This window comes from Maribacter sp. 6B07 (genome assembly GCF_002700155.1).
GTDB classification, from domain to species: Bacteria; Bacteroidota; Bacteroidia; order Flavobacteriales; family Flavobacteriaceae; genus Maribacter; species Maribacter dokdonensis.
This window is the reverse complement of the sequence record NZ_PDUT01000001.1, coordinates 201,409-259,079: the sequence shown is the minus strand read 5'-3', so window position 1 is coordinate 259,079 and position 57,671 is coordinate 201,409. Positions and strand designations below refer to the sequence as shown.

Here is a 57,671-nt window from a genome sequence, read left to right as displayed (position 1 = left end):
GTGTGTAGATGATAAAAGTAATGTGACAAAGCAATTTGTTTCTTAAATAAAATAGTTTCTTACCTAGATAGATAATCCGCTTTTGGCGGATTTTTTTTATTCTTTTGTGACATTTTGACATTTTTAAAGAATTGGCAGTACTTTTGCCTGCTTTTAAACAGCGATTTAAATTACAATTAATTATGAGTGATAAAGAAAACACTTTGGACGAAGAATTCTTGGAAGATGAGCTTTTAGAGGGCGAAACACAAGAACAAAAGGCAGGAGATGAAAAGGAAAATGTAGAGGAAGAAAAGTCTGTTGAAGAGACGCTAAGTGAAGAACTTGCAAAAGAAAAGGATAAGTTTTTAAGATTATTTGCTGAATTTGAAAATTATAAAAGACGTACTTCTAAAGAACGTATGGAGCTTTTTAAAACGGCAGGTCAAGAAGTTATAGTTTCATTATTACCTGTGTTAGATGATTTTGATAGAGCTATGAAAGAGTTGGCTAAATCTGACGATAAAGAGGTTTTCAAAGGAGTAGAGTTAATAAATGTCAAGTTTAGAGAGACCTTGAAAGCTAAAGGTTTAGAGATGGTTGAAGTTAATGCAGGTGATGTTTTTGATGCAGAGATTCATGAGGCCATTACTCAAATACCTGCTCCGGACAAAAAGATGAAAGGAAAGGTTATTGACGTCATCGAAAAAGGTTTTAAGTTAGGTGACCGTATTATTAGGCATCCAAAAGTAGTAGTAGGAAATTAAATAATTGGAATGAAGGAAGATTATTATGAAGTATTGGGCATTAGTAAAAACGCTACTGCTGCAGAGATAAAGAAAGCTTATCGTAAAAAAGCATTACAGTATCACCCGGATAAAAATCCTGGTGACAGTTCTGCCGAAGAGAAGTTTAAAAAATCTGCCGAAGCTTATGAAGTGCTTAGCGATGCAGATAAGAAAGCGCGTTATGATCAATTTGGTCATGCAGCTTTTGAAGGTGGTGCCGGCGGTTTTGGCGGTGGCGGCATGAATATGGATGATATCTTCAGCCAATTTGGTGATATTTTCGGTGGTGCTTTTGGCGGCGGCGGCTTTGGTGGATTTGGCGGCGGTGGCGGTCAAAGAAGGGTAAAAGGAAGTAACCTCCGTATTAGGGTTTCTTTGACCTTGGAAGAAGTTGCCAATGGTGTGGAGAAAAAAGTTAAAGTAAAGAGAAAAGTACAGGCAGAAGGTGTTACTTACAAAACATGTTCTACGTGTAATGGAAGAGGTCAGGTGACCAAAATTCAAAATACCATACTTGGTAGAATGCAAACAGCTGCAGTTTGTAGTACTTGTGGCGGTAGTGGACAGATTTTGGACGGTAAACCTGGTGATGCCGATGCACAGGGGTTAAAGGTAGTGGAAGAAACGGTATCTATTAATATTCCGGCCGGTGTAGAAGAAGGTATGCAGTTGAAGGTTCCTAACAAAGGTAACGATGCTCCGGGTAACGGGGTGCCGGGAGACCTGTTAGTGGCTATAGAAACACAAGAGCATAGTACATTAAAAAGAGAAGGTGATAACTTGCATTATGATCTTTATGTAAGTATCTCTGATGCGGTTTTAGGTACATCTAAAGAAATAGATTCAGTTGGTGGAAAGGTTCGTATTAAATTAGAGCCAGGAATACAATCAGGTAAAATATTGAGATTACGAGGTAAAGGTATTACTAGCTTAAACGGATATGGAGCTGGTGATATATTGGTTCATGTTAATGTGTGGACACCTAAAGAATTGAATAAAGAGCAAAAAGAGTTCTTTGAAAAAATGCAAGGCAATGATAATTTTGAGCCTAGACCGGAGAAATCTGATAAGTCATTTTTTGAAAAAGTGAAAGATATGTTCTCTTAATTTCTAAATATTTGGTTATTAAATAAAAAACGTATATTTGAGATAATATTGGGCGACCAATATTAATTTTCTTTTTCATAGCAATTTTTTTCCCATCCTTGATTTATTAAGGGTGGGTTTTGCTTTTTAGGGCACATCGTTTTATGCTTATCTCTACTGTAATTGGTTTGGTATAAAGGAATCATAAAGAGTATAGCAGGTCAAAACAATTCAATATCTTTGTAGAAATTGAGTACATGAGTCACATTTTGGTAGCTAATGATGTCACCAAACAGTTTGGGAGCCATACGGCATTAAAAAACGTTTCCCTAGAAATTCCTAAGAATAGTATTTACGGTTTATTGGGGCCAAATGGTGCTGGTAAGACTACATTGATACGTATTATTAATCAGATTACTTTTCCTGACCAGGGTAAGGTATATTTTGACGGCGAGCTGTTAAAAACCGAGCATATTGCACAGATTGGGTATCTGCCCGAAGAGCGAGGACTGTACAAGAGTATGAAGGTTGGCGAGCAGGCATTGTATTTAGCTCAATTAAAGGGACTGTCAAAAGTTGAGGCAAAAAAGCGGCTTAAGTATTGGTTTGAAAGACTGGAGATAGGTGATTGGTGGAACAAAAAGATTCAGGAGCTTTCTAAGGGTATGGCCCAAAAAATTCAATTTGTTGTTACGGTACTTCATGAGCCCAAATTATTGATTTTTGACGAGCCTTTTAGTGGCTTTGACCCTATCAACGCCAATATCATTAAAGAGCAAATCCTAAGCTTAAAGGATAAAGGTACTTCTATTATATTTTCAACACATAGAATGGAATCTGTAGAAGAATTATGTGAGCATATTGCCTTAATTCATAAATCCGAAAAAATACTTGACGGAAAATTGTCCGATATCAAAAAGGCATATAAAAACAATATTTTTAAAATTGGTTTGCAAACGGATAATCAAGAATTGTTGATGAACGAGATGAAAAGTAAATTTCAGATTCTTGACCATCAATATGATGTTCTGGAAAATCAGTTGAATTTAGAGGTGCAACTACCCTCAAATGAGTCTAGGGAAATTCTATCATTTCTAGGGTCAAGGGCAAACGTCAATGAGTTTAAGGAGACGATACCTTCTGCAAACGATATTTTTATTAAAACTATTCAGAACAAAAATATCGCTCATGAATAAATTACCTCTAATTATTAAAAGAGAATACATAGCCAAAGTTCGCAATAAGTCTTTTGTGGTTATGACCTTTTTGAGCCCTTTTCTAATGGTAGGTATGATATTGTTGATTGCATATTTAACGCAATTAAATGACAATGATAAAAAGGTAATAGGTGTATTGAACGAAAGCGAATATTTTGCAAATGAATTTGTAACATCAGAAGCTACATCATACATCAACTTTAACAACATCTCACTAGCACAGGCCAAAGACTCTACATTAAGTTTGGGTTTTTACGGTCTTATTTATTTGCCTAACGAATCTAGTTTGGAGAAGGTGGCAAAAAGAGCTTTTTTTTATAGCCAAGATGCTCCTAGCTCTACCATACTAGATAAATTAGAATCTTCCATTAATAGCAGATTACGGCAAGAAAGATTGCGTGAGTTGGGTGTGTCTCCCAAAGAATATGCTGAAATGGATCGCGATTATGCCATTAATATTGAAACTTTTGATGGTACACAGAACGTAAAAGGTATCAATGAGATAAAGGCCATAATAGGTGGGGCGTTCGGTTACCTTATAATGATGTTCATTATTATATATGGTGGGTTTGTTATGCGCAGCGTTATTGAGGAAAAAACCAGTAGAATAATTGAGGTCATTATTTCATCAGTGAAACCTTTTCATTTAATGATGGGTAAAATAATTGGTACCTCGTTAGCGGGTATTACACAATTTGGAATTTGGATTATCTCTGGCGGAATATTATTGATAGTTGGCTTGGCTATTTTTGATATTGACCCTGCGAGCTTAACCAAAGGTGGTGGTGTTGCTCCAGGTATGGTGAACGGGGCAAATGTAGATGTAGATGCCCTTACACAAAATGTACAGTTATATGCCCAAGAAATTTTTGAGATTCCGATCATAGCAATGCTAGTGTTTTTTATAATTTATTTTGTTCTGGGATATTTAATTTATAGTTCTATCTATGCAGCAATTGGCGCTGCGGTAGATAATGAGACCGATACACAGCAATTCATTTTCCCGGTAATACTTCCGTTAATGCTAGCTATTTACGTTGGCTTCTTTTCGGTTTTCAGTAATCCTAACGGCCCAATAGCCGTTGCTTTCTCTCTTTTTCCGTTAACCTCGCCAATTGTTATGTTAATGCGTTTGCCTTGGGGTATAGGTGAGGGTGGTGTACCGTTATGGCAATTGATTACATCTATTTTAATTTTAATAGGTACATTTATAGGTATTGTTTGGGTTGCCGCAAAAATTTACCGAGTGGGAATTTTAATGTACGGTAAAAAACCTACTTATAAAGAATTGTATAAATGGCTTAAATACTCGTCATAATGCAGGAGGGTACAGAAAAAATAAAGGAAATAATAGAAGATGATGTTTGGGGAACCATTAAAAAATTCTTGGACCTAGGCTATCAATTTGGTGATGGTGAAAAATCCATACATATTACTGTAGGTCTTCTGTTATTGCTTACGGTAGCTTTTTTACTTACTAGTACGGTTTTACAAGCAATTCGTAGATTTTTTACCAGAAAAATGGAAATGGATGATAAGCTGAAGTTTATCAGTATTTTCAAGTTTATCAAATATCTGGTCTACGTTGTAGTGATTCTTTTTACCATGAGCGCTGCGGGTATAGATATTACCATTTTAATTACGGCATCCGCTGCGTTATTCGTCGGACTTGGACTGGCTTTACAAGAAATTTTTCAGGATATTATTGGTGGTATTTTTATCATTGTAGACAAGTCTTTAAGAGTTGGGGATATCATTGAAATTGACAATAAAGTCGGTAAGGTATTTGAAATTAAATTGCGCACTACAAGGGCAATTACCAGAGATGATAAGGTGATCATAATTCCCAATCACAAATTTATTAGTGATATAGTGTACAACTATACTCAAAACCATAAAACTACACGAGAGTTGGTACGTGTTGGTGTAGCTTACGGTAGTGATATTGATTTAGTGACCAAAATATTATTGGATGTTATCAAAGGGCAAAGAAGCATATTAAAAAGCCCAAAACCATTTGTTATTTTTGAAGATTTTGGTGATTCGGCGTTAGTTTTTGCTGTTAATTTTTACATTACAGATAGCTTTACAGATCCCAAAATAAAGAGTGAAGTAAGGTATAAAATAGATGCTGAATTCAGAAAGCATAATATTTCTATTCCTTTTCCGCAAAGAGATGTTCATTTGTATCAACAGGCACCTTTTCAACACAGCAATGTATCAAATACAAATAGTGATGATAAAGCATAAGTATGCTTGCCTGGGAATTCTGTGTTTAATGATGTTTGTTGTTGAGCCCTTTTATTCTCAAACACCAGATGTGTTAAGGTTAGAGTATATGTTGATGCCGGAAAATAGCGGTGAGGTAGAGACTTCACGTATAAAATTGGTGCTCAACGTTCCCTTTGCGGTCCGTGATAAAAAAGATTACGTAGTATTGGGGGCTGAATATAACAGATATAATTTTGAGGTGCCAGATGATTTATTTCCGGATGCTGGCGATTTAAGCAAGTTCCACGTGTTGGATGTAAATTTTGCTTATTTATATAAATTAAGTGAAAAGTGGAATCTAATAGGTGTTGTAACACCAAGGTGGTCATCTAATTTTGTTGAAGAACTACAAGAAGATGACTTTAATATGAACTACACGGTTGGGGCATATAAAAACGTAAAGGATGTAGAAAAGCCATATATGTTGGTTTTAGGAATTTCATATAATGGCACTTCTCCTATAGACGTTCCGTTGCCTTTTGTGTATTATGAAAAAAGGTTCCACCCCAATTGGTCTTATGTATTGGGGGCACCAAAATCAGGGATGAAATATTTTACCAAGAAAGGTCATTTTTTTCAAACCGAAGTATTTTTAGATGGATATTATGTCAATATTCAAAACGATATTTTATTGTCTGGTAACAATTTATCTACTGATGTGTCTTCAACGGCATTATTATTGACATTAGGTTATCAGTATAAAATAACTAAAGATATGTCCGTCTACTTTATAGGTGGTAGATCCATCTATCAAAATAGTGCATTAAGAAACGAAGAAAGAGAAGATATTTTCACGTTGAACGATGCGGCCGGACTTTACTTTAGAACAGGAATTAGAATAGGAATTTAAAAAGCAGTTATGTCAAAAATATTAGTAATAGAAGATGAAGCGGCAATTAGAAGGGTGTTGGTTAAAATTTTATCTGAAGAAAGCGACTCTTATTCAGTAGAGGAGGCCGAAGACGGATTAAAAGGATTGGAAACTATAAAGAACAACGACTATGATTTGGTGCTTTGCGATATTAAAATGCCAAAAATGGATGGTGTAGAAGTATTGGAAGCGGCTAGAAAGATAAAACCGGAGATTCCGTTCATTATGATTTCTGGGCATGGAGATTTAGATACTGCTGTAAATACTATGAGGTTAGGTGCTTTTGACTATATCTCAAAACCACCGGATTTAAATAGATTGCTTACCACCGTAAGAAATGCCTTGGATCGTAAGGTTTTGGTCGTTGAGAATAAAAACCTAAAGAAAAAGGTGAGTAAGAATTATGAGATGATCGGTGAAAGTAATGAGATAAACATTATAAAAGAGATCATTGAAAAAGTTGCGCCTACTGATGCGCGTGTTCTTATTACAGGTTCAAATGGTACGGGTAAAGAGCTTGTAGCTCATTGGTTACATGAGAAAAGCGCCAGGAGTTCATCACCTTTTATTGAAGTTAATTGTGCTGCAATACCATCAGAATTAATTGAAAGTGAGCTTTTTGGACATGTGAAAGGTGCTTTTACATCTGCTGTTAAAGATAGGGCGGGTAAGTTTGAGGCTGCCAATAAGGGAACTATTTTCCTAGATGAAATTGGTGATATGAGTTTGTCCGCTCAAGCCAAAGTGTTAAGGGCACTTCAAGAAAGTAAAATCTCTCGTGTAGGTACGGATAAGGATATAAAAGTAGATGTTCGTGTAGTGGCGGCAACGAATAAAGACTTGAAAAAGGAGATTGAAGAGGGTAATTTTAGAGAAGATCTATATCATAGACTAGCAGTGATATTGATTCAAGTGCCTAGTTTAAATGATAGAAGAGATGATATTCCCTTGTTAATAGAACATTTCTCTAAGAAAATAGCTGAAGAGCAAGGTATGGCGGGTAAAACCTTCTCTAGTAAAGCTATTGATTTGCTTAAGGCCTATGATTGGACCGGGAACATTCGTGAACTTAGAAATGTAGTTGAACGCCTAATAATTCTTGGAGGTCAACAAGTTTCAGAAGATGATGTAAAATTGTTCGCTAGTAAATAACCTTTTATTTAGCGGCAGAGCAATTACCAATTCTGTTCAAAGCTTCTTGGGTTATCTCTTTGGTGCGTAAATTGTAATATTTACTTCCTTCTGTAATATTAGGTTTTAATAACTGAGCTTCGCATTCCTCATAAATTCTAGTAGCAAATGCGGTAGCCTCTTTACAATTTACACTTTCAACTACCTTGTTAAGAGAGAGTCTGTATTTCTCTAAAGAGATGTCTATAGTTTCAAAAAGGCTTTTACCTTTTTCTGGTGTTTTTTTAATGCTGGTATTTGAAGTAGATGTAGTCGTATTTACAGATAATTCATTGTTGGAATACACGCTGTCATGCGTATCGTGAGATTCCAATACCATAATAGTGTTATTGGTCAGTTCTATAGATTCATTTAAGTAGCTAATAGTGCCTTCTAGAGTTGTTGACCTTGTTGCTAGGGTCAGTACTTCTATATTCTCGTACATACTGGTTTTAGCAAATTTACAACCGCAAATATTCAGCTGTTCTTTAGATTTTTCCAAGGCGTTTAAAGCCTTGTAGGCGTAAAATCTGGCTTGGTTGATGTCTTGTGTTTGTAGGGCGGCAGTTATTTGGGATTTTGCATAACCCATGTTTGAATTGGCATACTCACATTCCACATTGTTGGCAAATGTGTGAAAGGAGAATAGAACAATAGTGTAGAAAAAAATGATATTTTTCTTCATAAGTAGGTGTTTTTGGGTGTAAGAGTTGGGACCTTACAGGCATAAATTTATATGCTTTACCCTATTGAAAATATTATTTTCGATACAATACCGTTCAATCACGTTAAACGGAAAGCTGTAAAATCAGTTTTAACAGTTTTCTAAATTATTAGTATTCGTAGGTTTAATATTTTATATTTCAGTATGAATAATATAAATATAGAGAAATATAAAGCAACTAAAGATTTTAAAATATCTGAAAATGAGACATTTGAAGATTTTGGTAAATCTGATAAAGAGTTAAAAAAAGACTTATCTAAAGTTAGAAGAGAGCTTGGGGAGTTTCAAGATACTATTTACGCACATGGTAAGTATAGTATTTTAGTATGTCTACAAGGTATGGATACAGCAGGGAAAGATAGCCTTATTCGTGAGGTGTTCAAAGACTTTAACGTAAGTGGCGTAGAGGTTCATAGTTTTAAGGTGCCTACTGAATTGGAATTAAGTCATAATTACTTGTGGAGACATTACTTGGTCTTGCCTGCAAAGGGCAAATTTGGCGTTTTCAATAGAACCCATTATGAAAATGTTCTTGTCACTAGGGTACACCCAGAGTATATTTTAAATGAACATATTCCCGGTATACATACCGTAGAAGACATTGATCAAAAGTTTTGGGATAAAAGGTTTGAGCAAATCAATGATTTTGAAAGACATTTAGCTGAAAACGGTACATTGATATTTAAGTTTTTTCTAAATCTTTCAAAAGAAGAGCAAAGACAGCGTTTATTAAGAAGACTTGCTATCAAGGAAAAACATTGGAAGTTTTCTCCCGGAGACTTAAAGGAACGTAAATTGTGGTCTGTGTACCAAAAGTGCTATGAAGAGGCTATAAGTAAAACTACACATGAACACGCACCATGGTTTGCAGTTCCTGCGGATAATAAAAAGGCAACCCGTGTAATTGTTGCAAATATTTTATTGCAATCGTTAAAAAAATACAAAGATATTAAAGAGCCTATGTTGAGCGAAAAAATAATGGCTAATTTAGACAGCTATGAAGAACAATTACAAAGTGAGCAGTAAGCTAGCTCTAATATGTATGATCGCTTTTATAGCTGTGGGTAAATCACAGAGCAAAGATGAGGTACAGATCAAAAAAATGTATGATTTAGCACTTACCGAAGGTAAAGGTTATGAGTGGTTAAATTATTTGTCTAACCAAATTGGGGGTAGATTGTCCGGGTCCGTGCAAGCTCAGCAAGGGGTTGATTATACAAAGTCTCAGTTAGATTCTTTAGGTGTTGATCGGGTGTGGTTGCAACCGGTCATGGTGCCAAAATGGGTTAGAGGAACTCCAGAATTTGCTTATTTTGAAACAACACCGGGTATAACTACAAATGTTGCCATTTGTGCATTGGGTGGCTCGGTGGCAACCCCGCCAAAGGGAATAAAAGCCAATATTATTGAAGTCGAGGGTGTTGAGCAGTTAACGACCTTGGGCAAGGATAAAATTGAAGGAAAAATCGTTTTTTTCAATAGACCGATGGACGCTACTGAAATTAATACGTTTACAGCGTATTCCAATTGTGTGGATCAGAGATATGCCGGGGCATTGGAGGCATCCAAATACGGAGCGTTGGGGGTTATCGTACGTTCAATGAACTTAAGGTTGGATGATTTTCCGCATACGGGGTCTATGACCTATGGTGATCAGCCAGAGTCAGAGAGAATTCCTGCTGCAGCTATCAGTACCAATGCAGCGGAAATGTTGAGTACTTCCTTAAAATTGAATCCGGAAATTAACTTCTACTTCAAACAGAATTGTAAACAGTTCAAGGATGTAGAATCTTATAATGTAATTGCAGAAATAAAAGGTTCTGAAAAGCCAGAGGAAATTATTGTCGTAGGCGGTCATTTAGACTCGTGGGACTTAGGTGACGGTTCCCATGATGATGGTGCTGGCTGTGTACAAAGTATGGAGGTTTTAAATCTTTTCAAAAAAACAGGATACAAACCAAAACGTACTGTTAGGGTCGTTCTTTTTATGAATGAGGAAAACGGATTGCGAGGCGGTAATAAATATGCTGAGGTTGCTATCTCAAATAATGAAAAGCACATTTTTGCTTTAGAAAGTGATTCGGGTGGGTTTACTCCTAGAGGTTTTACTTTTGATAGCTCTCAAGAGAATTTCGAAAAGGTCTTGAAATGGAAAAATTTGTTTGAACCTTATCTTGTACATTATTTTGAAAAAGGTTTTGCTGGTGCAGATATAGGACCTCTAAAAAAAGATGGTCTGGTAATGGCAGGTCTAAGACCTGATTCTCAACGTTATTTTGATCATCATCATGCAGAAAACGACACTTTTGAACATGTAAATAGACGAGAACTACAGTTGGGTGCGGCAACAATGGCAAGCTTAGTTTATTTGGTAGACGCTTATGGCTTTTAGTTTTAGGTTAGGGCTTGTGAAATTAAGGAAAGTGTAAATTTCAAAAATGATCGCCAAAGGTACAAACCGTTAAAATTCTTTACCTTTGCGGCTTACTAAAAAATACAATAATGGAAGAAGGAATTTACGCCAAGTTCAATACAAGTAAAGGCGAAATACTAGTTAAGTTAACTTATGATAAAACACCTGGTACCGTAGGTAATTTTGTTGCTTTGGCAGAAGGTGATAAAGAAAATAGTGCTAAAGCTAAAGGTGAGCCATATTACAACGGTTTAAAATTTCATAGGGTTATTCCAGATTTTATGATTCAGGGTGGTTGTCCTCAAGGTACCGGTACAGGTGATGCCGGATATAAATTTGATGATGAGTTCCATCCAGAATTAAAACATGACACTCCAGGGGTGCTTTCTATGGCTAATGCAGGTCCTGGAACCAATGGAAGCCAGTTTTTTATTACTCATGTACCAACACCTTGGTTAGATAATAAGCATACTGTATTTGGTCATGTAGCAGCTGGGCAAGAAGTAGTGGATGCAATTGCTCAAAATGATGTAATTGAATCTTTAGAAATTGTTAGGGTAGGTGATGAAGCTGAAAAGTGGAATGCATTAAAGGCCTTTGAAGATTTCAATGCATCTGGTGAAGCAAGATTGGCGGCAGAAAAGGCAAAGCAAGAAGCTGAACTAGATAAGGTTGCTGCAGGTTTTGAATCTACGGCATCTGGTCTTCGTTATAAAATGATTCAGAAAGGTGATGGCGCCAAAGCGGAAAAAGGAGAAAAAGTGTCTGTACATTATGAAGGATCACTTTTAAACGGTCAAGTTTTCGATTCTTCTTATAAGCGTAATTCCCCAATTGATTTTCAATTAGGAATTGGTCAGGTAATACCAGGCTGGGATGAGGGTATCTCCTTATTACAAGTGGGTGATAAGGCACGATTTGTTATACCTTCAGACTTGGCATATGGTTCTGCCGGTGCAGGTGGGGTAATACCTCCTAATGCTACATTGATTTTTGATGTAGAGTTAATGAAGGTAGGTTAATTACCTAAGCCTTAAAAAAATAATGAAACACCTATAATTTTAAATTATGGGTGTTTTTTTTTGTTCTAGTAATCTACTTTTTTCTAGTAACGAAACTACCTAAAAGTAAAATGATGTTAATAATCATCAGAACTAAAAATACGGTCAAAAATGTGGTCATAAATACATGTATAAGGTAGGGGAACCAGACTTGTTTATTCAATAGATATGTATTTACCTAAAAGGTTGCGTAGGATCTAAAAAAAAAGAATAAAAAAAACCCGAACTAATAAGTTCGGGTTTCATACTATAAAAAAGTTAAATCGTTACCTAGTCAATTACTTTCACATTAACGGCGTTTAATCCTTTTTTACCTTGTTGTAGTTCAAATTCCACAACATCACCTTCTCGAACTTCATCGATTAAGCCAGAAATGTGTACAAAATGATCTTCGTTTGAACCATCTTCAGTGATAAATCCGTAACCTTTGGAATCATTGAAGAATTTTACTGTTCCTTTACTCATAATAGAAAAATTAAATATTAATTAAAGTGCGAAGATAGTTTTTTTTTGTTTAACTACTTAAATTCTTACAGGTTATCTTAAGGTTAATAATTGACGTCTAATGTATTGAGAATGAACTTGTTTTTACGACTATGCAGTAGGGTCTGGAGTCATTCTTAAATAGGGTTTGATCTCTGTTACTCCCTTTGAAAATATATCTTTTGCATCGGCAGTACTTATAGCCGGACTTACGACTACCTCTTTACCTTGTTCCCAGTTTGCTGGTGTTGCTACCTTGTGATATGCTGTTAGTTGCAATGAATCTATTACCCTTAGAAGTTCATAAAAGTTACGACCAGTTGATGCTGGGTAGGTCAACGTTAATTTTACGGTCTTGTCCGGTGCAATGATGAATACAGAGCGTACGGTAAGATTGTTATCCGCATTTGGGTGGATCATATCATATAGATCAGAAACTTTTTTGTCCTCATCTGCAATTATTGGGAAATTCACCACAGTGTTCTGTACTTCGTTAATGTCTTTGATCCATTCTGCATGAGATGCAGCACCATCAACACTAAGCGCGATCATTTTAACGTTCCTTTTGTCGAATTCATCTTTGAATTTAGCAGCAGTGCCCAATTCGGTAGTACAAACTGGGGTGAAATCTGCAGGGTGAGAAAATAATATACCCCAACTGTCACCAAGGTAGTCATATAAATTAATTGTTCCCATAGAACTATCTGCCGTGAAATTTGGAGCTTTATCGCCTAAACGTATTGTTGCCATAATGGTATATTTTTAGATGTTTAAATTTATCCTATAAAATTAGTAGATTAAATGTCCTTGACTAAAGTTTTCGGGTTAAAAGTCTATTAAAATTTTTACTTTTAGGGTATGGAAGAACTTGATAAATTAAAATACCCCATCGGGCGCTTTGAGTGTCCGGAGAACATCACAAATGAAGATTTAAGTAAATGGATAGAGGTATTGGAAACCTTACCAGAACGTCTGTCTGCACTAGTAGATAATTTTTCTGAAACACAATTGGATACTCACTACCGAGAAGGGGGGTGGACAGTTCGTCAAGTAGTACACCATATGGCAGATAGTCATCATCATAGCTACACACGTTTTAAATGGGCCTTAACGGAGAACAGACCTTTGATCAAAGTATATCAGGAAAAGGAATGGAGTAATTTGATCGATGCCAGAACTGCCCCTATTGCTTTATCTCTTTCCTATTTAACGGCCCTTCATGCTAAGTTGGTGTACCTGTTAAAGAGGTTAACGCCTGAAGATATGGAGAATAGCTATATTCATCCAGATGGTAATGTAAATGTATCTGTAGCGGAGAATATTGGAAAATATGCTTGGCATAGTAACCATCACTTTGCGCATATTAAAAGTTTAGCCGACAGAATGGGGTGGTAGCGGATTAAATCATCTTTTTTAGAAGAAACATTGGCTTTTCTTCCTCTATGACATTTTTGAAGGGTACCGTGCTTTCAGCAACAATATCAAAATCATTCTTAAGATAGAATGGTAAGGCAGGTCCCTTCTGCATTGATTCCAAAAAGATCGCTTTTTTAGATAGCTTTTTGGCTATGCTTTCAACAAAATTAAGGCTTTTGTTACCTACACCTTTACCGGCAAATTCTTTAAGAATATAAATTTTATCTAGGTAAAGCGCATCTTTAGCTTCTAAACCTTTAATGTTTTTATGAAAAGTAATCTTTAAAAGACCTACGTAATCTATACCTGATTTTATTAAATATAGAGCGCTATTTTTATTGTTGTCTTCCTCTTCTAAAATTGTTTTGGTAAAACTATGTTCAATGTAGGTGGTGGTATCCCCATTTGGCCATAAGTGTCTATAGTGTTGATTGTAAGAGGTTATACCTGTTTTTATATAAATATCATGCAATGCAGGGGTCAACTCTTGAAATGTTATATCGATATTCATCAACGGTATAGATGTAGAAGATTAAGCTTGTCCTATTTCCATTTAATATTACAGCCTATACTTGGCTTTTGAATAGCACTTATTTCTTTTCCTTTAATGAGATTTTCCATTGCATTTCTCAAATCAATGCCGGTTAATGGTAAGCCATTACCTGGTCTAGAGTCGTCTAACTGACCTCTATAGACCAATTTTAATTCATTGTCAAAAAGAAAAAAATCTGGAGTACAGGCGGCATCGTAAGCTTTTGCGACTGTCTGATCTTCGTCATAAAGATATGGAAAGGTATAATTTTCAGCTTTAGCCTTAATTCGCATAAAGTGAGGCGCATCCTCTGGATATTTTTCAACATCATTACTAGAAATGGCAATAAATTGAATACCCTTGCTTTGGAACTCTTTAGCCATTTTAACTATTTCAGGGTTTACATGGATAACAAATGGGCAATGATTACAAATAAACATGATTAGAGTGCCAACTTCACCGTTCATGGCATGAAGGTTCATGGTTTTTTCGCTAACCGTGTCCATTAAACTAAATTCTGGCGCTACGGTTCCCAATGCCAACATATTACTTTCTGTTCTTGCCATACCAACTAAAATTTTAATGTACTAAGTTAACAAATTAATGGAGCTTGTATTTACTTTATATAATTCATAATCCTTAAAATTTTAATATCATGGAAAAGTCATATGTATCATTATCTGTTGCAATAGAAGCTTTACAGGCTGAAGGTTATACAGAAGATTTTAATCTGTGCGATGCAGGTATAGAAAATAAGAGTAAAAAGAAAATTCATAAAGCTACTGAGCTAGATGTGGTGAAATTTTATCGTTTTGAGGGTATGAGTAATCCAGATGATAATACTATATTGTATGTGATTGAAACCAGTACTGGTGAAAAAGGGTTATTGGTAGATGCTTACGGTATGTATGCAGGTAATGTGCCCAAAGATTTAATTGAAAAACTTAGACTTACTTAATGGAAACAACAATCTCGTGGGAAGATTTCAGTAAAATTGATATGCGAACCGGAACTGTAACGGCGGTCTATGATTTTCCGGAAGCTAGAAACCCGTCTTTCAAATTAGATATTGATTTTGGACCTGATATAGGGCTTAAAAAAACATCGGCTCAAATTACCGAAAAATATGATAAGGAAGATATCGTAGGGCTTCAGGTCATAGCTGTTGTCAACTTTCCAAAAAAGCAAATAGCTAATTTTATGAGCGAATGTCTTATATTGGGTGCTGTAGAGAACAGTTCGGTAGTGTTGCTGCAGCCTCAAATGACAGTGCCTAACGGATTGAAAATTTCCTAAATTTTTGACTGAGAATATTTTAGATAACATACATATTAACTTTGATTCAGGCTCACTTTGGGTAATGAACATTGTTCTAGGTTTGGTCATGTTCGGTGTTGCTTTAGAAATATCCGTATCAGATTTTAAACCTTTATGGTTAAGGCCAAAAGCTTTAATTGCTGGGCTGATCAGTCAGTTTTTAGTATTGCCGGCAATAACCTTCTGTTTGGTTCTGGCAATAGAACCTTTGCCCAGTATAGCTTTAGGTATGTTTATGGTGGCAGCATGCCCAGGTGGTAATATTTCTAATTTTATATCATATTTATCTAATGCCAATACGGCTTTATCTGTAAGTTTAACGGCTATGGCTACTATGTTTGCCATTATTATGACTCCGCTTAACTTTCATTTTTGGTCCATGTTATATGAGCCAAGTTCAAGTCTAATTAATGAAATTTCTATTTCATCTATAGAAATGTTCAAATTGGTCTTTTTATTGTTGGGCTTGCCCCTTGCACTGGGTATGTTAATCAATTACAAAATGCCTGAATTAGCATTGAAAATCGCAAAAAAGTTAAAGATTGTTTCGTTGGTGTTTTTTATAGGTCTGGTTTTCATTGCGCTATATAACAATAGGATTATTTTTATGGATTATATTCTATATGTATTTTGGATAGTTCTAGCCCATAATCTATTGGCTTTTACAACAGGTTATGGTATAGGTAAACTTTTTAAATTACCTGTGGATAGTATACGTTCTATAACTATAGAAACGGGAATTCAAAACTCTGGTCTAGGACTTTTACTGATATTTACTTTTTTTGACGGTCTAGGTGGTATGGCACTTCTTGCTGCTTTTTGGGGTATTTGGCATATAGTCTCAGGTTTAATATTAGCCGCTTTCTGGAATAGAAAATCGGTTGCTAAAGAAACAATAGCTTGAGCGGATTTATTTATTCAATGGTAAAGTCGGTGATTAAAACCGGACTCTATGGATATCATACAAAAATAGTGGTATCCGGGTTGGAGCATATCCCTAAGGATAAGCCGGTGATGTTTTTGCCCAATCATCAAAGTGCATTGATTGATGTATTATTAATTGCTACCGACTGTAATCGAAAACCATACTTTTTAACGCGTTCCGATGTGTTTAAGGGTAAACTGTTAAAGGGTATTTTCTCATATTTTCAAATGCTGCCTATTTATAGAATGCGAGACGGTAGAGATACGCTTTCTAACAACGATGCTATTTTCAACTCTTGTGCCGATATTTTGAGTAGAGGAGAGGCACTGCTCTTGTTTCCGGAAGCAAATCATAATTTGCGACGAAGGGTGAGACCTTTAAGTAAAGGCTTTACAAGGATACTTATAAGAACTTTTGAGCTATACCCAGATGTTGATATCATGCTAATTCCTGTAGGATTGAATTATAAACATGCCGATCAGTTTCCTGATCAAGTGGCTATCAATTATGGTAAGGCAATATCTGCCAAAAGCATGTACGTTGCCAATGATTTAAATATGACCAGCCGTAATTTAAAAAATGCAGTTTCTTTACAATTGAAACAATTGACTACCCATATACCAATAGTGCAAGATTATGATACTATGGTAAATCTTCTTAATACAAAAAATGTAGACTTTTTAAATCCTACAGAGGTGAACAATAAAATTAGGCATTATACCAATGAAGTTTCCAATTCAAGCGATTTAACCAATGCAGCTAAAGGGAAATCGGTGTTGAGAAGTGTTTTTAACGTATTAAATTTTCCCATGATTATAATGTGGCACAAATGGTTAATGCCAAAGGTTCCGGAGAAGGAGTTTATGGGTACGTTCAGGTTTGCATTTATCTTGTTAGTATATCCACTTTATCTTTTATTGTTATTTGTGGGGTTGTCTATGGTACTTTCTATTAAAGTGGCATTAACGGCTTTGGTTGTTTTAGTGTTATTGAATTTATGGTTCGTAAAAAAAGGGCTAAACTGAATTTTATAGCTATAAACTAAAAACGGCCCTTATACATAAGGACCGTTTTGTTTTTTTAAGGGTTGTTTTACCTAGATATCTTCAAAACTTACATCTGTAAAGCTAGAAGTGTTGGTAGTTGTCTTTTCTACGGGCTCTTCTATTTCTTCCTTTTTGAAATCTTTTTGGTGTCTTTCAGAAATTACTTCAGACCCTTTTTCGTTGATTATAAAATCCATCATCTCTTCAACGTTCTCTTTAAAAGCGTCAAAGTCTTCTTTGTATAAATATATTTTATGTTTTTTGTAATGGAATGAACCATCGTCATGCGTAAATTTCTTACTTTCTGTAATCGTTAAATAATAATCCCCAGCCTTTGTACTTCTTACATCGAAAAAGTAAGTTCTTCTACCTGCGCGTAAAACTTTGGAGTGAATTTCTTCTTGATCTGATAAATCTCTTTCGCTCATTTCTAATGTTTAGTGTCGTTATACTATCAAAAATGAAAAAAAAAACGCTATCCGACAACAATTTTCTAACTTTCTTTCTCTGAGAGCTGTTTGTGGTAGAGGTCTTTATAATAGCCTTCTTGTGAATTTAATTCATCATGTGTGCCCTCTTGAATAAGTCTTCCGTCATCTAAAACTAAAATTTTATCCGCGTTTTTGGCAGAAGAAACTCTATGACTTACAATTAATGTAGTTCTATTCTTAGATGCTTTTTTCAGGTTATTCAATATTTCTTCTTCCGTTTCCGTATCTACGGCAGACAAGCAATCATCAAATAAATAAATCTGAGGTTTTTTAATTAATGCCCTGGCAATTGAAACCCTTTGTTTTTGTCCGCCACTCAATGTTATACCTCTTTCACCTAAGATAGTATCATATTTTTTAGAGAAACCCATTATGTTTTCATGTACCACGGCATCTTTTGCTATGTCAATGATTTCCTCGTCTGTAGCATTCTCCTTACCAAATTTAATGTTGTTCTTAATGCTATCTGAAAATAGGAATGCGTCTTGGGGTACGGCACCAATAGATTCTCGTAAATTGGTAAGGTCTACATTTTTAATAGGTTCGTCGTCTATTAATATCTCTCCGGAAGATGTGTCATATAAGCGGGCTACCAAATCAAGTATGGTAGATTTACCAGAACCGGTTTTACCAATAATAGCAGTGGTTTCACCCTCGTTAATGGTGAACGATAGGTCTTTTATGGCATTAATATTGGTATCTTGGTATGTGAAATCAACATTTTTAAATTCAATTTTACCTTTGATCGTAAGGGTGTTGGTAGGATTATTTTTTATTTCTGACTCTTGGTTTAGAAATTCATTTATCCTCTTTTGACTTGCGGCTGCCCTTTGTACAATTGAAGTTAACCAACCAACAATGGCCACTGGCCAGGTAAGCATATTTACATATAAAATAAATTCGGCAATTAGTCCTACTTCAATTTCGCCGGCCAAGTATTGTTTACCTCCTATATAAATGACCAAAATGTTACTAATACCTATTAAAAGTATCATTAATGGAAAAAACCATGCATTCACTTTAGCAAGACTTACACTTTTCTCTTTGCCTTCAATGGCAAGTTTAGTAAGGTCACTATTGGTCTGCGGCTCTAATGCGTAGGCTTTTATAACGGAAACTCCTGAAAAAATTTCTTGTGTAAAGGTAGATAAGGTAGAAAGGTATTGTTGTACAATGGTACTTCGCTTATGAATTACTTTACTTATTTGATAAATTAGGACCGAAAGAAAAGGTAACGGCAATAGTGTATATGCAGCTAAAGTGGGCGCTTTTATAAACATTAACGGTATCAGACAAGCAAACAATGTTAAGGTCTGTATGCCGTACATAATTGCTGGACCTGCATACATACGTACTTCATTAACATCTTCACTGATCCTGTTCATTAAATCGCCTGTTCTATTTTTCTTATAAAAATTGAGACTTAGCTTTTGGTAATGGTCAAAAATTTCGTTTTTAAGATCATACTCAATATATCTAGAAATGTTAATGATCAATTGGCGCATTAAAAAAGTGAAGAAACCAGATAGTATTGCAGCACCTACGATAATTAGAATATATTCCATTAATAGTTCTTGTGCGGTAGATTTTTCAATTTCCGTTTTAATATACTGTTCAACTACCGTAATAGAGTTGTTCACGTAAGAAGGCATGATCAATTGAAAAAGCCTGGCTATAATGGTTATGATTATTCCGAGAAAAAGCTTAAACCAGTATTTTTTAAAGTATTTGTTTAGGTGTTTAAGTTCTTTCATACAATGCTAAAAAAAGAAGATTATCGTTTTCTTTGGCCAAAGATAGTTTTTTGACCTAAAACCATATGTTATAAATAAGCTAAGATAAATACGATTGCTGTTGTGACCCTTTAAATAGATACTTACCTTTGCGGCTTTAAATATCAATTTATTAAAAAAGTTCTTTAAAATGCTTACAAGAAGGCACATTAGAGTTAAGGTAATGCAGAGCATATATGCACTCGTTCAATCAAAAGATGATTCATTACAGAGACAAGAGAAGTTTTTAAAAGTAAGCATAGAGAATACCTATACGCTCTACTTGTTATGGTTAAGTCTTTTTGTAGAAATACAAAAAAGGGCGGCAGAACAAATTTCTCTTTCCGCAAAAAAATATATTAGTGACGGTAAGCAGGAATTTCCAAATCCTAAGAAGTTTGTTCAGAACAGATTATTGGTGCAAATTCTTGAGAACAAAACACTTGAGGAAGAAATTTCAAATAGAAAATTAGATAATTGGTACCTTAATGAAGAGTACGTTAAGCTTATTTATAAAGATATTATAGAAAGCGAAACGTATAAGGAATACATGTCTACACCAGAAAGCGATTATGCTGCGGACAAAGAATTGATATTGACCTTGTTCAAAAATATCATTGCCCCCAACGAAAAAATATATGATTACTTCGAAGATGATAAGTTAACTTGGGTAGATGACATTCCTATTGTTAATACGTTTTTGTTAAAACACTTGAAGAAGGTAAAACAAGTTCATCCTGATTCATACTTTTTGCCGAGTCTTTTAAAGGATGATGAAGACATGACCTACGCTATGCAGTTATTGTCTAGAACGTTGTTGAAAAATGATGCATTGGAAAAAGAGATAGATGGTAAAACACCAAACTGGGATAAAGATCGTATTGCAGGCATAGATAGTATACTTTTGAAAATGGCAATTTGTGAATTGTTACATTTTCCTTCAATCCCGGAAAGAGTAACCATTAATGAGTATTTGGAGATTGCCAAAGAATACTCGACTCCAAAAAGTAGCATTTTCATAAACGGAATACTAGATAAGCTTACTAAAGAATACAAATCTGAAGGAAAGCTTAACAAAATGGGTAGGGGTCTATTATAAAAATATTTTATAATTTTACAGTTAATTGATAAATCTAATATAGTATGAAAAAAATAGTTCTAATTGTTGGTCTTGTATCAATGGTAGCTTTTACTTCTTGCAAAGACAATGCTTCAAGTAAAATTAAAACAGATAATGTAGCGGAAGCAGCGGTAAGAGATGAAGCAGCTAAAGCGGTACCGGTAATGTCTTTTGAGAAATCAGAGCATGATTTTGGTACAATTGAACAAGGTGCGGCACAGGAAACAGTTTTTAAATTTACTAATACAGGTAACGCTCCATTAATTATCACAGATGCTAAAAGTAGTTGTGGTTGTACAGTTCCTAATCCTCCAAAAGAGCCAATTGCTCCAGGTGAATCAGGTGAATTAAAAGTGAACTTTAACGGATCTGGTCAAAACCAGGTTACTAAAACTATTACCGTTACGGCTAACACTGAAAAAGGTTCTGAGCTTTTGAGAATAAAGGCTTTTGTTAATCCAAAAGGAGCAACTCCATTAGGACCTGTTAAATAATTATAAATTACAGATATACCAAAGATGGGTGATATAGGGCAGTTTCTTCCGATGATTTTGATTTTTGTGGTCGCATATTTTTTTATGATCAGACCTCAAATGAAAAGACAAAAGGATGAAAAGAAATTTTCGGCAGAGTTAAAACGTGGTGATCGTGTTATTACCAAAAGCGGCCTGCACGGAAAAGTAGTGGATTTAAATGATAAGGACTTCTCTTGTGTTTTGGAAACAATGGCCGGGAAGTTAAAATTTGATAGGTCTGCCATATCCATGGAAATGAGCAATAAATTAAATGCTCCAGAAAAAAAATAATAATTTCTGAATTCATATAAAAAACACCGATGGAAACATCGGTGTTTTTTTTTGCCTAAATGTGGTATATTTAATTACACTTAAAACAACAACAACATGCTACACAACAGAAGAAATTTTATTAGAAAAGGCACCGCAGGATTGGTAATGACAGGAGCATCATTTATGTTCCCTATGGAGATGTTATCAATGATGCGTAAGAAGGTGGGCGCCAACGACACTATCAATGTTGGTTTGGTAGGCTGTAAGGGTATGGGTTTCTCTGACTTAAGCTCTTTTCTGAAAATGAGTGATATTAATGTCATAGCATTGTGTGATGTAGATGAAAATGTATTAAGGGAAAGAACAGCTGATCTTGAAAAGGCGGGAATTAAAAAACCAAAATGGTATAGTGATTATAGAAAGTTATATGAGAATAAAGACATAGATGTCGTTATTATTGGCACGCCAGATCATTGGCATTGCCTGCAATTAACAGATGCATTACAAGCGGGTAAAGATGTGTATTGCGAGAAGCCAATTGCTAATTCTGTTGAAGAAGCCAATATTATGTTGGACTTTGTGGAGTCTAGGGATAGAATGGTGCAAATAGGCCAATGGCAGCGTAGTCAACCGCATTTTGTAGATGCCATTAAATATGTGCATTCTGGTGCGTTAGGAGAAATACGCTTGGCAAAAGCATGGGCATATCAAGGTTGGATGAAACCTGTTCCCGTAGTAGCCGATGCTCCAGTTCCTGAAGGGGTAGATTATAAAATGTGGTTGGGTCCGGCTCCCGATAGGGCTTTTAATAAAAATAGATTTCATTTCGATTTTAGGTGGTTTTGGGATTATGCCGGTGGTTTAATGACAGATTGGGGCGTACATCTTATGGATTATGCGTTGTATGGTATGAAAGCCGGTACACCAAAATCTGTGATGGCCTTGGGCGGTAAATTTGCTTATCCCACGGATGCCTCTGAAACTCCAGATACTTTACAAACGGTATATGAATATGACGGCTTCTCTATTCTTTGGGAGCATGCCACGGGCATTGACGGTGGTAACTATGGAAGAAATCATGGAATAGCATTTATAGGTAATAATGGTACCCTGGTTGTTGATAGAGGTGGCTGGGAAGTAATACCTGAAACTGAATTTCAGGGCTGGGGTAAAGATGGTATTCCTAAGCTAGAAGCGGTTTCACATACCAAAGGTGAATTCAATGGGTTGGATCTGCATACCCAGAATTTCATAGAAGCGGTAAAAAGTCGGGATAACGCTATACTAAATGCACCAATTAAAGTGGGTTATGATGCCGCTTTGGTTTCACATATGGGTAATGTGGCCTTTAAAACCGGTAATAGAATTTACTGGGATCCAATGGCCGGTAAATTTAAAAATGAAGAAGCAAACCAGTTTTTAAAGGCTAACTATCATAATGGTTGGAACCTACCTAAATTATAAAAGGAATTATCTACGGTATTTATCATTAAGGCCTATGCCATTTAATATCAACGGAACTATCTTTTCTAATCTAGATAGTTTCGTTTTTTCTTGTTTTGCAGTTGCAATATATTCGGCGTAATCCTTTTGTTTGGAATAGGTTAATTTGTTAAAGGCAGTCTTTAAGTCATCATTATGTTCAATGGCAATAGCTAGGTGGGTAGGAATTACAATTTTTGTTTTGGGCTTTCTTTCCACTTTTAATGCCAGTCCCTTTTTTTGATTTACTATAGCTTCTTGAATGTACGCTGTAATAACGTTATGATCAATTTCAGACGTTGAAGAAAACTTCCAATGCCGCATGGCCTTGGTTTTTCCTTCTTGTGCATTTTCCAATACTTTGTGTGAGTCCTTTAAAAACACGCCGTTAAAGAACCATATACCAAAATGCGACTTAAATTTACAAATGGCAATAACATTTTTGTCTTGTGTTGTATACGTAGGGAAGCTCCACTTATATGTTTCTTTTAATTTACAAGCTAAAGCAAGCTTTCTTAAAATAGCTACACCAGTTTTATATTGATGTTCTTCATTGTAGAAATTATCTATTTTTTCTTGCCTGTCCATACTGTTATTGATTTGCTGTTAATTGGCAAATACGTACAATGACTTCCACTGCTTTTTGCATGCTTTCTACGGGTACGTACTCATATTTTCCATGGAAGTTATGTCCGCCAGCAAAAATATTAGGGCATGGTAAACCCATGTAACTTAGTTGTGATCCATCTGTACCGCCCCTTATTGGTTTAATTATAGGTTTTATGCCTATATCTTCCATAGCTTTTTTCGCGGTTTCTACAATATGAAAAACAGGCTCTACCTTTTCTTTCATATTAAAATATTGATCTTTCAATTCTAGTTCAATACAATTATCATATTCATTGTTATACCTTTTAACAATATCTTGTACTAACTGCTTACGCTCATTAAAACGCTTTAGATCATGGTCTCTAATGATAAGCTCTACAGTTGCATGTTCAATTTCACCGTTTATATGATGTATATGGAAAAAGCCATCTCTTCCGCCTGTTTCTTGTGGTATTTCATGTTTTGGAAATTCACTTATAATATAATTTGCAATGAGTAGGGCATTAACCATTTTTCCTTTTGCGTAGCCAGGGTGAACACTTTTGCCACTAACGGTAATTTTAGCACCAGCAGCATTAAAGTTTTCATACTCCAATTCGCCAATTTGGCTTCCATCCATTGTATAGGCCCATTCTGCACCAAATTTTTCAACATCGAATTTGTGTGCGCCTCTACCTATTTCTTCATCTGGAGTAAATCCTATTCTAATTGGGCCGTGTTTAATATCCGGATTGTTTATCAAATACTCCATTGCGGTAACTATTTCAGTAATACCTGCTTTATCATCTGCACCTAAAAGTGTAGTGCCATCTGTGGTAATAATGGTTTGCCCTATGTATTGTAAGAGATCATCAAAATATGATGAAGAGAGCACAATATCTTTTTCCTTATTTAAGATAATATCCTTTCCGTCATAATTTTCAATTACCTGTGGCTTTACATTGGTGCCAGAAAAGTCTGGTGATGTGTCAAAATGCGCAATAAAACCTATGGTAGGTACCTGGTGGTCTACATTGGATGGCAGGGTTGCCATAATATATGCATTGTCATCAATTGTGACATCGGTTAATCCTATTGCACGTAACTCATCAACTAATTTGTTTGCTAGATTCCATTGTTTTTTTGTGCTTGGTGTGGTATTAGATGAAGAATCGCTTTGCGTATCTATAGTGACATAGCTAATAAAACGGTCAATTATATGCTGCATTGTAAAAGGGTTTTATCAAAAATAAGCTTATAAATTGTAAATTGGTAAACGTTAGATTCTATAGTGGTAATCATGAAAAGATTTAGGTATATAATATGGTCCGTAATTATTTTGATAAGTGCTAGGGTACATTCACAGGCAGATTGCGTTTTAGGGGTTGGTGTTACCAATGATTCAATTATTTCTGAAATATTTCAGTTAAACGAAATGCAACATGAAAAACTGGTAAGTTTTAGTGCAGAATTAAAGTATAGAAACGATGTTTTGAATAATGAATTACAGAATGTTAAAGAGAGGCATCCACAAAGTAGCGAAACAGAATTAAGACAGCTTGCAGGTAAATATAAAAGTGTAATGGATAGCATGGGTAGGGTACAGGCTATGATAGATAAACGGATGTTGACATTGTTCAACTCCAAACAATATGAATTGTACCAATCTTTATGTAAACAGGCATACCGTTCACCTTATGTAGTTGTTCCAACGGTATATGCCGATAGCATTGTTGACAAAAACTGATAAACTATTACTTAACTTTCTCATTTACAGTTTGTATTTTTGCGGCTTCTAAAATATATACATGTACAGGCTTTTTATTAGACCTCTTTTGTTTCTGTTAGACCCAGAAAAAGTTCATTACCTTAGTTTTTCAAGCATTAAGTTTTTTTCTAAAATAGGCTTATCGGGCATAATAAAATCCATGTTCGCGGTAGAGGACAATCGTTTGGAGCGTGAACTTTTTGGGTTGAAATTTAAGAACCCAGTGGGGTTGGCGGCAGGTTTTGATAAAAATGCGGTGCTTTATAATGAATTATCGGATTTTGGATTTGGCTTTGTAGAAATAGGTACATTGACTCCTAAACCACAAGAAGGAAATCCTAAAAAAAGATTATTTCGATTAAAGGCGGATAAAGCAATTATCAACAGAATGGGATTTAATAACCATGGTGTTTTTGAAGCGGTCGAAAATTTAAAGAAAAACCATAAAGTTCTTATAGGTGGTAATATTGGTAAAAATAAGGTGACACCCAATAATGAGGCTATAAAGGATTATCTCATTTGTTTTGATGCCCTTTTTGACCATGTAGACTATTTCGTAGTTAACGTGAGCTCTCCCAATACACCTGGTTTACGAGAATTACAAGATAAAGAGCCATTAACGGCTTTGCTCAATGAATTGCAATTGGAGAACGCTAGGCAAAGCAAACGTAAAGATGTTGCACGTAAACCAATTCTATTAAAGATAGCGCCAGATTTAACCGATAGCCAATTGCTGGATATTATTGATATTGTGAGTGATACCAGTATTGATGGTGTTATTGCAACTAACACTACCATTTCTAGGGAAAATTTAAAATCTCATGCGTTAATAACGGAAGAAGCTGGCGGACTCAGTGGTGCACCTTTGAAAGATAGAAGTACAGAGGTAATTCGTTTTCTTGCAGAAAAAAGCAATAAAGCATTCCCTATTATCGGTGTAGGTGGTATACATTCAGCAGATGACGCTATAGAAAAGTTAGATGCAGGTGCAGATTTAATTCAATTGTGGACTGGTTTTGTATATGAAGGGCCTGCTTTGGTAAAAGCTATAAATGAGGCAATTTTAGAAAGGGTGTAATAAACTCTTGAAAAAAGAAAAGCCCTTGTACATTGTGTGCAAGGGCTTTTCTTTTTTAGCATTGGTTGTATGTTACTTTGCCCAATAATCAAGTACAAAGACATCATCTAAATATGGGGTCAGTATTGCTCCAAAAGCTTTATGGTCTGGGTGGGGCAAATAAATAGCACGATCTTCTTCACTTTTGAAAGTTAGGAAAAATGCATGCGTAAACCCTTTGTTTAATCCCTCTGGACTGTTGTTAAGTCCCCATTCGTAACCTTTGATCTGTTCAATTTTTGAAGGTAGGGCGCTAAAAGCATCTTCTACCTTTTTTATCTGTTCGGCGGTAGTGCCTTCTTTGAATTTGAAGAATACGGCATGTCTTAAAAGGCTGTCATTTTTAATCATGGTGTTGGTTATATTGTTTTCTTCTGTAACGGCATATGTATTGAATGCCAATGTAAAACAAACTAGTAATAGAAGTACTTTAATTTTCATAGTATTTTATTTTAAAACAAGTTATTAAAAATAGCTGTAAATAATGGTAATTTGTATTTTCATATCAACCAAGGCACTATTATATTGAACTACGAAATTTTAATGGCCTTTTCTGTGGCTACTTTTTTTTTGGCTTTATCACCAGGACCGGATAATATATTTGTTTTGATACAGAGTATTAGTAATGGTAAAAAATTTGGCTTGGCAGTTGTAGCAGGTTTAATGACAGGCTGTTTGGTACATACTACGCTGTTGGCATTTGGGGTATCGGCAATTATTAAGAATAGTAACACTCTTTTTACCATGATTAAATTTTTTGGGGCGGCTTACTTAGTCTACTTGGCTATTATGGTCTATAAAGGCGGTGATGTTATTTTTATTGCCGGAGAAGAAAAAAAGAAAAGTAAACTATCATTATTCAAACAGGGTTTTATAATGAACGTTCTAAACCCAAAAGTGACCATTTTTTTTCTTGCTTTTTTTCCTGGTTTTCTCTTTTCGGATAGTTTAAATAACGTAATTCAGTTTTATACACTGGGTGTTCTTTTTATTTTGGTTTCATCTTTTGTGTTTGGCGCTATAGCCATTTTGGCTGGTCAAATATCTAGCTTCTTAACTAACAATAAGCGTACAGGGTTTGTTTTAAAATGGATTCAGATAATTGTTTTTATGGGTATTGCGATTTATTTAGTTTTAGGTTAGTCTTATTAAAATATTAATAGGATTTACTTATTTAGAGTTCGTATTTTTACATAATGTTTAATTCAAAGATCAAAATAGTAGAGTGCCCTAGAGATGCTATGCAGGGTATTAAGAAGTTTATACCTACCGATGAAAAGGTGAGGTATTTACAATCTTTACTAGGTTGTGGTTTTGATACGTTGGATTTTGGGAGTTTTGTTTCGCCAAAGGCAATTCCGCAAATGGTGGACACTGCAGAGGTTTTGTCTAAATTGGATTTGTCGAAAACCAAATCTAAGTTACTTTCCATAGTGGCAAATGTTCGTGGTGCAGAAGACGCTGTTACCCATGCTGAAGTTGATTATTTGGGCTTTCCTTTTTCTATCTCCGAGAATTTTCAAATGAGAAATACCCATAAGACCATTGCTCAATCTGTAGAAACGTTACAAGAGATATTTAATATTGCCGATGCGGCGAATAAGGAAGTGGTAACGTACATATCCATGGGTTTTGGTAACCCTTATGGTGATCCTTGGAATGTTGAAATAGTTGGTGAATGGACCGAAAGACTGGCGAAAATGGGAGCCAAAATATTATCGTTGTCAGATACCGTGGGGTCATCTGATCCAGAAACTATTTCTTATTTGTTTTCCAACTTAATCCCAAAATACCCAAATATTGAGTTTGGTGCGCACTTGCATACCACACCCACAAAATGGCATGAAAAAGTTGCCGCGGCATATGAATCTGGCTGTAAACGGTTTGATGGTGCTATCCAAGGTTTTGGTGGCTGTCCTATGGCCAAAGATGATTTAACCGGTAACATGCCTACGGAGAAAATGTTATCGTATTTTACTTCGCAAAAAGTTTTTACCGGCGTTAATGCCATGACTTTTGAAGCGGCATATAACAAAGCTACCGAGCTTTTTTCCCAATATCACTAATTACTTGTTGTATTTCTTCTGGCTACATTATTAAAAAGTTAAATTTATTTAGATTTAATATAGATAAGGTTGTGTAATGTTAAAACATGTTATAGTTTTGCGCATTATTTAAAATAAGTCTTAATAAAAGAGAAATGAAAAAGAATCTATTATTGTTATCGTCTATTGCTAGTTTATTATTTATTTCATGTAGTTCCGATGATGACGGATTAGAATTGTCAGAATGTGTTGATGGTGATTGTGAACCTATTGAATCTACAATTGATAATCCAGATTCTTATACATTTACAAGGGATAATGAAAGTACTGTTAGCTTTGGTGGTCAGACTACGAGATTAAAAATGGGTGACGAAATTTTGAGCGCATTTACAGATGTAACTTCAACATCCGAGCAAATATTAAGTATGTATGCCCATGAAGAAGGTGCTAACGATTTTGAAGATGCAGATTTAAATGCATCTGATAAAAGTGTAAGAAGTAAAACAGCTGCCTCTGCAGATTTCTTTGCAACCAATGCTACCGATCAAGCTGTGATAAGAGCGGATTTTGATGGTTGGATCTCTGCTCAAGTAAATGAGGTATTCCCAAACTGGGAAGTTGCAGCAGCTGCAGGTACGGCAGGACAAATAGCAGACGGTTCTTCTACTAGATACATTAATGCTCAAGGGTTGGAATATAACCAAGCTTTTAATAAAGGTTTGATTGGAGCGCTTACCATTGATCAAGTAGTAAACAATTACTTAAGTACTGCCGTATTGGATGAAGGTGATAACGTTGCTGATAATGATGCTAATGTAGTAGTTGAAGGTGAAGTCTATACCAATATGGAACATAAGTGGGATGAGGCTTACGGTTACGTGTATGGTTTAAATGCAGATGCCGCAAACCCTAATGATGATTTAGGTGCAGATAGCTTTTTAAATAAATATATTGGGAGAGTAGAAGGAGATGACGATTTTGCGGGCATTGCCGATGAAATTTTTCAAGCATTTAAATTAGGTAGGGCTGCAATTGTTGCTAAGCAATATGATGTTAGGGATGCACAAGCCGAAATAATTAGGGAGAAACTTTCTGAAGTTATCGGTATTAGAGCCGTGTACTATTTACAACAAGGTAAAAATAGTTTAGATCAAGAAACACCTGATTATGGTGGGGCTTTTCATGATTTATCTGAAGGTTACGGTTTTGTATACAGTCTACAGTTTACAAGAAAACCCAATTCTACTGAACCTTATTTTGCAAAGGAGGAAGTTGATGCGTTTCTTGTAGATTTAATGGATGACGGAGAAAACGGACTTTGGGATGTGGAAGCAACTACATTAGATGCTATTTCTGCTGACATTGCGGCTAAGTTTAATTTTACCTTAGAGCAGGCTGCTGAATAAATAGGAGTTAAGTCGATAAAAAAAGCAATTCAATCTTATTTAGAATGAATTGCTTTTTTTATTTTTGCATTTAATTAGAATAAATAAAAATAATAGATGAAAAAGATTATTGGGATTCTTTGTGTTCTGGCCTTAGTATGGGCATGTTCCAATGATAGTGAAACCGATGATAGCGTAATTGTTGATCCGGTAGAGGAGGTTTCTTTTGAGCGCAGTACCATGTTGGTCAATTGGGCAGATAATATTATTATCCCTTCATATCAAGCTTTTACTGCGGATATGGATGATTTATTGAATACGTTCAATACGTTTAAAGCAGATGTCAATGAAGGTAATTTAATTGCTTTGCGTGCATCATGGTTGAACGCATACAAATCTTGGCAACATGTAGAGATGTTTGAAATTGGTCCTGCCGAATCTGTAGGGTTTCAATTGAACATGAATATATATCCAACGGATAATGAGAAGATTGATGGATTTATTGTCAATGGAAGTTATGACTTGTCCTTATCCTCTAACAGAAGCGCTAAAGGATTTCCTGCTTTAGATTACTTATTGAACGGCTTGGGTGATACCGATGCGGATATACTTGCTTTCTATAATGGAGACAACAAAGAGGCTTACCTACAATATACCGAAGATGTTTTGATGGATATGCAGTCTTTGACAGAAACTGTGGTATCTGATTGGACAAATGGTTACAGGGATACGTTTGTTGCCAATGACGGAGCATCATCTACGGCATCTGTTGATCGTATGGTAAACGACTATATTTTTTATTACGAGAAGTATTTAAGAGCTGGTAAAATGGGAATTCCTTTAGGAGTTTTTTCCGGTAGTACCTTACCTAGAAATGTTGAGGCTTATTATGAAGCTACTATTTCTAACGATTTGTTTTTAGAAGGTTTATCTGCTGTTCAAGACTTTTTTAATGGTAATCATTTTAATTCAAGTACTCAAGGTGAAAGTTTGGCATCTTATCTGGATGCATTGAACACGCTAAAAAATGGAGAGGATTTGTCTACGTTGATCAATGATCAATTTAATACGGCAAAAAGTATGGTGCTTGATCTTTCTGCGTTTAGAGCTGAAATAGAGAACAGCAATCCGCCAACCTCCATGTTATTGGCTTATGATGAAGTACAAAAGGCCGTACCTATGTTAAAGGTAGATATGGTTTCAGCAATGAGTATTAGTATTGATTTTGTTGATGCCGATGGTGATTAATGGAATCGCTAATAGCTAAATATATAAAAGCTCCTATAGAGACCGCCCCTTTGGCGGTCTTTCGTATTTTATTTGGTCTGATGATGCTTTTTAGTATTGTTAGGTTTTGGAGCTATGGCTGGATCGATAAACTTTATATTAAACCACAATTCTTCTTTTCTTATTACGGGTTTGAATGGGTAAAACCATTAGGTGTTTATACCTACCTTATTTTTGTGATTTGTGGCTTGGCGGCAGTATTGGTGGCTCTTGGTTATCGCTATAAATTAAGTATTATCATTTTCTTTTTGAGCTTTACGTATATAGAGCTCATGGATAAAACAACATACTTAAACCATTATTACTTTATTAGTATTCTGAGCTTCTTAATGATATTTTTGCCAGCTAACGCAAACTATTCACTAGATGCTTATTTAAACCCCAAAAAGTGCTTTCAATATGTTCCCAGCTGGACAGTTAATAGTATTAAGTTGCTTTTAAGTATTGTTTATTTCTACGCCGGACTGGCGAAATTAAATTCAGATTGGTTGTTGAATGCTATGCCCTTAAAAATCTGGTTGCCCGCCAAGTTCGATACCCCTTTTATAGGAAGTTTTTTGGGAGAAGAATGGGTGCAATTTCTATTTAGCTGGTCTGGCGTAATTTACGATCTATCTATCCCTTTTTTACTACTATATAAGAGAACTAGACCATATGCATTTGTAATGGTGGTCATTTTTCACGTACTAACTAGGGTATTGTTCCCTATTGGTATGTTCCCATATGTTATGATCGTTTCTGCTTTAATATTTTTTGATGCAAAAGTCCATCTTAAGATATTGAGGCTTTTATTTAAAGTATTCAAAATAAACGGTGCTAGATTCAATAATCAAACAGTTTTTAATGAACGGTCATCATTTAAGCTTAGGTTGAAGCATATGGTAGTTGTTCTATTTTTTATGCTTCAACTGGCCATACCTTTTAGGTATCTATTTTATCCGGGAGAATTATTTTGGACAGAAGAAGGCTACCGTTTTTCATGGCGTGTTATGCTAATGGAAAAATCTGGCTACGCCCAATTTAAAATTGTGGACCAAGAATCTGGTCGGTGGTTTTATGTAGATAACACTGATTTTATTACTCCGTTTCAAGAAAAACAAATGGCATTTCAGCCAGATTTTATATTGGAATACGCGCATTTTCTAAAAAACCATTTTGAGAAAGATGGCCATAAGAATGTGCAGGTATTCGTAAATTGCCAAGTTAGTCTCAATGGGAGGTTAAGTACAGAGTTTATTGATCCTACCATAGATTTGGCAAAACAAAAAGAGTCTTTTTTACATAAGTATTGGATAACACCATTTAAAGATGAAATTAAAGGAATTTAGTTATTTACTTTTATTATTAGTATCATTTCCGGTATTTGGTCAACTCACTATTTCTGGTCAAGTAACAGATGTAGAAGGGAACCCTGTTCCAGATGCTGAAATGTATATCAAAGAATTGGAACGCTTGGAAATCACCAATAATGAAGGTGCGTTTTTAATAGAGAACTTAACAGCAGGAACCTATACTATTGTAGTTTTCGCTTACGAGTTTGAAATTATAGAACAAGATGTAACTATCACTGGCAATACCGAATTCAACCCTGTCATGAATCCTTTGAAGGTCCAGAACTTATCAGAGGTGGTAATAACCCAAAAACGCCAAGAAATTTTTGCCCTAAAACAGTTGAAGAAAGTAGATGGTACTGCCATATACGCCGGTAAAAAAAATGAGGTTGTTTTATTAGACGGTATTACGGGTAATTTGGCGGCCAATAATCCCAGACAAATTTATAGTCAAGTCGTAGGTTTAAATATATACGATAATGGAGATGCAGGGTTACAACTTAATATTGGAGGTAGAGGTCTTGATCCCAATAGAACGGCAAATTTTAATACAAGACAGAACGGCTATGATATTAGTGCAGATGTTTTAGGGTACCCAGAAAGTTATTATACACCACCTGCAGAAGCTTTAGAAGAAATTCAAGTGGTTAGGGGGGCAGCTTCTTTACAGTATGGAACGCAATTTGGCGGCTTGGTCAATTTTAAATTTAAGCAGCCAAATTCCAGTAAGAAAATAGAGTGGACCAGTAGACAGACTTTGGGGTCTTACAATCTAAAAACATCGTTTAATAGTTTAAGTGGTACAGTTGGTAAGTTCAGTTATTACACCTATTTCAATTATAAGGAGGGAAATAGTTTTAGACCAAATTCAGATTATAACAGTAGAAATTATTTTGCGCATGTGGGCTATCAATTTTCGGACAAAACCAAGGTAACTGTAGAAACCACTTTTTTAAATTATTTAGCCAAACAACCTGGCGGTCTTACAGATGCTCAATTTATTGAGGACCCAACGTTTAGTAATAGGGAAAGAAACTGGTTTGATGTAGATTGGAAATTATTTTCAGTTCGTCTAGACCATAAATTCTCTTCAAAAACGGATTTTAGTTTAAATGTTTTTGGATTGGATGCTTCTAGAAGTGCACTTGGTTTTCGAACTAACAGAGTATCACAACCAGATGACCCTGAGGAGCCAAGGGAATTGTTAATCGATAATTTTCAAAACTGGGGTGCAGAGGCAAGATTATTAACAAGATATAAGTTAGGTGATACTGAATCTGCATTATTGATCGGGTCAAAAATCTATAGGACTGATAATGATCAAAGGCAAGGTCCGGGGACAACGGCGGCGAATGCAGATTTTAACTTTGCAGATGATGAGTTTCCCAATTATGAAAGACAATCTCAATTTAATTTTCCCAATGCTAATTTGGCTTTTTTTGGAGAAAATATCTTTAATATAAGTCCTAAATTAACTTTAACACCTGGTTTTAGGTTAGAGCATATTAAAACGGAAAGTATTGGTAGTTATAAGAATATTGTGCTTGATTTGGCTGGTAATCCACTCTTAAATGAGGAAGTGGAAGATAACAGGGAATTTGATAGAACTTTCTTGTTGTTAGGATTGGGTGCTACTTATAAATTGAATTCTAGTGTTGAGTTCTACGGCAATTTTTCTCAAAACTATAGGTCGGTAACATTTAGCGATATCAGGGTTGTCAACCCTTCTTTTCAAGTAGATGAAAATATCTCTGATGAAGATGGCTTTACGGCAGATATAGGTTTTCGAGGCAGACATAAAAATGTACTGTCTTATGACGTAAGTGCGTTCAGCTTGTTGTATGATAATAGATTAGGTGAGATTTTAAAAAGTGAAACACAAACCAATGCCTTGGGAGAAGAAGTAGAAACGGGAAGTATAGTTCGGTTCAGGGGTAATATTGGTACCGCTTTTATGTATGGTTTGGAAAGTTTTGCCAATTGGAGCGTAAAAGAAACTTTCTTTTCGGCTAGTGATAAGTTAAAACTGAATTATTTCATGAATTTGGCCTTGACCAATTCTGAGTATTTGTCTTCGGAAGAAACCAATGTAGAAGGTAACAAAGTGGAATTTATACCAGATGTAAATTTAAAGACCGGTCTTAATTTTGGCTATGGTAATATATTGGGTAGTTTACAATATACCTATTTGTCAAGTCAGTTTACAGATGCTACCAATGCTTTGCAAGATGTTAACGACAATCAACGTGGTATAGAAGGGGAAATTCCGGCGTATGATATTTTAGATTTTTCTCTATCATATGTCTATAAAAATTGGAAGTTGGAAACCGGTATAAATAATGTTTTGGACAATAGTTATTTTACCAGAAGGGCAACTGGTTATCCGGGTCCGGGTATCATACCTTCAGAGCCTAGAACCTTTTATGCAACCTTACAATTTAAGCTATAATTCAATTAATGATTGACATGGGGCATCCATTTTTTTATCGGACTAAAAGAGGGTCTGAATATGAAGTGATTGTTAAGGTATTGTGTAAGATAGATATCCCAACTTTATTCACTATATTTGCACGCAATTAAATCCTTAATTGCTATGCAAGCCCACCAAAACAAAATTCTAGGAGAAGGTCTAACATACGATGACGTATTATTAGTACCTGCTTATTCTGAAGTGCTTCCAAGAGAAGTAAGTATTCAGACAAAATTTACTCGAAACATTACGATCAATGTACCTATCATCTCTGCTGCGATGGATACGGTTACCGAATCTAGAATGGCAATTGCCATGGCTCAAGAAGGTGGTATTGGTGTTTTGCACAAGAATATGACTATTGAGCAACAAGCCATGAAGGTAAGAAAGGTTAAGAGAGCTGAGAGCGGTATGATCTTGGATCCTGTTACCTTGCCATTAAATTCTACGGTGAAAGATGCTAAGGCAAGTATGAAAGAGTTCAGCATAGGTGGAATTCCCATTGTGGATGCAGATGGAAAACTATTGGGTATTGTTACCAATAGAGATTTACGTTTCGAAAAAAATAACGACAGACCAATTTCTGAGGTTATGACTTCAAAGAATTTGGTTACCGCAGATGAGGGTACCTCTTTATCCGAAGCGGAAGATATTTTGCAACAACATAAAATTGAAAAGTTACCTGTAGTATCAAAAGATAATACCCTATTAGGGCTAATTACTTTTAGGGATATTACAAAGTTGACTCAAAAACCAATCGCCAATAAAGATCAATATGGTCGTTTACGTGTAGCTGCGGCATTAGGAGTTACTGGCGATGCTGTTGATAGGGCAGAAGCTTTGGTAAATGCAGGTGTAGATGCGGTCATTATAGATACGGCACACGGTCATACCAAGGGGGTGGTTGAAGTATTGAAAGCGGTAAAGAAGAAGTTTCCAAAGTTAGATGTTATTGTGGGTAATATAGCAACAGGTGAGGCTGCCAAGTATTTGGTTGAAGCCGGTGCAGATGCCGTAAAGGTAGGTATAGGACCAGGTTCTATTTGTACTACTAGGGTAGTTGCAGGTGTTGGTTTTCCTCAATTTTCTGCGGTATTAGAAGTATCTGCCGCTATTAAAGGTTCTGGAGTTCCGGTCATTGCTGACGGTGGTATTCGTTATACAGGTGATATTCCAAAGGCTATTGCTGCCGGTGCGGATACGGTGATGCTAGGATCGCTTTTAGCAGGTACCAAAGAATCCCCGGGTGAAACCATTATCTATGAAGGTAGAAAGTTCAAGTCTTACCGTGGTATGGGTTCTGTTGAAGCTATGAAACAAGGTAGTAAAGATCGATACTTTCAAGATGTGGAAGATGATATTAAAAAATTGGTGCCGGAAGGTATTGTAGGGCGTGTACCTTATAAAGGAGAGCTTTATGAAAGTATACATCAATTTGTTGGCGGATTACGTGCAGGTATGGGGTACTGTGGTGCAAAAGACATAGCAACATTACAAGACACGGGTAGATTCGTAAAAATTACGGCTAGTGGTATTAATGAAAGCCACCCACATGATGTAACCATTACTAAAGAGAGTCCTAACTATAGTAGATAGGGATTTCCAAGAAATAAAAGCAAAAAAAAGAGGTCATATAGACCTCTTTTTTTGCTTGAATTCTCAGCGTTGAAATTTCTAATTCTTTTCTAGAAGTTGAACTCTTCTTAAATCATCTGAGGCTTGCAGCACTTTTGATTTTAAGGAAGGTTTTAACTTTGGATTGGCATCTAAATAGGCTTGTAAAATTTCATATGCCTCTAAAGAAGTATAATTGCCAATGGTACTGCTTAGCCATCTCTTTGGAAAGAAAATATCGCCGGTTTTTTGAATTTCATCCAATAGGTCAAGGCTGTTCCTTAAATATTGTAAAGATTCCTTTTGATGTAACGGATGGTTTAAGTTGTTCATGGCATTTGTAACCCACGACTCTTTTGCTCTATTTTTTTCTTGTTTAAGTGATTCGAAAAATTCCTTTTTTGTTTCGTAATTATTAGAGATAGAAGGAAGTAGAAACTTAAATTTATTAAGTTTGTCGGTGTTGGTTATTGCTACTTCTGCTGTTTTAAGGATTTGCTCATTTTTTGGATGATTGTATAAAGCTAGGTCTATAGCTAATTCAGTATAATCATCATCATTGAGCTTTAAATTTTTGATGGTTAGTTCTTTACTCCATATTTTGAATAAATTTTCTAAAGATGTATTGGTGTAACCCATGGATACATAGGTTGAATACAGTGTTTTTTTAATACTAGCAGGTAATTCTTCATGTAATTTTGACCATATATCATCAGTAATTTTATCTTGGTAAAAAGCACGTTGTTCTTCTGTAAGATACTTCCAAAAAACAGAAGTTGTATATCTGGAAATAAGATTAATGAGCAACTCATTTTTTTCGGTGTTCAGTCCTTTTGAAAATAGTTGTATAGCTGCGCTTGGATTAATTGTACCATTCAACATGTTTTCATAAACATTAATATAGGAATAGCCACGGGCAACTTGATTATCTAATGTAGGTATAAGGTCAAGATCTTTCTCTTGCAGTGGGAAAACACCATACCCTTCGGCATTTGAGTTATAGATAATCGAAATTGGCTTGGGTAAACCAATCGCTTCCTTTATTTGATATGTGGCATCGGTCATTTGTACGCTAATGGTTTTAGAGCTGTCAGGATATATAAATAATATATCAAAAGCTTGTGACCATATATTTTCAGAACTGTCTTCTGCTGTTTGTGTTAGAGTGAATGAGGTTATCTTGTCATTATCATCGTAGGTAATTTCATCGTTGAATATTGGTCTACTGGAATTATTTACCCAAATAGAACTCCAAGCTATAATATCTGTTGACGATTTTTTATCAAGAATTTCAATTAGTTCGCCCCATTCGGCATTTTTAAAAGCAAAGGTTTCTATATACTCCTGTATTCCTTCTTTAAAAGCTTCTTTGCCTAATACGGTTTCTAATTGGCGCATCATTATAGGTGCTTTATTATAGATGATGCTTCCGTACAGAGAGCCGGCGTTATTAAGATTATCCAATTTTTGCCGAATAGGATTTGTACCTAAAGTTCTATCCTCGCCATATGCATTTGGGTAATGGGTAATCATAAAAGCCAACTGATGGTCTATATTTGGAAAAGCGGGGTTCATTATTTTATCTGCCATGAAATTTGCAAACACCTCTTTCATCCATACATCATTAAACCAGTTCATTGTGACTAAATCTCCAAACCACATGTGAGATGTCTCATGGGCGATCAATTTGGCTCTGCTCAATTTTTTATTGGCTGTGGCACCTTCATCCAAGAATAATGAACTTTCTCTATACTGTATAGCGCCTACATGCTCCATACCTCCATATTGAAATCCTGGAATTGCGGCGTAATCCATTTTTTGAAAAGGAAAAGGGTATGAGGTGTAATCCTCTAAAAAGGATAATGACTGCTGATGTAAATCAAAAATGGAATCTAGACTGTATTGAATTTTAGTGGTATCGGTTTCTCTATACAACATGGTCATTTCCATATTGCCAGGTTTCTTACTCACCGATTTAAATTTACCTGCTACGAACGAAAATAAATACGTGCTCATTTGATCTGATGTGTCAAATTTATGCTCAATATAATCACCCTTTGAGGTGCTATTGATTTCTTTTGTGCCGCATAGAACCTGCCAATCTTTTGGCGCGGTTATATTCAAGGTATATCTTGCTTTAATATTGGGTTGATCAAAACATGGAAATAATGTTCTAGCGCGATCTGGAACTAGAAGGGTGTATAAATAATCTTCGTTTCTATTTAATGAAAGTTCACCTGCTATAAACGCAATGGTAACCGTGTTTTTACCAGTAATTAAATGCTCTTTGGGTAGTATAATGTGCTCCTGTTCGTGAAGAATTGTGGCATTTTTGCCGTTTATGGAAATGGATTTTATTTTTGAGGTTTCTTCTTTGAAGTCTAAAATTACCGGCTCTTGAAGTTGTTCTACGTTAAAATTTAATTCAAGTTGAGAAGGTATGGGCTCTTTTAGCTCAGCAGGAATGTTAAAACTTAAATTGTAATGAACATCTGAGATTTGAGAGGACCTATACATTGCCATCTCCTCAGGTACACCAGCTTTTCGAGTGGTTGTGGAATGTTGCTCATTTTTACATGAACAAAGTATAGATAGTACAAAACCAAGGTAAATAAGGGTTCTCATGAAATAGCGTTATATGTTGTTGTGAAAATACTTTAATGGAAAATGCTTTCCAATTTTTGAACAACGTATAACGCTAATTGAGAATTATTTTATTGAAAAATAGATTAAATACGTGTACTGTTTACACTAAAAGTAAAATTACTTTCCGGCTTGGCCGGCGTATGCTTTCCAATCCTTTTCTTTATAAATGTCATCACCAAAATAACGAGCTATTTCCATAAATGGTTCAGGTTTCTGATATCCTGGTACTGGTGAAAGCATATTCAATTCTTCATCCAAGAAAATAGTTGTTGGATAACTAAGACGACCCTGCATTAATGCAGCGGCAAACTCATGATATCCTTTTCTTCCAGATGGTACAAATTTGTACGTCTTACCTTTATACTCAATTGGTTCTTTTCCTTCCCCATCGAATTTTACCATATAGTAGTTTTCCTGCATGTATGCAGCAACTTCTGGGTTTTGAAAGGTGTCTTTGTCCATTTTTTTACACCACCCACACCAATCTGTATACACATCAATGAATACTTTCTTTGGGTTTTCTTCCGTAGCGGTAAGCTGGGCTGCTTCATCCCAAGTAATCCATTTAACATCTTGTGCATTACTAATGGTTACAACTAAGACAAGGGCTAAGAACAAAAATGATTTCATAGTATATAAAAAAGACGCTTTCATATTTTTTTATTGGATTAGTCCAACTATTATACCAAAGCTAACGTATTTATAATTGCTTTATTTCACTTTTGCCGTTTCTTTAACAGCGAACAAATCTTTTATATCTACTTGGTTTCTAATTAAATCATCAAAATTCTCCCTTTCTCGTATTAGAATTGCTTTGCCCTTGTGCCAAAGAACTTCTGGTGGTCTAAATCTAGAGTTATAGTTACTTGCCATAGTAAAGCAATATGCACCTGCATTTTTAAAGCATAGAATATCACCTTCAGTAATTTCATTTATTCTTTTGTTACTGGCAAAAGTATCTGTCTCACAGATATATCCTACGACAGAATAGTAGCGTTCTCTTCCCTTGGGGTTAGATATGTTTTTAATGGTATGTGTTGCACCATAAAGCATTGGTCTGATCAAGTGATTGAAACCGGAATCTATGCTTGCAAATACTGTTGAGGTGGTTTGTTTAACCACGTTTACTTTAGCAAGGAAAACACCTGCTTCACTCACCAAAAACTTGCCAGGTTCAAAAGCAAGGGTTAAATCTTTACCGTATTCTTTACAGAATTCATTAAAGCGTTTGCTTAATTTTTTACCAAGTTCTTCAACATTGGTCTCAATATCTCCTTCTTTATAAGGTACTTTAAATCCGCTACCAAAATCAATGAAATCTAAATTTTTGAAATTTCGTGCGGTTTCAAATAGAATTTCAGAAGCATATAAGAATACGTCAATATCTAAGATGTCACTACCGGTATGCATGTGAATACCGTTAATGTTCATTTTCGTTAATTCCACTATTCGAAGTAAATGCGGAATCTGATGAATACTGATACCGAACTTTGAATCTATGTGCCCAACAGAAATATTGGAATTACCACCTGCCATAACATGTGGATTAATTCTAATGCAAACAGGAATATTTGGATGTTTGCTACCAAACTGTTCTAAAATTGAAAGGTTGTCAATGTTTATTCTAACACCTAATTTTGCGGCTTCTTCTATCTCTTCTAGAGAAACTCCGTTTGGGGTAAATATGATGGATTCTGGTTTAAAACCAGCTAATAATCCTAGTTGTACTTCTTGTATAGATACAGTATCTAAGCCACTACCAAGACTGTTCATTAATCTTAATATAGTAATGTTAGATAGTGCTTTGGCGGCATAATTAAGCTTCAGTTTCTTTACTGAACCAAATGCCTTGGTCAATCTATTGAATTGTGAAACTATTTTTTCCGAGTCATAAACATACACCGGATCACCATAGGTTTTTGCAATCTGCAATAAATCCTCATTTCTCATACTATCTGTTTTTATGCGAATTTACTTTTCTAGATGTATAAGTACAAAAATAATAACATAAAAACATTAAAAATAACAAATTGTGATATTTGCAACATTATATTGGCGTTATATCTTTTGGAGCAACGTAAAGACCTTTGTACTTTTAGCCATATGAAACTACCATTATTACCATTACAGTCCATTTTTTTTCCGGGAGAAACCGTTCCGCTACATATTTTTGAAGATCGCTATAAGCAATTGATCAATGATTGTAGAGATGAGGCTATTACATTTGGTATCCCCGTTTTTATTAATAACAAGATGGAATATGGCGTTGAAGTGCAGTTGGTTGAAGTTGTAAATACCTATGAAAGTGGTGAAATGGATGTGGTTTGTGTGGCTAGGCAAGTGTTTAGGTTATTGGCATTTGATAATATTATGGGTGATAAACTTTACGCTGGTGGAATTGTTAAGCTTATAGAATACGATTACGTTGCCACAGATGAAAAAAAGCAAACCATTATAAATGGTATAAAGCAGTTATATGAAATTATGGAAGTGCCTTATACACCTATTAATGTGCAAGAATTCAATAGTTTTACATTGGCGCATAAAATAGGATTGTCATTTGATCAGGAGTATCAATTACTGCAAATACCCACTGAAAATGATCGACTAAATTTCATAGGCCTGCATTTGACATCTACCATTACGGTATTGTCAGAAGTTGAAAGAACAAGAAAAATAATAGAACTAAATGGTCATTTTAAGAATTTTGATCCTTTAGATTTTAAGGATATTGAGATGTAGTTGTCAATTTATACTGGTTTTTAATCACATTTTAAATAAAATATGAGCTTAAAGCCTCATTTATATAAGTAACCTTTCAATTAATCTCAACTATTTTTAGATTATTACCTACTGTTTCCTATTTTTGCTTAACAATTAAAATTCACCATATATATGAACCTTCACGAATATCAAGGAAAAGAGATATTAGCAAGTTTTGGGGTGCGCATCCAAAGAGGAATAGTTGCCCATAATGCAAAAGAGGCTGTTGAGGCTGCAAAGCAATTGACTGCTGAAACCGGAACTGGATGGCACGTTATTAAAGCACAAGTACACGCAGGTGGTCGTGGTAAAGGAGGTGGTGTAAAATTAGCCAAAAACCTTAAAGAGGTAGAAGAGATAGCAAACCAGATCATTGGTATGAACTTGATTACTCCGCAAACTTCTGCAGAAGGTAAAAAAGTACATCAAGTATTGGTTGCTGAAGATGTTTATTACCCAGGCGAGAGTGAAACTAGCGAGTTCTATATGTCAGTTTTATTGAATAGAGCTACTGGTAAGAATATGATTATGTATTCAACCGAAGGAGGTATGGATATTGAAGAGGTTGCAGAAAGTACTCCGCATTTAATATTTACAGAGGAAATTGATCCAGCAACGGGTCTTTTAGGATTTCAAGCAAGAAAAATTGCTTTTAACCTAGGTTTGTCCGGTACTGCTTTCAAGGAAATGACAAAATTTGTTGCTTCTTTATATAAGGCATATGTTGAAAGTGATTCTAGCATGTTCGAGATCAATCCAGTATTAAAGACATCGGATGATTTGATCATGGCTGTTGATGCTAAAGTTTCTATTGATGATAACGCTCTATACCGTAGAAAGCAATATGCAGAAATGCGCGATCTTAGAGAAGAGAATCCTATTGAAGTAGAAGCAAGAGAAGTAGGACTAAACTATGTTGACCTTGACGGTAACGTTGGTTGTATGGTAAACGGTGCAGGTCTTGCGATGGCTACAATGGATTTGATTAAAATGGCAGGTGGGGAGCCAGCTAACTTTTTAGATGTTGGTGGTACTGCTGATGCTAAAAGAGTGGAAGAAGCTTTTAGAATTATTTTAAAAGATCCTAATGTAAAAGCAATTCTTATCAACATATTCGGTGGTATCGTTCGTTGTGATCGTGTAGCTCAAGGTGTTGTAGATGCATACAAGAATATGGGTGATGCCATGCAAGTGCCAATTATTGTAAGATTACAAGGTACAAATGCTGAATTGGCAAAAGAAATTATTGATAACTCAGGGTTGGCGGTAGAATCTGCTGTACTATTCCAAGAAGCTGCAGATAAGGTAAAAGCTGTATTGGCTTAAAGTAATTAAATTATAAGTTTTAAAAGACCATTCATTTTGAATGGTCTTTTTTTGTTTCAAGTTTTGTAGATGAGCTACTGCTTTTATACTTATTGTCTTTACAATTTTAATTTATTGTAATCAATAAAGGACTAAATCTGTAGTTTAGGTTATTGGAATGAAATAATAGTTAAGACTCAAATTACTTGTTTTTTCATTGGTTTGAATTTCTAATTTTGGGGTGTAATTATGAAATTAGTATTAAAGAGATGTTAAAAGTGGGTTTAATTGTAACATTATCATTTTACCATCGTCTTTTTAGTAATTCATCATCAATCAATTATTAATCAAGCTTCAGGAAATCTGAAGTAAAAAACAAAAAGTCATGAGAAAATTAAGTTTAGTAGTCGTAGCTGCAATGCTACTTGCAACAGGTAATGTATTAGCTAATGATGTAGTAAATGAAAACCCTACAAAAAAATTATCTGTACAGATTTCAGAAATGCTATCGGAAAACGATTTTTCTGTTGAGCATGACGATTTAACAGCCCAGGTTCGATTTACATTGAATGCAGACGGGGAAATCGTTGTGTTATCTGTACAAACAGAATTTGACAATATGGAAGGTTTTGTCAAAGCAAGATTAAACTATCAAAAAGTTAATTTGGCAAATGTAGAGGAAGGTAAGGTATACACTATTCCTGTGCGTATTCAGGCATAACCTTTAGGGGTATTGCTTTAAAAAGATCTTGATATACAGAGGTGTATCAAGATCTTTTTTTGTTTTTATATTTTACATTGCTAATTGCGGTATCTACCTTTTTCATTTGCTTGGATTTGAAATCCCTTTTCTCGGTATTCTTTGTAGCAGGTTTTGATGTTGCGGTCGCCATACCTAGTAAAACCTCACCAGGAATCTTAGGGTTTTCTTTAGTGCCACGTAAATGAATAACCAATCCATTTAAAAAATTACGTAATACTTGATCACCACACTCCATGTAATTAGGGTGATCTTCTTTTCTAAAGAAAGCACCTAATTCGCTTTTAGAAATTTTAAAGTCTACTAGTTGTAAAATTTCAACAATATCGTCATCTCTGAATTTTAAGGCAACTCTTAGTTTTTTAAAAATATCATTATTTGTCATACTGCAAATTTAAGGACTGCAAGTTATCATAAAATTGTGACCTGTGAATGATTGTATCTTATTAATAAATAAGCTGTTTTTAAAAAGAGTTTTTTTCTTGATAAAAAGAAAGTTGTATTTAAAATGTCTACGCAAATATTTAGAACAGACGTAAGTATATATAAGTGTGCAAAAGAAGACCTATGGAGTTAATGAAAATAGGATTAAATGTCATTATTATCGATTAACAATTTCTATAAATAGGATAAATATTACACAAACTATAAGAATAAGCTACTCACCGACACTTATCGTCCATTGCACGAAGAATCTAATTTTAAGCTTTGTTGCGAATGTAACTTTGTCATGTATAATAACAAAGCTGATAAAATGAAACTTTCAATTGTATTCCTAATGTTAATCTTAGTAGTAACAACTTCTTGTAGTAAATCTGAATTACCAGAAGAAAATATAACAGCTACTACTTTTGTTTCTTCTGAAGATTATAATGAAACGGAAATGGAAATATTTAGTTTAGTTAATAATTATAGACTGAATAATGGTTTTTCTCAATTAAAATATAATTATCAAGCAAAAGAATATACACAAAATCATAATACTTATATGATTTCTAAAGATGAAATTAGCCATGACAATTTTGCTCAACGATCTTCTGAATTATCTGTAGATATTAACGCAACAAGAGTTTCTGAAAATGTGGGTAGAAATTTTACTTCGGCTCAGGGTATTTTTGAGGCTTGGTTAGCAAGCGAAAGTCATTTAAAGAACATTGAAGGTGACTATGATGAAACAGCCATTTCTGTTTCTACTTCTGCAGATGGAACACTTTACTTCACTCAGGTGTTCATTAAATAAAAATAAACACATAATAAAATATTTAAGGCCTGCTTTGCAGGTCTTTTTTTATAATCGTCTATATATTAGTTTATTATGTTTTTAAAAACAATTAATTGCAATAAATAAGGCTCATTATTAATAAAATGAGATTATGACGTATTTCATCGATTATATTAAACGCTTTGTCGATTAAATTAAGGAAATTATGGTTTAGTAGGATTTAACTGATAATGATCATATTTTAAAACCGTTAGAATTGTAAGAATAATCTTTCAATTTTAAAAAATGAAAAGTAAATACGTTAATGCTTTAATACTTGCTCTTGTGTTGGTTGTTTTTCTTATTAGCATTCAATCTGCCTTTGGGCAACAACAATTTGCTACTGCGATTACAAGTGAAAATGAGGTAGAAAATTCTGGTTTTGCTATAGATGCTGATTTATTGACCAGTGCAGTGGTAAATGCAAATTCAGGTTTAGCTTTGGGTGTAGGGGCTTATTCCGGGCATATAGAATTACAATTTCCAGGTCAGATACCGGCAAATCAAACAAGTTATGTACGTTTTAATACTGAAGATGATTTATTGCCTTACTTGCTAGGTGGTAATTTAGGAGGACTTCTTGCAGATGTTGCAGGTTTGGTTCTTTTAGGTAATCAAGAATTTACCATTGATGTTAGAAATAATAATACTTCTTTATATCAAGAGGATTCAGGAATAACTGATGCTTTTGTTACAAACTCAATGAGAGTGGTATCCGATAAAAATGGAAATTACTTTATGGCGATTTCGCCGAATGAAGAATATAATAGTATTAGAGTGCAGAACAAAGTTGGCTCTTTAATTGGCTTAGGCACGACAAAAGAGTTAAATGTGTATGGTGCATTTACTTCTGATGATACTTTTGATTGTCTGGATGCTAATTATACTTCTTTTGATGGTTCAGGCATTACACTTGACTTACTGTCCATTGCAGGTACTGGTGTTACTAATCCTGAGTTTGCTATTGATGATGATGTAAATACGTATTCTGAATTAGGTTTCGGAATTATAAATGTTGCGGCCACAATACGTCAGACTATATATTTCGATGGTTCTTCTGATTCTACGGATGTTTTCTATGTAACTTTAGGTGTTGATCCTTCTTTATTACAGTTGGGAGTGCTTAACAATATCCAGCTCTCTGCGGATAATGGTACTAATACAGATGTTTATACCGGTAATTTGGCTAGTATTTTAAGTGTTGATTTATTAGGGTTGTTGTCAAACTCTGGAACAGTAACGATTCCTGTAGAGATTGGTGAATCCGTTGACAGAATATCTATTGATTTAAGTTCTTTGTTAGGGGTTAATTTAAATCAGAGTATTAGAATATACGATGTTTTCAGTGCGCCCATTATGCCTGAAATAGTCGTAAATTCTCAAAATGTCGCTATTTGTGAAGGGGCTTCTGCCTCATTAATGGCAACTACGGCAACCCCGGGTACTACTGAATTATTATGGTATGATGCCGAAACAGATGGTAACCTATTGGCCGTTTTAGGTTCTGGAGAAACTTTTGATACCAGTGCCCTTACTACTTCAACAACATATTACGTTTCAGCTCGAAGAATTGGTTGTTTAAATGAGTCTCCAAGAGTACCGGTTACGGTAACTGTCAGTCCTATACCTACTGCACCTGATATAGAAGTTAATACCAATAGTATTTATTGTAGTTCAAATGATGTGGTGCTAGTGCCAACAAGTGATATCAACGGTACATATGAATGGTTTTTTGATAGTAATGCAACCAATCAAATAACGCATAATATGGTAGATGGAGATGTGACATATACTATAACAGATTCAGGTACATTGACAATCAACGGGTTAGGTGAGGGTGATTCTCCTTATGATTATTTTGTTCGATTACAAACAAATGATGCAGAATGTATTAACGCTAGTGGTGATTTAAAAACAGTAAACGTTACGGTAGTTGATTCTAATTTTGATGTAGAGAGTACTTTGGACACTGTTATTAGTGTACAAGATATTCTAAATGTAAATAATACAAATACAGCTATTTCTTTGGAAGGATCTGTATCTGGTGATGCTAGTGAGGGTGATTCGGTGACCATTAGAATAAATGATTTAAATTTTACCGGTATCTTGGATGCCAACTTAGCCTTTAATATTGAGGTACCAGGTATAGACGTGTTGTCAGACTTAGATAACGCAGTAGAATTGCTGATCAGTTCAGGACTTTGTACTGTTACAGAGCAACTTCCAATCCCAATTCCTGAATTGCCGACTGAAGATTTACTACAAGTTTTCTGTGTATCGGATAATCCTACTATATTGGATTTACAACTGAATTTGGAGGATGGGGTTTTCTTTGATGCTTTGGTTGGAGGTACCGTATTGGGCGCTGACACCCCATTAGTAGATGGTGGCGTTTATTTTTCTGGATTATTGAATTTACCCGTAGATGTTTTTGCCCGCGTTGCAATTTCTGTTCAAATTATAGATGTTGAAGCACCTACGGCTGAAGACGGTGTGCAAACGTTTTGTGATTCTTCATCACCGACTATTGGTGATTTGCAAGTAGATCAAAATGAAGTGGTTTTTTATGATAGTGCTGTAGGTGGTAATATACTGGATCCGAACGCCACTTTAGTTGCTGGTGATTATTTTGTTTCCCGTATAGAAAATGGCTGTGAAAGTGAAAATAGATTACAGATTACTGCATTTATAATCGAAGAATCCCCTGTAACGCTAATGGGGCAAACAGAAGAGGCTTGTGTTAGTACTGAATCCTACACTTACTTTACTGAAAGCAATCAATCAAATTATGAATGGACTGTTACCGGTGGGGTAATTATGGATGGTGGTACCGCTATCGATGATTTTGTAACTGTTACTTGGAATAGTTTGCAAGATACGTCTATTGAAGTCGCATATTTAAGTACAGATATTTGTACACCTAATAAAATATTGATTGTTGATATAGAAACCATGCGATGCGGTGAGGTTCTTGGAGCAGAATTTTGTTTAGAAGTGTACAATGAGTTTTCGCCAAACGGAGACGGATTCAATGACTTTTTTGAAGTGGAATGTATTACCGATTATGCGAATACAACACGTGTATATAATAGAAATGGAAACTTAGTTTTTGAAACACAAAACTATCAAAATGACTGGAATGGTATTGCGACTGTAAGTGGTGTCTTAAATCGGGGAGACCATTTGCCTGCAGGTACATATTACTATGTTATTAATATTCCTGAATTGAATAGGGATTTAGTGGGTTGGTTACATCTAGCAAGATAAAATCAAAAACTTAATTCAATTTCATTCCAAATATAAAATCAATATGAAAAATAATATATCCTATATAAAACTGATTACTGTCCTTATTGTTGCTTTTTCGGCACTACAGGGTTACAGCCAACAACGAGCGCAATACACACAATACATGTATAACACTCAAACCTTAAATGCCGGTTATACTGGTACTCAGGGTACATTGGCGGCTAGTTTGTTATATAGATCACAATGGGTGGGTATCGATGGTTCACCAGAAACTCAAAGTTTTGCTGCACATGGTCTTGTAAAAGAACGAATTGGTTTAGGACTTACTATTGTAAATGACAACTTAGGTGCAACTAATAATTTAGAAATAAATGCAAATTTCGCTTACCATATTAGAACGGGCCAAAAAACAAAATTATCGTTTGGTTTAAATGCGGGTATGGATATTTTAAATGTCGATTATTCGAAGGGTAATTTTGCTAACGGGCTTGATCCCATTTTTCAAGAGAATATTAATAAATTAAGACCAATGGTTGGTGCTGGCGCTTTCTATTATGGAGCAAAATGGTATTTAGGCGCCTCAAGCACCAACCTATTGAACTCGCAAATCTATAATAGTGACGATGATGTTTTGACGGAAAGAAAAAGTCAGTACTATTTTATGGGTGGTTATGTTTTCGATATCAATGAATCATTGAAACTTAAACCGGCAATTCTTACCAAGCATGTTGCGGGTTCACCAATAACTGTAGATGTTTCGGGTAATTTCTTATTACGTGAGCGCTTAAGTCTTGGTTTGGCTTACCGATATGATGATGCTGTAAGTGCCTTGGCTGGGTTTCATATAACCAGTAAATTTTTCTTAGGCTACGCCTATGATTACACTGTTACGGGTCTTGGTGACTACAATAGTGGGTCGCACGAAATTATATTAACCTATAACCTAGAAGGTTTGAAAAAGAGAGCCTTATCTCCAAGATTCTTCTAAAAATATACCTATGAAAATAAAACTACTATTTACATACTTAGTGTTTGGTGCAGTTTTTACCTCTTATTCACAGACTAAAGAAACTCGTGCAAACGAATATTTCGAAAACTTTAAATATGATAAGGCAATAGAATTGTATACAGATATTGCCAATCGAACTAGAAAACCAGAAATATCGGTTATTCAGAATTTAGCAGATAGCTATTTTAATATGGGCGATTATACAAATGCCGAAAAATGGTTTTCTAAATTATATGTTTTAAAAGGCAACGAAGTCGGCGAAAATAATATCATAAAGCTCGTACAATGCTTAAAGGCAGATTTAGATGTAGATAGGGCAAACGAGGTGCTTTTCTCATATTATGAAGATCAAGATCGCTTAAAAATGATTTTGGCTCAGCAGAAGAATTTGGATAGCTTATTGTTGACAGATTCAAAATATCAGATGGATACCCTAAGTTTCAATAGTCCGAAATCAGATTTCTCACCAGCCTTTTATCGAGATGGTAAAATTGTGTTTTCTAGTACTAGAGATTCTATTAAAGCTGGTGGCAAAATCTATCCTTGGAACAATCAACCATATTTGGATTTATTTGTGACCCAACCAGCAAATATATTTGATATCCCGGAAAAGTTTGCTGCTAATAGACTTTCAGACTTTCATGATGCATCGGTGGTTTTATCAAAAGATAAAGAACGTATTTATATTACCCGTAACTATTTTAAGAAAGGGAAATTAGAGGCGAATAAAGAAGGACTCTCAAATATGCAAATAGTTAAAGGTAGCTTGTATAATGGGGAAGTCAATGATGTTATATCACTTTCCATAAATAATAAAGAGTATTCGTGCGGACACCCTGCTCTAAGCTCTAATGGGCGATATTTATACTTCACCTCTAATATGCCGGGTGGTTTTGGCGGTTCTGACATTTATGTGGTTGCCTTATCTAGGGAGGGCGATGTAGTTTCTGAACCAATGAATTTGGGAGCGTCCGTAAATACAAAAGGTAGAGAGATGTTCCCGTATATAGTAAATGATGTATTGTACTTTTCTTCAGATGGTCATTATGGGCTAGGTGGTTTAGATCTTTTTAAGTCTAAGATTATAAGTAAAAATGAATATTCCTTGCCTTTTAATATGGGTAAACCTTTTAACAGTAATATGGATGATTTTTCCTTAATTATTAAGGACGACTTTGCTAAAGGTTATTTTGCGTCGAACAGAATGGGTGGTGTTGGTGATGATGACATTTATTCTTTCGAGAAAATGGCTCCGGTTGATTGCTTAACATACTCAGGTCAAGTGTTGAACGAATTAACCAAGGAGCCGATACCATTCGCAAATATAGAGGTGAAAAATTCTAAAGATGGGTTAAGAGAAATCCTATTGGCGGATGAGAACGGTAATTATGAGATTCAGTTGCCCTGTGATAGGCAGAATAGACTTGTGTTTTTTAAGGAGCGTTACTCTAAAAAAACAATTTTAGTGGCTACTACCAAAGAGCCACAGGAACCTTCTTTTAATAATGTAATTTATTTAACACCGTACGATATGATTGTAGAGAATGATGGGAACGTGGATAAAATTATCGTAGATCCAATCTATTTTGATTACGATAAGTCGACAATAACATCTCGGGCAGAAATTGAATTGAAAAAAGTTCTTTTTGCTATGCAGCAATTTCCAGATATGCGAATAAAAATTGAATCGCATACGGATTCTCGTGGTAGTGACAGTTATAATTTAAAACTATCAGATGACAGGGCGAAATCTACAAGAGATTATTTAATATTAAAAGGGATTGAACAGGATAGAATTCTTAGTGCAGCAGGCTACGGGGAAACAATGCTTATCAATGAATGTAGAAATGGGGTAAAATGTTCTGATCAAGAGCATTTGGTAAATAGGCGTTCAGATTTTATTGTGATAAATAATAAGGAGCTAAGTAAATGATAATTATATAATTGATTATTATGGGAGGAGAGAATATTAAACTGAAAATTATTTCTGATATGATTCGATCTTCGATGGTTAATAATGGCTTGGAGCAAATGGAATATGATTTCATTTGTTGCATAGGTGAACAATTGGGGTTGGCACAATATGTTATTGACGGTTATATCGAGGATAATGAAATTTTCATACTCCCAGGTTCAATGCAAAGTAAAATTCTTAAGTTTTATAAGACGGCTTTGCATGATAAGAATTTATGCAAAAATTATTATAAATGGATTAGAAATTCTTATCGACAGGGTATGGCAATGGGTTTACCTCAAAAAGTGATTCGAAAATTTTTATACGACCTGCATTTTTGTGATGATTTTTCCAAAGGCGAGCGTATAATTAAAAATTACTTTGCTCTTGAAAAATAGCATTACAAAAAGATTATAATTGTCAACATAGTATCTTAAATGAAATAAAGCAGCTAAATTAAACGTTAAAGTAAATGCTGTCTGAATATCAAATCGTTACATAAGAATATGCCTACTAATAAAGAGAAATTAAGTATTTTATCAGAAATGATTTCATTCGCTAAAGTGAACAATGAAATAAAGGAATCTGAATATGATTTCTTGTTTTCGGTAGCGCAGCAATTGAATGTTACTAAGAAAACGTTTGACAAGCTCTTTACTACGAATGTGGAGCATGTTATACCCAAATCTCAATCAGATAGGCTTCTGCAGTTTCATAGGTTGGTATTATTAATGAATGTTGATGATAAGCAAGATGATGAAGAGGTGAGCAAAATTTATGATATTGGTTTAAAAATGGGATTGCCGCCAGGGGCAATTCAACAAGTTTTGACCATAATGCATAAGTATCCTAATAAGGTTGTGCCACCTGAGATTTTGATTGCTATTTTTAAATCACACTACAACTAGGACCAAGAGAAGTAATCTGCTTCTAATAGTTCAAGATCTCTCTTGTTCATGATGCTAGTTATGGCGTCTTGTCTTAATTGATCAATTTCTGCCTCAATTATTTTCAATTGATCAGAATGTACTACATGTAGTTTTAACGTTTTTAGTTTATGCATTAATTTTCGCATGACCGTTATATCATGTTTGCAGTACTGACGATAAGTAGCCATTACATTAAATAGTATTTCTGAGAATTCTGGACAGTTCAAACTTACCCAATTAACACCGTTTTTGTCCGTTAGAAATTCATGGTCTTTTTTTAGCAACAAATCAATAAATAATGAGGAAAGGTAGTCTATGGTATTCAAAGCGGTGCCAGGATCATTAATACCCGGTGACATGGCTTTAATGCCTATTTCTGAAATTTGTCTAAAACCATAAATGAAATTTTCACCAATAAGTTCTGTATGGCTGAACAGTAAAGTTTTTTCAATTTTTTTCTTTAGTTCGTCTTCAACCGGTTTTTCTGTTAAGAAACCTACAGTTCCATCTATTATAAACTGCCCTTTATGTAGTGAAATCATTGCTTTTAAGTTACTCTCTTTACAAAGCTCTATTAGGTCATCTTTAAGTATTCCGTAAAAGTATCCTCTCTGGGTAATTTTATGTTTTTCCCAATGATCGGTGCTTGGAAAATCTTGATTTTTATCTTCTTGATTTTCTATAATGATCGCTAACTCTTTTTTAGTTCTAGAATGAATTGCAGTTAGTATGTTTCCTACTTGTATGGCTTGGGAAATATGGTGAATAAAATAAATGAAGGCGGCTAAACACAGAACTGTTAGTATAATGCCGATTAGTACAGAGAACCCTGGTGTTTGGTATTCATTTTCGGTGGGTTCAATGGAAATCAAAATAAAAATATTGTAAAGGATGGTGCCAATATAAAGTCCAAGTACTACTTGATGTTTTTGATCAGAGATTATACCTGGTAGCACTCTTGGCGAGAAATTGCTTGAAGCTTGATTGAGCAGTACCATTACCATGGAAAAACTAAAAACGGTTAGAGATATTAAACCGCCAATTAAAGTACTTAAAATCGTTTTTGCGGTATCTGTGTCATCAATAACCAAAAAGGGAGCAACATCAATAAGAAAAGAAGAAATATTAATGGATTCCAAATAAATCAACAGAAATGCCAAACCAAGACCGCCTAAGGCTATTAAAGAAGGGTAGAAGGCAATTTTAGAGCGTATTTGTTTAAAAATATTCAGAAGTCGGTCCATGGTCAAAAATATGTCATAAAGCTAGTTTAAATGGTATTTAAAACTGGACTGATTTGAAGAAATTACAGACTCCTTTACTTTGTTAGTGACAAAATGTCATTAATAACATGGTTGAATAAGACAAAATGACATAATTTTGCTGTTGGTATGTATTTTGTCTATTACTAAGAGAATTTAAAAATCAATTAATTTAAAATATATAGTTATGAGTTTAGTAAAAAGAAATGATGTGTTGTTCCCAGCTTTTATGAATGAAATATTTAAACCAGATTGGTTCGGTGGTATAGAGAATAATAGAAATTCTATTCCTGCCGTAAACATCAAGGAGAACGAGAAAGAGTATTATTTGGAACTTTTTGTACCAGGTAGAAATAAAGAAGATTTTACCATTGAAATAGATGAAGCTGTTTTAACTATTTCATCTGAAGTTAAAAGTGAGAACGAAGAGGTGAATGATAATTTTACTAGAAAAGAGTTTAGCATTTCATCTTTCAAAAGATCGTTCACATTACCAGATACAATTGCAACCGATAAGATCGATGCAAATTACGAAGGGGGAATTTTAAAATTCAATCTTCCTAAAAAAGAAGAGGCTTTACCAAAGCCAAAAAGAATGATTGAATTAAAATAGTTTTTTAGGTTAGTTTGAGTTGTTTAGTTGAGTGCTTTGAGAAATCAAAGCACTTTTTTTATACGCTCTATTCATAAAATTATTTAAAATTTTGAGCTACAAATTCAGTGATTGATTTGTTGGAGTTTTTATTTTTTGTAACATACAGATTATCTCATATAAGGTTTTTTGAACATGAAATTTACAATCTCTTTTTAAACTGTAAATGTTGTTCCCAATATCTTAATATTTTTTGAAATTTTATGTTGAAAGGGTAGGCGGTTAGCTTGAATGTTAAACTGTATTTTTAAGAAGTGGTTTTCAGAATTAGATACATATACAATGTTGAATTTTTAGTTTTTGGAAAGCGAAGAATGGTTGAATTTAAAGTTTGAAAACTAAACATAAAATCGTAATATTAACACTTGAATTTACGAGAAAGAGTCGTCTTGTTAAAGGCAAAATCAGAATTTATATTCTTGAAGTTAAGCTCACTGGAGAGGTATTGAAAACTTGTTGAAATTTGACCCTAATTTACCTTTTATAGTCCAAAATAACTGTTTTAGCCTTGTCTAAAAATATTGTATAGATATATGCATTCCAGTAATTTATACATTATGAATTAAAGTATTGGTGTTAATTTTTTGAATTTTTATTAAAACAGGGTTTTTCTGAGTTATTCTTGGTCTTGTAGGGACTTTATTTCATCTCTTAACTTTGCTGCTTGCATAAAATCAAGCTCTTTTGCAGCTTTTTCCATCGCCTTTCTTTTCTCCTTGATCAACTTTTCAATTTGCTCTTTTGTTAGATAATCCATATCAGGTTCGGCTGCTCTTAACTCCTCTTTTATGAAGTGATAAGTAGACACGGAATTTTTAGATAGCACATTGTCCAAGCTTTTATTTAATGCTTTTGGAGTTACGTTATTATCGGTGTTGTATTTGATCTGTTTTTCTCTACGATAAGCTGTCTCGTCAATAGTTTTTTGCATGCTTTCCGTTATCTTATCTGCGTACATGATCGCCTTGCCATTTAGGTTTCTTGCAGCTCTACCAACAGTCTGTGTTAACGATCGGTTACTTCTTAGGAATCCTTCTTTATCGGCATCCAATATTACGACCAAAGATACCTCTGGTAAGTCTAGTCCTTCACGTAATAAATTCACGCCGATCAGTACATCAAAAATACCTTTTCGTAAATCTTGCATGATTTCAACACGTTCTAAAGTGTCAACATCACTATGAATATATCTACATCTAATGTTAATTCTATCTAGGTATTTTGCCAATTCTTCTGCCATTCTTTTGGTCAATGTTGTAACCAAAGTCCGTTCGTCTTTTTCTACCCGTACCTGTATCTCTTCAACCAAATCATCGATCTGGTTTAAACTAGGTCTTACTTCTATAATAGGATCTAAAAGTCCGGTTGGTCTAATTACTTGTTCTACATAAACACCCTGACTCAATTGCAATTCGTAATCCGCCGGAGTTGCACTCACATACAATACCTGATTTTGCAATGCTTCAAATTCTTCAAATTTTAAAGGTCTGTTATCCATTGCGGCGGGTAAGCGAAAACCATATTCCACTAAGTTGACTTTACGTGAACGGTCACCACCATACATGGCATGTACTTGTGGTATGGTCACATGGCTCTCATCGATCACCATTAAATAATCATCTGGAAAGTAATCCAACAAACAGAAGGGTCTTGTACCGGGTTCCCTACCATCTAAATATCTTGAATAATTCTCAATACCTGAACAATAACCCAATTCACGAATCATTTCTAAATCAAAATTGGTTCGCTCTTCAAGTCTTTTAGCTTCTAAGGGTTTTGCAATGTCCTTGAAATAATCTATTTGCTTAACAAGGTCATCCTGTATGTTATGAATGGCATTCTGTAGCACATCTTTAGAGGTTACGAACATATTAGCAGGGTATATGTTCAAATTTTCATAAACTTCTATAATGGTATTGTTAAACGGATCAAACGCCTCGATTTCCTCTATCTCATCCCCAAAGAAATGTATTCTAAAAGCGTGATCGGCATAACTAGGGAAAACATCTACTACATCTCCTTTTACCCTAAAGTTTCCATTTTTAAAGTCAGCCATAGTTCTTGAGTAAAGAGATTGCACCAATTGGTGCATTAACTTAGTTCTAGCTATTACTTGATCTTTTTTAATGGAAATAACGTTTTTCTGAAATTCAATGGGATTACCAATACCATACAGACAGGATACGGATGCGATAACGATAACATCTCTTCTGCCAGATAATAAGGATGATGTAGCGCTTAAACGTAACTTTTCTATGTCCTCGTTTATAGACAGATCCTTTTCAATATATACACCGCTAGTGGGTATATATGCTTCTGGTTGGTAGTAATCATAATAGGACACAAAATACTCCACTGCATTATCAGGAAAAAACTGCTTAAATTCAGAATAAAGCTGCGCGGCCAAGGTTTTGTTGTGAGCCAATAGAAGAGTTGGTTTCTGAACGTTTTCTATAACATTGGCTACAGTAAAGGTTTTACCTGACCCTGTAACACCTAATAAAGTCTGGTATTTTTCCTTTTCATTTATGCCCTTTACTAATTCTTTTATGGCATTTGGCTGGTCACCGGTGGGTTTGAACTCTGATACAACTTTGAATTTCATGCTATAAAATTACGAAAGAAGTACCATTTATATGAGTTGGATAAAAAGATTCGTTATACCTATCGCAACAGTGAGAAATGTCCTTTTATTATTTCTTGGTTTTCTGAATTTTCAAAACGATACCAAAAATCAGAAGAAGGTAATGGTTTACCATTAAAAGTGCCGTTCCAATAATTGTCCAATCTATTGGTTTGATATATTAATTTTCCATAGCGGTCAAAAATAGTTAATGTCCCATTAGGGGAACAACTTTCAATAATAGGAACGTAAAAGTCATTTATACCGTCATTGTTAGGTGTAAAAAAGTTTGGAAAATCTATAGTGCAAGATGCATTTTGATCAGTGTCTGTATCTTCGCAAAACTCTGAACTTATCATTATGGAGAAACTATTTTCAACAGAACATTGTTCGTTTTCAGAATAAACGTAAAGGGTCTGTGTCACAATTATATTATCACCTGGAAATAATTGGGAGCCAGTTCCATTTGGTTGGGTAAAATAATTACCTGTAGAAAGTTGGGGCAAAGTATAACTTGCACAAGCGTTGACATCGGTAGGGTCATCTGCTGTAGGTGGCGTACCGATCTGAATATCGAATTGGTTCTCATCCGAACAACCGCTAGTGCCTGCATACACATAAATAACCTGTGAAGTAGTGATCATATCCCCGGCATTCAACTGGGTACCGCCTGCGTTGGTCTGCGTATAATAGGAATTACC

56 protein-coding genes (1 of these 56 running past the window's edge) are annotated in these 57,671 nt (G+C 34.9%); 39 read left to right on the top strand and 17 right to left on the bottom strand.

Annotated features, from left to right (window positions below; all coding sequences use genetic code 11):
- The 8 genes from CSC80_RS01085 to CSC80_RS01050 all read left to right on the top strand — a co-directional run.
- Nucleotides 1-46 carry the 3' end of a TIGR01777 family oxidoreductase gene (locus tag CSC80_RS01085; RefSeq protein ID WP_099189163.1) on the top strand. Its footprint begins 917 nt before the window's first position, so only the last 46 of its 963 coding nucleotides appear in the window; its start codon lies beyond the left edge, outside the window; its stop codon occupies nucleotides 44-46.
- 136 nt (nucleotides 47-182) lie between these two features.
- Entirely contained in the window at nucleotides 183-746 is a 564-nt protein-coding gene (locus CSC80_RS01080) for a nucleotide exchange factor GrpE (RefSeq protein ID WP_058103578.1), read from the top strand.
- Nucleotides 747-755: 9 nt separating this feature from the next.
- Entirely contained in the window at nucleotides 756-1,874 is a 1,119-nt protein-coding gene (gene dnaJ, locus CSC80_RS01075) for a molecular chaperone DnaJ (protein ID WP_058103577.1), read from the top strand.
- 236 nt (nucleotides 1,875-2,110) lie between these two features.
- A complete protein-coding gene (locus CSC80_RS01070) occupies nucleotides 2,111-3,049 on the top strand; it encodes an ATP-binding cassette domain-containing protein (RefSeq protein ID WP_099189161.1) in 939 nt (312 codons plus the stop codon).
- Nucleotides 3,042-4,388, top strand: coding sequence for an ABC transporter permease (locus CSC80_RS01065; protein WP_099189159.1), 1,347 nt, complete (start codon nucleotides 3,042-3,044; stop codon nucleotides 4,386-4,388). The genes CSC80_RS01070 and CSC80_RS01065 overlap by 8 nt, the downstream gene beginning before the upstream one ends.
- Nucleotides 4,388-5,320: a mechanosensitive ion channel domain-containing protein gene (locus tag CSC80_RS01060; RefSeq protein ID WP_058103574.1), complete on the top strand. Its 933-nt coding sequence runs from the start codon at nucleotides 4,388-4,390 to the stop codon at nucleotides 5,318-5,320. Before CSC80_RS01065 ends, CSC80_RS01060 begins: the two co-directional genes overlap by 1 nt.
- A complete protein-coding gene (locus CSC80_RS01055) occupies nucleotides 5,307-6,191 on the top strand; it encodes a DUF6268 family outer membrane beta-barrel protein (protein ID WP_143751709.1) in 885 nt (294 codons plus the stop codon). The genes CSC80_RS01060 and CSC80_RS01055 overlap by 14 nt, the downstream gene beginning before the upstream one ends.
- A 9-nt stretch (nucleotides 6,192-6,200) precedes the next feature.
- On the top strand, nucleotides 6,201-7,364 hold the full coding sequence (locus CSC80_RS01050; RefSeq protein ID WP_071341561.1) for a sigma-54 dependent transcriptional regulator: 1,164 nt from the start codon (nucleotides 6,201-6,203) through the stop codon (nucleotides 7,362-7,364).
- Nucleotides 7,365-7,368: 4 nt separating this feature from the next.
- On the opposite strand, the gene CSC80_RS01045 is transcribed toward CSC80_RS01050, so the two are convergent.
- A complete protein-coding gene (locus tag CSC80_RS01045; protein WP_099189157.1) occupies nucleotides 7,369-8,067 on the bottom strand; it encodes a hypothetical protein in 699 nt (232 codons plus the stop codon).
- Nucleotides 8,068-8,250: 183 nt separating this feature from the next.
- Here CSC80_RS01045 and CSC80_RS01040 point away from each other — a divergent pair, with 183 nt between their 5' ends.
- The 3 genes from CSC80_RS01040 (at nucleotide 8,251) to CSC80_RS01030 (ending at nucleotide 11,541) form a co-directional block, all read left to right on the top strand.
- Complete coding sequence (locus tag CSC80_RS01040) at nucleotides 8,251-9,132, top strand: PPK2 family polyphosphate kinase (RefSeq protein ID WP_058103570.1); 882 nt, start codon at nucleotides 8,251-8,253, stop codon at nucleotides 9,130-9,132.
- A 16-nt stretch (nucleotides 9,133-9,148) separates the two neighbouring features.
- A complete protein-coding gene (locus CSC80_RS01035) occupies nucleotides 9,149-10,498 on the top strand; it encodes a M28 family peptidase (RefSeq protein WP_236973358.1) in 1,350 nt (449 codons plus the stop codon).
- Between the two features lie 110 nt (nucleotides 10,499-10,608).
- Nucleotides 10,609-11,541 carry a peptidylprolyl isomerase gene (locus tag CSC80_RS01030; protein WP_058103568.1) on the top strand — a complete coding sequence of 311 codons (933 nt, stop codon included), beginning with the start codon at nucleotides 10,609-10,611 and terminating at the stop codon, nucleotides 11,539-11,541.
- A 309-nt stretch (nucleotides 11,542-11,850) separates the two neighbouring features.
- Here the strand turns inward: CSC80_RS01030 and CSC80_RS01025 are convergent, their stop codons facing one another.
- The gene (locus CSC80_RS01025) at nucleotides 11,851-12,045 is read right to left on the bottom strand and encodes a cold-shock protein (RefSeq protein ID WP_027064347.1); all 195 of its coding nucleotides are present in this window, start codon (nucleotides 12,043-12,045) and stop codon (nucleotides 11,851-11,853) included.
- Nucleotides 12,046-12,174: 129 nt separating this feature from the next.
- Entirely contained in the window at nucleotides 12,175-12,813 is a 639-nt protein-coding gene (locus CSC80_RS01020; RefSeq protein WP_071341566.1) for a peroxiredoxin, read from the bottom strand.
- A gap of 108 nt (nucleotides 12,814-12,921) precedes the next feature.
- Between CSC80_RS01020 and CSC80_RS01015 the strand changes: the two genes are divergently transcribed.
- The gene (locus CSC80_RS01015; protein WP_099189152.1) at nucleotides 12,922-13,458 is read left to right on the top strand and encodes a YfiT family bacillithiol transferase; all 537 of its coding nucleotides are present in this window, start codon (nucleotides 12,922-12,924) and stop codon (nucleotides 13,456-13,458) included.
- 4 nt (nucleotides 13,459-13,462) lie between these two features.
- Here CSC80_RS01015 and CSC80_RS01010 read toward each other — a convergent pair whose 3' ends face one another.
- Nucleotides 13,463-13,990 carry a GNAT family N-acetyltransferase gene (locus CSC80_RS01010; RefSeq protein WP_058103565.1) on the bottom strand — a complete coding sequence of 176 codons (528 nt, stop codon included), beginning with the start codon at nucleotides 13,988-13,990 and terminating at the stop codon, nucleotides 13,463-13,465.
- 32 nt (nucleotides 13,991-14,022) lie between these two features.
- The gene (locus CSC80_RS01005) at nucleotides 14,023-14,577 is read right to left on the bottom strand and encodes a thioredoxin family protein (protein WP_099189150.1); all 555 of its coding nucleotides are present in this window, start codon (nucleotides 14,575-14,577) and stop codon (nucleotides 14,023-14,025) included.
- A gap of 89 nt (nucleotides 14,578-14,666) precedes the next feature.
- Here CSC80_RS01005 and CSC80_RS01000 point away from each other — a divergent pair, with 89 nt between their 5' ends.
- The 4 genes from CSC80_RS01000 to CSC80_RS00985 are packed head-to-tail and all read left to right on the top strand — an operon-like array spanning nucleotide 14,667 to nucleotide 17,278.
- Nucleotides 14,667-14,969, top strand: coding sequence for a hypothetical protein (locus tag CSC80_RS01000; protein ID WP_058103563.1), 303 nt, complete (start codon nucleotides 14,667-14,669; stop codon nucleotides 14,967-14,969).
- Nucleotides 14,969-15,307, top strand: a complete 339-nt coding sequence (locus CSC80_RS00995; protein ID WP_099189148.1) for a tRNA-binding protein — start codon at nucleotides 14,969-14,971, stop codon at nucleotides 15,305-15,307. The genes CSC80_RS01000 and CSC80_RS00995 overlap by 1 nt, the downstream gene beginning before the upstream one ends.
- A 4-nt stretch (nucleotides 15,308-15,311) precedes the next feature.
- Nucleotides 15,312-16,232: a bile acid:sodium symporter family protein gene (locus CSC80_RS00990; protein ID WP_099189146.1), complete on the top strand. Its 921-nt coding sequence runs from the start codon at nucleotides 15,312-15,314 to the stop codon at nucleotides 16,230-16,232.
- On the top strand, nucleotides 16,229-17,278 hold the full coding sequence (locus CSC80_RS00985; RefSeq protein WP_143751708.1) for a lysophospholipid acyltransferase family protein: 1,050 nt from the start codon (nucleotides 16,229-16,231) through the stop codon (nucleotides 17,276-17,278). Before CSC80_RS00990 ends, CSC80_RS00985 begins: the two co-directional genes overlap by 4 nt.
- 71 nt (nucleotides 17,279-17,349) lie before the next feature.
- On the opposite strand, the gene CSC80_RS00980 is transcribed toward CSC80_RS00985, so the two are convergent.
- The gene (locus CSC80_RS00980) at nucleotides 17,350-17,727 is read right to left on the bottom strand and encodes a PUR family DNA/RNA-binding protein (protein WP_074672662.1); all 378 of its coding nucleotides are present in this window, start codon (nucleotides 17,725-17,727) and stop codon (nucleotides 17,350-17,352) included.
- A gap of 65 nt (nucleotides 17,728-17,792) precedes the next feature.
- Nucleotides 17,793-19,544, bottom strand: a complete 1,752-nt coding sequence (locus tag CSC80_RS00975) for an ABC transporter ATP-binding protein (RefSeq protein ID WP_099189142.1) — start codon at nucleotides 19,542-19,544, stop codon at nucleotides 17,793-17,795.
- A 169-nt stretch (nucleotides 19,545-19,713) separates the two neighbouring features.
- On the opposite strand from CSC80_RS00975, the gene nusB reads away from it, so the two are divergent.
- From nusB to CSC80_RS00955, 4 genes are all read left to right on the top strand, one after another.
- Complete coding sequence (nusB, locus tag CSC80_RS00970) at nucleotides 19,714-20,661, top strand: transcription antitermination factor NusB (RefSeq protein ID WP_071341575.1); 948 nt, start codon at nucleotides 19,714-19,716, stop codon at nucleotides 20,659-20,661.
- A gap of 44 nt (nucleotides 20,662-20,705) precedes the next feature.
- Nucleotides 20,706-21,176 carry a DUF1573 domain-containing protein gene (locus CSC80_RS00965; protein WP_099189140.1) on the top strand — a complete coding sequence of 157 codons (471 nt, stop codon included), beginning with the start codon at nucleotides 20,706-20,708 and terminating at the stop codon, nucleotides 21,174-21,176.
- Between the two features lie 24 nt (nucleotides 21,177-21,200).
- A complete protein-coding gene (gene yajC / locus CSC80_RS00960) occupies nucleotides 21,201-21,488 on the top strand; it encodes a preprotein translocase subunit YajC (RefSeq protein ID WP_058103555.1) in 288 nt (95 codons plus the stop codon).
- Between the two features lie 96 nt (nucleotides 21,489-21,584).
- A complete protein-coding gene (locus CSC80_RS00955) occupies nucleotides 21,585-22,934 on the top strand; it encodes a Gfo/Idh/MocA family oxidoreductase (protein ID WP_071341577.1) in 1,350 nt (449 codons plus the stop codon).
- A 6-nt stretch (nucleotides 22,935-22,940) separates the two neighbouring features.
- On the opposite strand, the gene CSC80_RS00950 is transcribed toward CSC80_RS00955, so the two are convergent.
- Both CSC80_RS00950 and pepT read right to left on the bottom strand, forming a co-directional pair.
- Nucleotides 22,941-23,540: a DUF1801 domain-containing protein gene (locus CSC80_RS00950; protein WP_074672670.1), complete on the bottom strand. Its 600-nt coding sequence runs from the start codon at nucleotides 23,538-23,540 to the stop codon at nucleotides 22,941-22,943.
- A 4-nt stretch (nucleotides 23,541-23,544) separates the two neighbouring features.
- The gene (pepT, locus tag CSC80_RS00945; RefSeq protein ID WP_099189138.1) at nucleotides 23,545-24,768 is read right to left on the bottom strand and encodes a peptidase T; all 1,224 of its coding nucleotides are present in this window, start codon (nucleotides 24,766-24,768) and stop codon (nucleotides 23,545-23,547) included.
- Between the two features lie 72 nt (nucleotides 24,769-24,840).
- Between pepT and CSC80_RS00940 the strand changes: the two genes are divergently transcribed.
- Together CSC80_RS00940 and CSC80_RS00935 are read left to right on the top strand one after the other, a co-directional pair.
- Complete coding sequence (locus tag CSC80_RS00940; RefSeq protein WP_099189136.1) at nucleotides 24,841-25,287, top strand: hypothetical protein; 447 nt, start codon at nucleotides 24,841-24,843, stop codon at nucleotides 25,285-25,287.
- Between the two features lie 61 nt (nucleotides 25,288-25,348).
- Complete coding sequence (locus CSC80_RS00935; protein WP_099189134.1) at nucleotides 25,349-26,386, top strand: quinone-dependent dihydroorotate dehydrogenase; 1,038 nt, start codon at nucleotides 25,349-25,351, stop codon at nucleotides 26,384-26,386.
- Between the two features lie 72 nt (nucleotides 26,387-26,458).
- On the opposite strand, the gene CSC80_RS00930 is transcribed toward CSC80_RS00935, so the two are convergent.
- Entirely contained in the window at nucleotides 26,459-26,866 is a 408-nt protein-coding gene (locus tag CSC80_RS00930; RefSeq protein ID WP_099189132.1) for a Dabb family protein, read from the bottom strand.
- An 84-nt stretch (nucleotides 26,867-26,950) separates the two neighbouring features.
- Between CSC80_RS00930 and CSC80_RS00925 the strand changes: the two genes are divergently transcribed.
- The 7 genes from CSC80_RS00925 (at nucleotide 26,951) to guaB (ending at nucleotide 36,539) form a co-directional block, all read left to right on the top strand.
- The gene (locus CSC80_RS00925) at nucleotides 26,951-27,568 is read left to right on the top strand and encodes a LysE family translocator (protein ID WP_099189130.1); all 618 of its coding nucleotides are present in this window, start codon (nucleotides 26,951-26,953) and stop codon (nucleotides 27,566-27,568) included.
- Nucleotides 27,569-27,621: 53 nt separating this feature from the next.
- Complete coding sequence (locus tag CSC80_RS00920; RefSeq protein WP_074672684.1) at nucleotides 27,622-28,491, top strand: hydroxymethylglutaryl-CoA lyase; 870 nt, start codon at nucleotides 27,622-27,624, stop codon at nucleotides 28,489-28,491.
- Nucleotides 28,492-28,625: 134 nt separating this feature from the next.
- Nucleotides 28,626-29,876 (top strand): DUF4856 domain-containing protein, encoded by a 1,251-nt coding sequence (locus CSC80_RS00915; RefSeq protein ID WP_099189128.1) that lies wholly within the window; start codon nucleotides 28,626-28,628, stop codon nucleotides 29,874-29,876.
- A 96-nt stretch (nucleotides 29,877-29,972) separates the two neighbouring features.
- Nucleotides 29,973-31,103: an imelysin family protein gene (locus CSC80_RS00910; protein WP_099189126.1), complete on the top strand. Its 1,131-nt coding sequence runs from the start codon at nucleotides 29,973-29,975 to the stop codon at nucleotides 31,101-31,103.
- Entirely contained in the window at nucleotides 31,103-32,470 is a 1,368-nt protein-coding gene (locus CSC80_RS00905; RefSeq protein WP_099189124.1) for an HTTM domain-containing protein, read from the top strand. The genes CSC80_RS00910 and CSC80_RS00905 overlap by 1 nt, the downstream gene beginning before the upstream one ends.
- Entirely contained in the window at nucleotides 32,451-34,922 is a 2,472-nt protein-coding gene (locus CSC80_RS00900; RefSeq protein ID WP_099189122.1) for a TonB-dependent receptor, read from the top strand. Before CSC80_RS00905 ends, CSC80_RS00900 begins: the two co-directional genes overlap by 20 nt.
- Before the next feature lie 144 nt (nucleotides 34,923-35,066).
- Nucleotides 35,067-36,539: an IMP dehydrogenase gene (gene guaB / locus CSC80_RS00895; RefSeq protein WP_099189119.1), complete on the top strand. Its 1,473-nt coding sequence runs from the start codon at nucleotides 35,067-35,069 to the stop codon at nucleotides 36,537-36,539.
- Between the two features lie 78 nt (nucleotides 36,540-36,617).
- Here guaB and CSC80_RS00890 read toward each other — a convergent pair whose 3' ends face one another.
- From CSC80_RS00890 to lysA, 3 genes are all read right to left on the bottom strand, one after another.
- On the bottom strand, nucleotides 36,618-39,182 hold the full coding sequence (locus CSC80_RS00890; RefSeq protein ID WP_099189117.1) for a M1 family aminopeptidase: 2,565 nt from the start codon (nucleotides 39,180-39,182) through the stop codon (nucleotides 36,618-36,620).
- A gap of 138 nt (nucleotides 39,183-39,320) precedes the next feature.
- Nucleotides 39,321-39,833 carry a DUF255 domain-containing protein gene (locus CSC80_RS00885; protein WP_074672699.1) on the bottom strand — a complete coding sequence of 171 codons (513 nt, stop codon included), beginning with the start codon at nucleotides 39,831-39,833 and terminating at the stop codon, nucleotides 39,321-39,323.
- Nucleotides 39,834-39,914: 81 nt separating this feature from the next.
- The gene (gene lysA / locus CSC80_RS00880) at nucleotides 39,915-41,153 is read right to left on the bottom strand and encodes a diaminopimelate decarboxylase (protein WP_074672702.1); all 1,239 of its coding nucleotides are present in this window, start codon (nucleotides 41,151-41,153) and stop codon (nucleotides 39,915-39,917) included.
- A 153-nt stretch (nucleotides 41,154-41,306) separates the two neighbouring features.
- Here lysA and CSC80_RS00875 point away from each other — a divergent pair, with 153 nt between their 5' ends.
- The 3 genes from CSC80_RS00875 (at nucleotide 41,307) to CSC80_RS00865 (ending at nucleotide 43,992) form a co-directional block, all read left to right on the top strand.
- Nucleotides 41,307-41,945, top strand: a complete 639-nt coding sequence (locus CSC80_RS00875; protein WP_099191352.1) for an LON peptidase substrate-binding domain-containing protein — start codon at nucleotides 41,307-41,309, stop codon at nucleotides 41,943-41,945.
- A gap of 153 nt (nucleotides 41,946-42,098) precedes the next feature.
- A complete protein-coding gene (sucC, locus tag CSC80_RS00870; protein WP_099189112.1) occupies nucleotides 42,099-43,292 on the top strand; it encodes an ADP-forming succinate--CoA ligase subunit beta in 1,194 nt (397 codons plus the stop codon).
- A 364-nt stretch (nucleotides 43,293-43,656) separates the two neighbouring features.
- Nucleotides 43,657-43,992, top strand: a complete 336-nt coding sequence (locus tag CSC80_RS00865) for a hypothetical protein (protein WP_058103538.1) — start codon at nucleotides 43,657-43,659, stop codon at nucleotides 43,990-43,992.
- 46 nt (nucleotides 43,993-44,038) lie between these two features.
- On the opposite strand, the gene CSC80_RS00860 is transcribed toward CSC80_RS00865, so the two are convergent.
- Nucleotides 44,039-44,416 carry a DUF1456 family protein gene (locus CSC80_RS00860; RefSeq protein ID WP_099189111.1) on the bottom strand — a complete coding sequence of 126 codons (378 nt, stop codon included), beginning with the start codon at nucleotides 44,414-44,416 and terminating at the stop codon, nucleotides 44,039-44,041.
- A 369-nt stretch (nucleotides 44,417-44,785) separates the two neighbouring features.
- Here CSC80_RS00860 and CSC80_RS00855 point away from each other — a divergent pair, with 369 nt between their 5' ends.
- From CSC80_RS00855 to CSC80_RS00830, 6 genes are all read left to right on the top strand, one after another.
- On the top strand, nucleotides 44,786-45,271 hold the full coding sequence (locus tag CSC80_RS00855; RefSeq protein WP_180268566.1) for a CAP domain-containing protein: 486 nt from the start codon (nucleotides 44,786-44,788) through the stop codon (nucleotides 45,269-45,271).
- A 267-nt stretch (nucleotides 45,272-45,538) separates the two neighbouring features.
- Nucleotides 45,539-48,559 carry a gliding motility-associated C-terminal domain-containing protein gene (locus CSC80_RS00850; RefSeq protein WP_099189107.1) on the top strand — a complete coding sequence of 1,007 codons (3,021 nt, stop codon included), beginning with the start codon at nucleotides 45,539-45,541 and terminating at the stop codon, nucleotides 48,557-48,559.
- 43 nt (nucleotides 48,560-48,602) lie between these two features.
- A complete protein-coding gene (locus tag CSC80_RS00845) occupies nucleotides 48,603-49,529 on the top strand; it encodes a type IX secretion system membrane protein PorP/SprF (RefSeq protein ID WP_099189105.1) in 927 nt (308 codons plus the stop codon).
- 10 nt (nucleotides 49,530-49,539) lie between these two features.
- On the top strand, nucleotides 49,540-51,483 hold the full coding sequence (locus tag CSC80_RS19780; RefSeq protein ID WP_099189103.1) for an OmpA family protein: 1,944 nt from the start codon (nucleotides 49,540-49,542) through the stop codon (nucleotides 51,481-51,483).
- Between the two features lie 20 nt (nucleotides 51,484-51,503).
- Nucleotides 51,504-51,902, top strand: coding sequence for a hypothetical protein (locus CSC80_RS00835; protein WP_074672716.1), 399 nt, complete (start codon nucleotides 51,504-51,506; stop codon nucleotides 51,900-51,902).
- Between the two features lie 108 nt (nucleotides 51,903-52,010).
- Nucleotides 52,011-52,412, top strand: a complete 402-nt coding sequence (locus CSC80_RS00830; protein ID WP_099189101.1) for a hypothetical protein — start codon at nucleotides 52,011-52,013, stop codon at nucleotides 52,410-52,412.
- Here CSC80_RS00830 and CSC80_RS00825 read toward each other — a convergent pair.
- A complete protein-coding gene (locus CSC80_RS00825) occupies nucleotides 52,409-53,677 on the bottom strand; it encodes a DUF2254 domain-containing protein (RefSeq protein ID WP_099189099.1) in 1,269 nt (422 codons plus the stop codon). The two genes, CSC80_RS00830 and CSC80_RS00825, sit on opposite strands and share 4 nt — an antisense overlap.
- A 205-nt stretch (nucleotides 53,678-53,882) precedes the next feature.
- Here CSC80_RS00825 and CSC80_RS00820 point away from each other — a divergent pair, with 205 nt between their 5' ends.
- Complete coding sequence (locus tag CSC80_RS00820) at nucleotides 53,883-54,308, top strand: Hsp20/alpha crystallin family protein (protein ID WP_091605871.1); 426 nt, start codon at nucleotides 53,883-53,885, stop codon at nucleotides 54,306-54,308.
- 655 nt (nucleotides 54,309-54,963) lie between these two features.
- On the opposite strand, the gene uvrB is transcribed toward CSC80_RS00820, so the two are convergent.
- Complete coding sequence (gene uvrB / locus CSC80_RS00815) at nucleotides 54,964-56,952, bottom strand: excinuclease ABC subunit UvrB (protein WP_091605868.1); 1,989 nt, start codon at nucleotides 56,950-56,952, stop codon at nucleotides 54,964-54,966.
- Between the two features lie 59 nt (nucleotides 56,953-57,011).
- Nucleotides 57,012-57,671 (bottom strand): T9SS type B sorting domain-containing protein (locus CSC80_RS19625; RefSeq protein WP_143751707.1); only part of this gene is annotated, 660 nt, incomplete at its 5' end.

Bases quoted from the DNA above. Each gene is read 5' to 3' on its own strand.
- CSC80_RS01080 (WP_058103578.1), top strand. From the start codon at position 183: ATGAGTGATAAAGAAAACACTTTGGACGAAGAATTCTTGGAAGATGAG.
- dnaJ (WP_058103577.1), top strand. From the start codon at position 756: ATGAAGGAAGATTATTATGAAGTATTGGGCATTAGTAAAAACGCTACT.
- CSC80_RS01070 (WP_099189161.1), top strand. From the start codon at position 2,111: ATGAGTCACATTTTGGTAGCTAATGATGTCACCAAACAGTTTGGGAGC.
- CSC80_RS01065 (WP_099189159.1), top strand. From the start codon at position 3,042: ATGAATAAATTACCTCTAATTATTAAAAGAGAATACATAGCCAAAGTT.
- CSC80_RS01060 (WP_058103574.1), top strand. From the start codon at position 4,388: ATGCAGGAGGGTACAGAAAAAATAAAGGAAATAATAGAAGATGATGTT.
- CSC80_RS01055 (WP_143751709.1), top strand. From the start codon at position 5,307: ATGATAAAGCATAAGTATGCTTGCCTGGGAATTCTGTGTTTAATGATG.
- CSC80_RS01050 (WP_071341561.1), top strand. From the start codon at position 6,201: ATGTCAAAAATATTAGTAATAGAAGATGAAGCGGCAATTAGAAGGGTG.
- CSC80_RS01045 (WP_099189157.1), bottom strand. From the start codon at position 8,067: ATGAAGAAAAATATCATTTTTTTCTACACTATTGTTCTATTCTCCTTT.
- CSC80_RS01040 (WP_058103570.1), top strand. From the start codon at position 8,251: ATGAATAATATAAATATAGAGAAATATAAAGCAACTAAAGATTTTAAA.
- CSC80_RS01035 (WP_236973358.1), top strand. From the start codon at position 9,149: ATGATCGCTTTTATAGCTGTGGGTAAATCACAGAGCAAAGATGAGGTA.
- CSC80_RS01030 (WP_058103568.1), top strand. From the start codon at position 10,609: ATGGAAGAAGGAATTTACGCCAAGTTCAATACAAGTAAAGGCGAAATA.
- CSC80_RS01025 (WP_027064347.1), bottom strand. From the start codon at position 12,045: ATGAGTAAAGGAACAGTAAAATTCTTCAATGATTCCAAAGGTTACGGA.
- CSC80_RS01020 (WP_071341566.1), bottom strand. From the start codon at position 12,813: ATGGCAACAATACGTTTAGGCGATAAAGCTCCAAATTTCACGGCAGAT.
- CSC80_RS01015 (WP_099189152.1), top strand. From the start codon at position 12,922: ATGGAAGAACTTGATAAATTAAAATACCCCATCGGGCGCTTTGAGTGT.
- CSC80_RS01010 (WP_058103565.1), bottom strand. From the start codon at position 13,990: ATGAATATCGATATAACATTTCAAGAGTTGACCCCTGCATTGCATGAT.
- CSC80_RS01005 (WP_099189150.1), bottom strand. From the start codon at position 14,577: ATGGCAAGAACAGAAAGTAATATGTTGGCATTGGGAACCGTAGCGCCA.
- CSC80_RS01000 (WP_058103563.1), top strand. From the start codon at position 14,667: ATGGAAAAGTCATATGTATCATTATCTGTTGCAATAGAAGCTTTACAG.
- CSC80_RS00995 (WP_099189148.1), top strand. From the start codon at position 14,969: ATGGAAACAACAATCTCGTGGGAAGATTTCAGTAAAATTGATATGCGA.
- CSC80_RS00980 (WP_074672662.1), bottom strand. From the start codon at position 17,727: ATGAGCGAAAGAGATTTATCAGATCAAGAAGAAATTCACTCCAAAGTT.
- CSC80_RS00975 (WP_099189142.1), bottom strand. From the start codon at position 19,544: ATGAAAGAACTTAAACACCTAAACAAATACTTTAAAAAATACTGGTTT.
- nusB (WP_071341575.1), top strand. From the start codon at position 19,714: ATGCTTACAAGAAGGCACATTAGAGTTAAGGTAATGCAGAGCATATAT.
- CSC80_RS00965 (WP_099189140.1), top strand. From the start codon at position 20,706: ATGAAAAAAATAGTTCTAATTGTTGGTCTTGTATCAATGGTAGCTTTT.
- yajC (WP_058103555.1), top strand. From the start codon at position 21,201: ATGGGTGATATAGGGCAGTTTCTTCCGATGATTTTGATTTTTGTGGTC.
- CSC80_RS00955 (WP_071341577.1), top strand. From the start codon at position 21,585: ATGCTACACAACAGAAGAAATTTTATTAGAAAAGGCACCGCAGGATTG.
- CSC80_RS00950 (WP_074672670.1), bottom strand. From the start codon at position 23,540: ATGGACAGGCAAGAAAAAATAGATAATTTCTACAATGAAGAACATCAA.
- pepT (WP_099189138.1), bottom strand. From the start codon at position 24,768: ATGCAGCATATAATTGACCGTTTTATTAGCTATGTCACTATAGATACG.
- CSC80_RS00940 (WP_099189136.1), top strand. From the start codon at position 24,841: ATGAAAAGATTTAGGTATATAATATGGTCCGTAATTATTTTGATAAGT.
- CSC80_RS00935 (WP_099189134.1), top strand. From the start codon at position 25,349: ATGTACAGGCTTTTTATTAGACCTCTTTTGTTTCTGTTAGACCCAGAA.
- CSC80_RS00930 (WP_099189132.1), bottom strand. From the start codon at position 26,866: ATGAAAATTAAAGTACTTCTATTACTAGTTTGTTTTACATTGGCATTC.
- CSC80_RS00920 (WP_074672684.1), top strand. From the start codon at position 27,622: ATGTTTAATTCAAAGATCAAAATAGTAGAGTGCCCTAGAGATGCTATG.
- CSC80_RS00915 (WP_099189128.1), top strand. From the start codon at position 28,626: ATGAAAAAGAATCTATTATTGTTATCGTCTATTGCTAGTTTATTATTT.
- CSC80_RS00910 (WP_099189126.1), top strand. From the start codon at position 29,973: ATGAAAAAGATTATTGGGATTCTTTGTGTTCTGGCCTTAGTATGGGCA.
- CSC80_RS00905 (WP_099189124.1), top strand. From the start codon at position 31,103: ATGGAATCGCTAATAGCTAAATATATAAAAGCTCCTATAGAGACCGCC.
- CSC80_RS00900 (WP_099189122.1), top strand. From the start codon at position 32,451: ATGAAATTAAAGGAATTTAGTTATTTACTTTTATTATTAGTATCATTT.
- guaB (WP_099189119.1), top strand. From the start codon at position 35,067: ATGCAAGCCCACCAAAACAAAATTCTAGGAGAAGGTCTAACATACGAT.
- CSC80_RS00890 (WP_099189117.1), bottom strand. From the start codon at position 39,182: ATGAGAACCCTTATTTACCTTGGTTTTGTACTATCTATACTTTGTTCA.
- CSC80_RS00885 (WP_074672699.1), bottom strand. From the start codon at position 39,833: ATGAAATCATTTTTGTTCTTAGCCCTTGTCTTAGTTGTAACCATTAGT.
- lysA (WP_074672702.1), bottom strand. From the start codon at position 41,153: ATGAGAAATGAGGATTTATTGCAGATTGCAAAAACCTATGGTGATCCG.
- CSC80_RS00875 (WP_099191352.1), top strand. From the start codon at position 41,307: ATGAAACTACCATTATTACCATTACAGTCCATTTTTTTTCCGGGAGAA.
- sucC (WP_099189112.1), top strand. From the start codon at position 42,099: ATGAACCTTCACGAATATCAAGGAAAAGAGATATTAGCAAGTTTTGGG.
- CSC80_RS00865 (WP_058103538.1), top strand. From the start codon at position 43,657: ATGAGAAAATTAAGTTTAGTAGTCGTAGCTGCAATGCTACTTGCAACA.
- CSC80_RS00860 (WP_099189111.1), bottom strand. From the start codon at position 44,416: ATGACAAATAATGATATTTTTAAAAAACTAAGAGTTGCCTTAAAATTC.
- CSC80_RS00855 (WP_180268566.1), top strand. From the start codon at position 44,786: ATGAAACTTTCAATTGTATTCCTAATGTTAATCTTAGTAGTAACAACT.
- CSC80_RS00850 (WP_099189107.1), top strand. From the start codon at position 45,539: ATGAAAAGTAAATACGTTAATGCTTTAATACTTGCTCTTGTGTTGGTT.
- CSC80_RS00845 (WP_099189105.1), top strand. From the start codon at position 48,603: ATGAAAAATAATATATCCTATATAAAACTGATTACTGTCCTTATTGTT.
- CSC80_RS19780 (WP_099189103.1), top strand. From the start codon at position 49,540: ATGAAAATAAAACTACTATTTACATACTTAGTGTTTGGTGCAGTTTTT.
- CSC80_RS00835 (WP_074672716.1), top strand. From the start codon at position 51,504: ATGGGAGGAGAGAATATTAAACTGAAAATTATTTCTGATATGATTCGA.
- CSC80_RS00830 (WP_099189101.1), top strand. From the start codon at position 52,011: ATGCCTACTAATAAAGAGAAATTAAGTATTTTATCAGAAATGATTTCA.
- CSC80_RS00825 (WP_099189099.1), bottom strand. From the start codon at position 53,677: ATGGACCGACTTCTGAATATTTTTAAACAAATACGCTCTAAAATTGCC.
- CSC80_RS00820 (WP_091605871.1), top strand. From the start codon at position 53,883: ATGAGTTTAGTAAAAAGAAATGATGTGTTGTTCCCAGCTTTTATGAAT.
- uvrB (WP_091605868.1), bottom strand. From the start codon at position 56,952: ATGAAATTCAAAGTTGTATCAGAGTTCAAACCCACCGGTGACCAGCCA.